This window comes from Clostridium sp. CS001 (assembly GCF_020443565.1).
In the GTDB taxonomy this organism is placed as follows: domain Bacteria; phylum Bacillota; class Clostridia; order Clostridiales; family Clostridiaceae; genus Clostridium_AD.
The window spans coordinates 1-57,671 of the sequence record NZ_JAIZZN010000019.1 but is presented as its reverse complement, the minus strand read 5'-3'; the positions used below and the strand labels follow the sequence as shown (position 1 = coordinate 57,671).

56 protein-coding genes, 9 tRNA genes, 1 rRNA gene and 2 other annotated features (1 of these 68 running past the window's edge) are annotated in these 57,671 nt (G+C 31.9%); of the genes, 19 read left to right on the top strand and 47 right to left on the bottom strand.

Translation table 11 applies throughout. From position 1 onward, the window contains the following. The 3 genes from LGK97_RS12985 to LGK97_RS12975 form a co-directional block, all read left to right on the top strand. A protein-coding gene (locus tag LGK97_RS12985) for a DnaD domain protein (RefSeq protein WP_226260194.1) crosses the window boundary here: on the top strand, positions 1–833 show its 3' portion. The gene continues 154 nt to the left of window position 1, outside the view; the window shows 833 of its 987 coding nt (coding positions 155–987); its start codon lies off the left edge, out of view; its stop codon occupies positions 831–833. After that, positions 826–1,839 carry an ATP-binding protein gene (locus LGK97_RS12980; protein WP_226260193.1) on the top strand — a complete coding sequence of 338 codons (1,014 nt, stop codon included), beginning with the start codon at positions 826–828 and terminating at the stop codon, positions 1,837–1,839. Before LGK97_RS12985 ends, LGK97_RS12980 begins: the two co-directional genes overlap by 8 nt. Before the next feature lie 98 nt (positions 1,840–1,937). Next, a complete protein-coding gene (locus LGK97_RS12975) occupies positions 1,938–3,053 on the top strand; it encodes a stage II sporulation protein P (RefSeq protein ID WP_226260192.1) in 1,116 nt (371 codons plus the stop codon). A gap of 113 nt (positions 3,054–3,166) precedes the next feature. On the opposite strand, the gene LGK97_RS12970 is transcribed toward LGK97_RS12975, so the two are convergent. The 8 genes from LGK97_RS12970 to LGK97_RS12935 all read right to left on the bottom strand — a co-directional run bounded on the left by LGK97_RS12970 (position 3,167) and on the right by LGK97_RS12935 (position 3,845). Next, positions 3,167–3,241: transfer RNA gene (locus LGK97_RS12970), tRNA-Thr, on the bottom strand. A 7-nt stretch (positions 3,242–3,248) separates the two neighbouring features. Next, a tRNA-Asp gene (locus LGK97_RS12965) sits at positions 3,249–3,325 on the bottom strand. Between the two features lie 5 nt (positions 3,326–3,330). Further along, positions 3,331–3,406, bottom strand: a tRNA-Val gene (locus LGK97_RS12960). A gap of 13 nt (positions 3,407–3,419) precedes the next feature. Then, positions 3,420–3,494 (bottom strand) — tRNA-Glu (locus LGK97_RS12955). A 22-nt stretch (positions 3,495–3,516) separates the two neighbouring features. Continuing rightward, positions 3,517–3,591, bottom strand: a tRNA-Thr gene (locus LGK97_RS12950). 15 nt (positions 3,592–3,606) lie between these two features. After that, a tRNA-Asp gene (locus LGK97_RS12945) sits at positions 3,607–3,683 on the bottom strand. 5 nt (positions 3,684–3,688) lie between these two features. Then, positions 3,689–3,764 (bottom strand) — tRNA-Val (locus tag LGK97_RS12940). Positions 3,765–3,770: 6 nt separating this feature from the next. Then, a tRNA-Glu gene (locus LGK97_RS12935) sits at positions 3,771–3,845 on the bottom strand. A 259-nt stretch (positions 3,846–4,104) separates the two neighbouring features. On the opposite strand from LGK97_RS12935, the gene LGK97_RS12930 reads away from it, so the two are divergent. Together LGK97_RS12930 and LGK97_RS12925 are read left to right on the top strand one after the other, a co-directional pair. Continuing rightward, positions 4,105–5,334 (top strand): NAD(P)/FAD-dependent oxidoreductase, encoded by a 1,230-nt coding sequence (locus LGK97_RS12930; RefSeq protein ID WP_226260191.1) that lies wholly within the window; start codon positions 4,105–4,107, stop codon positions 5,332–5,334. A gap of 530 nt (positions 5,335–5,864) precedes the next feature. After that, a complete protein-coding gene (locus LGK97_RS12925; protein ID WP_226260190.1) occupies positions 5,865–6,929 on the top strand; it encodes a methyltransferase domain-containing protein in 1,065 nt (354 codons plus the stop codon). 125 nt (positions 6,930–7,054) lie between these two features. Here the strand turns inward: LGK97_RS12925 and LGK97_RS12920 are convergent, their stop codons facing one another. The 4 genes from LGK97_RS12920 to LGK97_RS19810 form a co-directional block, all read right to left on the bottom strand. Further along, entirely contained in the window at positions 7,055–7,804 is a 750-nt protein-coding gene (locus LGK97_RS12920; protein WP_226260189.1) for an acyl-[acyl-carrier-protein] thioesterase, read from the bottom strand. 307 nt (positions 7,805–8,111) lie between these two features. Beyond that, positions 8,112–9,365 (bottom strand): 4Fe-4S dicluster domain-containing protein, encoded by a 1,254-nt coding sequence (locus tag LGK97_RS12915; protein WP_226260188.1) that lies wholly within the window; start codon positions 9,363–9,365, stop codon positions 8,112–8,114. 264 nt (positions 9,366–9,629) lie between these two features. Next, the gene (locus LGK97_RS19960) at positions 9,630–11,078 is read right to left on the bottom strand and encodes an IS200/IS605 family accessory protein TnpB-related protein (protein WP_226260187.1); all 1,449 of its coding nucleotides are present in this window, start codon (positions 11,076–11,078) and stop codon (positions 9,630–9,632) included. Then, positions 11,062–11,196 carry a hypothetical protein gene (locus LGK97_RS19810; protein ID WP_264175037.1) on the bottom strand — a complete coding sequence of 45 codons (135 nt, stop codon included), beginning with the start codon at positions 11,194–11,196 and terminating at the stop codon, positions 11,062–11,064. Before LGK97_RS19810 ends, LGK97_RS19960 begins: the two co-directional genes overlap by 17 nt. A 367-nt stretch (positions 11,197–11,563) precedes the next feature. Here LGK97_RS19810 and LGK97_RS12905 point away from each other — a divergent pair, with 367 nt between their 5' ends. The 3 genes from LGK97_RS12905 to LGK97_RS12895 all read left to right on the top strand — a co-directional run bounded on the left by LGK97_RS12905 (position 11,564) and on the right by LGK97_RS12895 (position 15,446). Beyond that, positions 11,564–12,151 (top strand): ECF transporter S component, encoded by a 588-nt coding sequence (locus LGK97_RS12905; protein WP_226260186.1) that lies wholly within the window; start codon positions 11,564–11,566, stop codon positions 12,149–12,151. Positions 12,152–12,258: 107 nt separating this feature from the next. Continuing rightward, positions 12,259–12,537 (top strand) — a binding site (T-box leader). 37 nt (positions 12,538–12,574) lie between these two features. Next, positions 12,575–12,855 (top strand) — a binding site (T-box leader). Between the two features lie 56 nt (positions 12,856–12,911). Beyond that, a complete protein-coding gene (gene thrS, locus LGK97_RS12900) occupies positions 12,912–14,825 on the top strand; it encodes a threonine--tRNA ligase (protein ID WP_226260185.1) in 1,914 nt (637 codons plus the stop codon). An 87-nt stretch (positions 14,826–14,912) separates the two neighbouring features. Beyond that, positions 14,913–15,446, top strand: a complete 534-nt coding sequence (locus LGK97_RS12895; RefSeq protein ID WP_226260184.1) for a 2'-5' RNA ligase family protein — start codon at positions 14,913–14,915, stop codon at positions 15,444–15,446. 48 nt (positions 15,447–15,494) lie between these two features. Here the strand turns inward: LGK97_RS12895 and LGK97_RS12890 are convergent, their stop codons facing one another. From LGK97_RS12890 to yedF, 22 genes are all read right to left on the bottom strand, one after another. Then, on the bottom strand, positions 15,495–15,680 hold the full coding sequence (locus LGK97_RS12890; protein ID WP_226260183.1) for a DUF1858 domain-containing protein: 186 nt from the start codon (positions 15,678–15,680) through the stop codon (positions 15,495–15,497). Between the two features lie 266 nt (positions 15,681–15,946). Continuing rightward, entirely contained in the window at positions 15,947–17,233 is a 1,287-nt protein-coding gene (locus LGK97_RS12885) for an adenylosuccinate synthase (protein ID WP_226260182.1), read from the bottom strand. A 287-nt stretch (positions 17,234–17,520) separates the two neighbouring features. After that, positions 17,521–18,933, bottom strand: a complete 1,413-nt coding sequence (locus LGK97_RS12880) for an NAD(P)/FAD-dependent oxidoreductase (protein ID WP_226260181.1) — start codon at positions 18,931–18,933, stop codon at positions 17,521–17,523. 373 nt (positions 18,934–19,306) lie between these two features. Further along, entirely contained in the window at positions 19,307–19,519 is a 213-nt protein-coding gene (locus LGK97_RS12875) for a DUF3006 domain-containing protein (protein WP_226260180.1), read from the bottom strand. Positions 19,520–19,534: 15 nt separating this feature from the next. Beyond that, positions 19,535–20,512 (bottom strand): 3'-5' exoribonuclease YhaM family protein, encoded by a 978-nt coding sequence (locus LGK97_RS12870; RefSeq protein ID WP_226260179.1) that lies wholly within the window; start codon positions 20,510–20,512, stop codon positions 19,535–19,537. A gap of 565 nt (positions 20,513–21,077) precedes the next feature. Continuing rightward, entirely contained in the window at positions 21,078–21,392 is a 315-nt protein-coding gene (locus tag LGK97_RS12865) for a nucleotidyltransferase family protein (RefSeq protein WP_226260178.1), read from the bottom strand. Position 21,393: 1 nt separating this feature from the next. Continuing rightward, complete coding sequence (locus tag LGK97_RS12860) at positions 21,394–21,795, bottom strand: nucleotidyltransferase substrate binding protein (RefSeq protein ID WP_226260177.1); 402 nt, start codon at positions 21,793–21,795, stop codon at positions 21,394–21,396. Positions 21,796–21,947: 152 nt separating this feature from the next. After that, positions 21,948–22,023: transfer RNA gene (locus tag LGK97_RS12855), tRNA-Thr, on the bottom strand. A gap of 14 nt (positions 22,024–22,037) precedes the next feature. Further along, entirely contained in the window at positions 22,038–22,364 is a 327-nt protein-coding gene (locus tag LGK97_RS12850; protein WP_226260176.1) for a TM2 domain-containing protein, read from the bottom strand. Between the two features lie 298 nt (positions 22,365–22,662). After that, the gene (locus LGK97_RS12845; RefSeq protein ID WP_226260175.1) at positions 22,663–23,436 is read right to left on the bottom strand and encodes a M28 family peptidase; all 774 of its coding nucleotides are present in this window, start codon (positions 23,434–23,436) and stop codon (positions 22,663–22,665) included. A gap of 721 nt (positions 23,437–24,157) precedes the next feature. Further along, positions 24,158–25,489, bottom strand: coding sequence for a replicative DNA helicase (locus tag LGK97_RS12840; protein WP_226260174.1), 1,332 nt, complete (start codon positions 25,487–25,489; stop codon positions 24,158–24,160). A 92-nt stretch (positions 25,490–25,581) separates the two neighbouring features. Beyond that, positions 25,582–27,480, bottom strand: coding sequence for a Lon family ATP-dependent protease (lonC, locus tag LGK97_RS12835; protein ID WP_413228436.1), 1,899 nt, complete (start codon positions 27,478–27,480; stop codon positions 25,582–25,584). Positions 27,481–27,549: 69 nt separating this feature from the next. Further along, positions 27,550–27,993: a 50S ribosomal protein L9 gene (gene rplI, locus LGK97_RS12830; RefSeq protein ID WP_226260173.1), complete on the bottom strand. Its 444-nt coding sequence runs from the start codon at positions 27,991–27,993 to the stop codon at positions 27,550–27,552. Then, complete coding sequence (locus LGK97_RS12825) at positions 27,990–29,984, bottom strand: DHH family phosphoesterase (RefSeq protein WP_226260172.1); 1,995 nt, start codon at positions 29,982–29,984, stop codon at positions 27,990–27,992. The genes rplI and LGK97_RS12825 overlap by 4 nt, the downstream gene beginning before the upstream one ends. Before the next feature lie 13 nt (positions 29,985–29,997). Continuing rightward, positions 29,998–31,008: a DUF2232 domain-containing protein gene (locus tag LGK97_RS12820; protein WP_226260171.1), complete on the bottom strand. Its 1,011-nt coding sequence runs from the start codon at positions 31,006–31,008 to the stop codon at positions 29,998–30,000. Between the two features lie 15 nt (positions 31,009–31,023). After that, the gene (locus LGK97_RS12815; RefSeq protein WP_226260170.1) at positions 31,024–31,338 is read right to left on the bottom strand and encodes a MazG-like family protein; all 315 of its coding nucleotides are present in this window, start codon (positions 31,336–31,338) and stop codon (positions 31,024–31,026) included. A gap of 296 nt (positions 31,339–31,634) precedes the next feature. Beyond that, on the bottom strand, positions 31,635–31,901 hold the full coding sequence (gene rpsR / locus LGK97_RS12810; protein WP_226260212.1) for a 30S ribosomal protein S18: 267 nt from the start codon (positions 31,899–31,901) through the stop codon (positions 31,635–31,637). A 31-nt stretch (positions 31,902–31,932) separates the two neighbouring features. Then, a complete protein-coding gene (locus tag LGK97_RS12805) occupies positions 31,933–32,373 on the bottom strand; it encodes a single-stranded DNA-binding protein (RefSeq protein WP_226260169.1) in 441 nt (146 codons plus the stop codon). Positions 32,374–32,383: 10 nt separating this feature from the next. After that, positions 32,384–32,671: a 30S ribosomal protein S6 gene (rpsF, locus tag LGK97_RS12800; protein ID WP_226260168.1), complete on the bottom strand. Its 288-nt coding sequence runs from the start codon at positions 32,669–32,671 to the stop codon at positions 32,384–32,386. Between the two features lie 95 nt (positions 32,672–32,766). After that, on the bottom strand, positions 32,767–32,967 hold the full coding sequence (locus LGK97_RS12795; RefSeq protein ID WP_226260167.1) for a DUF951 domain-containing protein: 201 nt from the start codon (positions 32,965–32,967) through the stop codon (positions 32,767–32,769). 30 nt (positions 32,968–32,997) lie between these two features. Beyond that, positions 32,998–33,249: a DUF3343 domain-containing protein gene (locus LGK97_RS12790; protein WP_226260166.1), complete on the bottom strand. Its 252-nt coding sequence runs from the start codon at positions 33,247–33,249 to the stop codon at positions 32,998–33,000. Between the two features lie 23 nt (positions 33,250–33,272). After that, positions 33,273–33,857, bottom strand: coding sequence for a sulfurtransferase-like selenium metabolism protein YedF (yedF, locus tag LGK97_RS12785; RefSeq protein ID WP_226260165.1), 585 nt, complete (start codon positions 33,855–33,857; stop codon positions 33,273–33,275). Between the two features lie 436 nt (positions 33,858–34,293). On the opposite strand from yedF, the gene LGK97_RS12780 reads away from it, so the two are divergent. Genes LGK97_RS12780 through yyaC form a run of 3 tightly spaced genes read left to right on the top strand, consistent with a single transcriptional unit; the run spans position 34,294 to position 37,158 of the window. Next, positions 34,294–35,448 (top strand): aminotransferase class V-fold PLP-dependent enzyme, encoded by a 1,155-nt coding sequence (locus tag LGK97_RS12780; RefSeq protein ID WP_226260164.1) that lies wholly within the window; start codon positions 34,294–34,296, stop codon positions 35,446–35,448. A gap of 7 nt (positions 35,449–35,455) precedes the next feature. Next, positions 35,456–36,508 (top strand): sporulation integral membrane protein YtvI, encoded by a 1,053-nt coding sequence (gene ytvI / locus LGK97_RS12775; RefSeq protein WP_226260163.1) that lies wholly within the window; start codon positions 35,456–35,458, stop codon positions 36,506–36,508. A 47-nt stretch (positions 36,509–36,555) separates the two neighbouring features. Beyond that, positions 36,556–37,158 carry a spore protease YyaC gene (yyaC, locus tag LGK97_RS12770; RefSeq protein ID WP_226260162.1) on the top strand — a complete coding sequence of 201 codons (603 nt, stop codon included), beginning with the start codon at positions 36,556–36,558 and terminating at the stop codon, positions 37,156–37,158. Positions 37,159–37,337: 179 nt separating this feature from the next. On the opposite strand, the gene LGK97_RS12765 is transcribed toward yyaC, so the two are convergent. From LGK97_RS12765 to rpmH, 13 genes are all read right to left on the bottom strand, one after another. Continuing rightward, positions 37,338–37,595: a YkuS family protein gene (locus tag LGK97_RS12765; protein WP_226260161.1), complete on the bottom strand. Its 258-nt coding sequence runs from the start codon at positions 37,593–37,595 to the stop codon at positions 37,338–37,340. A gap of 129 nt (positions 37,596–37,724) precedes the next feature. Next, a complete protein-coding gene (locus LGK97_RS12760; RefSeq protein ID WP_226260160.1) occupies positions 37,725–38,228 on the bottom strand; it encodes a DUF4446 family protein in 504 nt (167 codons plus the stop codon). 170 nt (positions 38,229–38,398) lie between these two features. Continuing rightward, positions 38,399–39,247 carry a ParB/RepB/Spo0J family partition protein gene (locus tag LGK97_RS12755; RefSeq protein ID WP_226260159.1) on the bottom strand — a complete coding sequence of 283 codons (849 nt, stop codon included), beginning with the start codon at positions 39,245–39,247 and terminating at the stop codon, positions 38,399–38,401. Beyond that, positions 39,244–40,020 carry a ParA family protein gene (locus LGK97_RS12750; protein WP_226260158.1) on the bottom strand — a complete coding sequence of 259 codons (777 nt, stop codon included), beginning with the start codon at positions 40,018–40,020 and terminating at the stop codon, positions 39,244–39,246. Before LGK97_RS12750 ends, LGK97_RS12755 begins: the two co-directional genes overlap by 4 nt. A 128-nt stretch (positions 40,021–40,148) precedes the next feature. Further along, the gene (gene noc / locus LGK97_RS12745) at positions 40,149–40,928 is read right to left on the bottom strand and encodes a nucleoid occlusion protein (RefSeq protein ID WP_226260157.1); all 780 of its coding nucleotides are present in this window, start codon (positions 40,926–40,928) and stop codon (positions 40,149–40,151) included. Between the two features lie 130 nt (positions 40,929–41,058). Further along, complete coding sequence (gene rsmG, locus LGK97_RS12740) at positions 41,059–41,778, bottom strand: 16S rRNA (guanine(527)-N(7))-methyltransferase RsmG (protein WP_226260156.1); 720 nt, start codon at positions 41,776–41,778, stop codon at positions 41,059–41,061. 45 nt (positions 41,779–41,823) lie between these two features. Then, entirely contained in the window at positions 41,824–43,707 is a 1,884-nt protein-coding gene (mnmG, locus tag LGK97_RS12735; protein WP_226260155.1) for a tRNA uridine-5-carboxymethylaminomethyl(34) synthesis enzyme MnmG, read from the bottom strand. A 7-nt stretch (positions 43,708–43,714) separates the two neighbouring features. Then, entirely contained in the window at positions 43,715–45,091 is a 1,377-nt protein-coding gene (gene mnmE, locus LGK97_RS12730; protein WP_226260154.1) for a tRNA uridine-5-carboxymethylaminomethyl(34) synthesis GTPase MnmE, read from the bottom strand. Between the two features lie 95 nt (positions 45,092–45,186). Next, entirely contained in the window at positions 45,187–45,813 is a 627-nt protein-coding gene (gene jag / locus LGK97_RS12725) for an RNA-binding cell elongation regulator Jag/EloR (protein ID WP_226260153.1), read from the bottom strand. Between the two features lie 46 nt (positions 45,814–45,859). Further along, positions 45,860–46,474: a membrane protein insertase YidC gene (gene yidC, locus LGK97_RS12720; protein WP_413228437.1), complete on the bottom strand. Its 615-nt coding sequence runs from the start codon at positions 46,472–46,474 to the stop codon at positions 45,860–45,862. A gap of 68 nt (positions 46,475–46,542) precedes the next feature. Then, positions 46,543–46,752: a membrane protein insertion efficiency factor YidD gene (yidD, locus tag LGK97_RS12715; RefSeq protein WP_226260151.1), complete on the bottom strand. Its 210-nt coding sequence runs from the start codon at positions 46,750–46,752 to the stop codon at positions 46,543–46,545. After that, complete coding sequence (gene rnpA / locus LGK97_RS12710; protein WP_226260150.1) at positions 46,715–47,101, bottom strand: ribonuclease P protein component; 387 nt, start codon at positions 47,099–47,101, stop codon at positions 46,715–46,717. Before rnpA ends, yidD begins: the two co-directional genes overlap by 38 nt. Positions 47,102–47,153: 52 nt before the next feature. Next, a complete protein-coding gene (rpmH, locus tag LGK97_RS12705; protein WP_164957317.1) occupies positions 47,154–47,288 on the bottom strand; it encodes a 50S ribosomal protein L34 in 135 nt (44 codons plus the stop codon). Positions 47,289–47,834: 546 nt separating this feature from the next. On the opposite strand from rpmH, the gene dnaA reads away from it, so the two are divergent. The 8 genes from dnaA to LGK97_RS12665 all read left to right on the top strand — a co-directional run. After that, the gene (dnaA, locus tag LGK97_RS12700; protein WP_226260149.1) at positions 47,835–49,187 is read left to right on the top strand and encodes a chromosomal replication initiator protein DnaA; all 1,353 of its coding nucleotides are present in this window, start codon (positions 47,835–47,837) and stop codon (positions 49,185–49,187) included. A gap of 270 nt (positions 49,188–49,457) precedes the next feature. Then, positions 49,458–50,567, top strand: coding sequence for a DNA polymerase III subunit beta (gene dnaN, locus LGK97_RS12695; protein WP_226260148.1), 1,110 nt, complete (start codon positions 49,458–49,460; stop codon positions 50,565–50,567). A 43-nt stretch (positions 50,568–50,610) separates the two neighbouring features. After that, complete coding sequence (gene yaaA, locus LGK97_RS12690; RefSeq protein ID WP_226260147.1) at positions 50,611–50,817, top strand: S4 domain-containing protein YaaA; 207 nt, start codon at positions 50,611–50,613, stop codon at positions 50,815–50,817. A gap of 116 nt (positions 50,818–50,933) precedes the next feature. Continuing rightward, positions 50,934–52,025, top strand: a complete 1,092-nt coding sequence (gene recF / locus LGK97_RS12685) for a DNA replication/repair protein RecF (protein WP_226260146.1) — start codon at positions 50,934–50,936, stop codon at positions 52,023–52,025. A 40-nt stretch (positions 52,026–52,065) separates the two neighbouring features. Further along, positions 52,066–52,329 carry an extracellular matrix regulator RemB gene (gene remB, locus LGK97_RS12680; RefSeq protein ID WP_226260145.1) on the top strand — a complete coding sequence of 88 codons (264 nt, stop codon included), beginning with the start codon at positions 52,066–52,068 and terminating at the stop codon, positions 52,327–52,329. A gap of 21 nt (positions 52,330–52,350) precedes the next feature. Next, positions 52,351–54,258 (top strand): DNA topoisomerase (ATP-hydrolyzing) subunit B, encoded by a 1,908-nt coding sequence (gene gyrB, locus LGK97_RS12675; RefSeq protein ID WP_226260144.1) that lies wholly within the window; start codon positions 52,351–52,353, stop codon positions 54,256–54,258. A 94-nt stretch (positions 54,259–54,352) separates the two neighbouring features. Beyond that, positions 54,353–56,929, top strand: a complete 2,577-nt coding sequence (gene gyrA / locus LGK97_RS12670) for a DNA gyrase subunit A (protein ID WP_226260143.1) — start codon at positions 54,353–54,355, stop codon at positions 56,927–56,929. Positions 56,930–57,350: 421 nt separating this feature from the next. Continuing rightward, positions 57,351–57,671: ribosomal RNA gene (locus LGK97_RS12665) — 16S ribosomal RNA — on the top strand; the annotation flags it as partial.

Here is a 57,671-nt window from a genome sequence, read left to right as displayed (position 1 = left end):
CTTCAGTTATCGCAAATACCCTAGGCCTTTTAGAAACAGACGTTGTTAACGCATGGAATTACTGGAATGATGAGAGTCTAATTAAGATGACTCCTATTGATAATATGGGTAACTTTAATATTGAATTTTTGGATTTATTAGATGCCCCTAGTGAAATTGCCCAAAATATAAACTTAATTGAGGAACTGGCTAATGCCTCTATAAAAGGAATGCTTCAGGATATTGAAAAGCTACTAGCAAGACCTCTATCACCAAAAGAAATGACTATGTACCTAAGCTGGCAAAAGGATTATGGCTTTGCGCCTGAGCTGATACTTCTACTAATTCAGTATTGTGTGTCAAAAGGTAAAGTTGATTATAGATACATTGAAACCATTGCAATTGCATGGCATGATGGTAATATTAAAAACATAGAAGATGCCCAGTCCTTTATAAGAAAACATGAAGATAAATGGATAAATATAAGAAAGATATTAAATTATTTGGGAATAAAAGCTCCAGAAATAATGAAGCCTCAAGAACAAATATTAGATAAGTGGCTTAATGTTTATAAGTTTTCTCTGGAAATTATTTTTAAAGCTTGTGACATCTGTTTTGATAGACTTAACCGAGCTGACTTTAAATATATCGATGGAATCCTTAATAGCTGGTTTAAGGATGGAATTAATTCTTTAGAGGATATTGAGAAAAAGGATAAAAAACGTTTATTAACTAACAAACCTAATACTGCTGGTAGTAAACCTGCTAAAGGAACCTTTAATGATTATGAACAAAGGGCCTATGACTTTGATGAACTAGAAAAAAAATTACTAGGATGGGATAATAATGATTAAGGGATATCAAACTAAAATATTAGCTTTATACGATAAAATAAGACAAGATGAAGAGTCAGACTTTAGAAACAGAAAAATTCATATAGAAAAGACTCATCCTGAAATCATTGAACTAGATCAGAAAATAGGTAGGCTATGTATACAATTATCTATTAGTGCTTTAAAAAACATAGATAATAGAGAAGCATACCTAAGTACTCTTAGAGAAAATATAATGGATCTTCGAATGAAGAAATCTGAACTATTAGTTTCTAATGGTTTTGATATGGATTACTTAAATTTGCATTATAGATGTAGTAAATGTCGTGATACAGGCTTTATTGGAAATGCTAAATGTACTTGTTTTAAGCAAAAGGTTGTAGATGTCTATTATGATGGGTCCGAGCTTCGCAGCTTGTTAAAAATCAATAATTTTGATAACTTTAAATTGGACCACTATTCTTCTAGAAAAAGCGAGGCTGAATCTTCATCTCCAAAAAAGAACATAGAAAAGATTTTATCTAAATCCATGAGTTTTTTAAAGAACTTTGATAGTACTGATGAAAATTTATTATTCTTTGGAAGTTCTGGAACAGGAAAGACCTTCTTGTCCCATTGCATTACAAAGGAGTTAATCGACAAAGGTTATTTTGTAGTATACAAGACTGCTGAAGAATTGATAAAGGCCTTAAAGGAAATTCGATTTAATAACGACTCTTCTTTAGAGGAGCTACTAATAAATTGCGACCTCCTTATCATAGATGACTTGGGTACTGAGCAAATTTCAGATTTTTCTAAAACAGAACTATTTAACCTACTCAACACTAAGTTGTTAATGCAAAAGAAAATGCTCGTATCCACTAATTTATCCCTAGACAGTTTGCTTAAGGTCTATGCTGAAAGAATAACCTCTAGGCTATTTGGAAACTTTACAGCTTGCAAGTTTTTTGGAGATGATATACGAATAAAGAAAAATTGGACCAAGGGAAAAGTATCTGACGGCGCTACAAAACCTCAGGAGATGTAACTTAACAAAAATGACTTTTAAGTACTCTTTTAAAAAAGCAATTAAAGTAATATCTTTGTATCTTACCTCATATACATTGTATAAACGGAGGGATAAAGATGAACTTTTCAAAACACAAAATTAAACCCAATAGCAGTAAGGCAATGTCTTTAAGTCTCTTCACATTGCTCCTTATCTTTTTATTGGGTATTGCTTTACCTAAAAGTATTAATGCGTACAATAATGAAATAAATCCAAATTACTTCTATATTAACGTAATTAACAATGTATTACCCATAATTAAGTGCTCAAACAAAGACGAACACAATCTAAATGGCGAAAATGCCATGAAGTTTTCAGCCTTGTCACTTTTAGGAATGGATATTGTAAATCCTATCTCAATAATAGTAAAAGAAATTGCATACTTGAATATAAATGAAGTTATGACTAATGTAAATAATTTAGGTAAAGAAGATGAAACCCCAGAATCACTTGTTATTACACCATTTAACTTAGGGAATAATCAAGTTACTAAGTCTGAAGCTGAGGTTGTAGGCTCTGACATAGTAGCAAATCTGTATAATCTTGATTTAAAAAAGACTTTAAATAATGCCAAACCAGAAGTGCTTATATATCACTCCCACACTTGTGAAGCTTATCGCACCTCAGACAAAGATTCATTTAAAACTAATAGCAGCTTGGATCAAACAAGAGGTGTAGTTGCTGTAGGTGATGTTATAGCAGATGAACTAGAAAAGGTTTATGGGATTGCAGTTATACATGATAAGACTGTGCATGATAAGGGGGATTATGATGCATCCTATAAAAAATCTAGAGTTACTTTAGATAAATATTTAAAGGAATATGGCGATTTCAAATTAATTATAGATTTACATAGGGACAGTACAGATAAGAGCATAGTAACAACTAAAATAAATGGTGAAAGTGTTGCTAAATATATGTTTGTAGTAACAACAAAAAATCCTAGATATCCAAAACAGAAGGAATTAATAGATTCTATGATAGAAACATCAAACAAATTATTTCCAGGTCTTTTAAGAAGCAACCAAATACATGCTTATGAGTACGGTATGTCTGGATTTTATAGTCAGAATAGAAGTGATAATGCTATAATGTTTGAAGTAGGTTCAAATACTAATACTATTGATGAAGCAAAAAATACTGGCAAGTATTTATCAAGAATCATAGCCGAACAGTTAAATGGTAAAAGATAGTGCCACCCACGTGGCAAGTGGCAAAAGTGACAACCTATAGCGTATAGATATTATCCACAAGTTACTGTCTATATAATAAAAAAAGTCCTAAACAAATGTTTAGGACTTTTTTTTGGAGCTGGCAATAGGAATCGAACCTACAACCTGCTGATTACAAGTCAGCTGCTCTACCGTTGAGCCATGCCAGCGGACATATGGCGACCCAGAACGGACTCGAACCGTCGACCTCCGCCGTGACAGGGCGGCACTCTAACCAACTGAGCCACTGGGCCATATATGGTGGGAACAACAGGGTTCGAACCTGTGACCCCCTGCTTGTAAGGCAGATGCTCTCCCAGCTGAGCTATGCTCCCATATATGTTTTATTGGTGACTCCTAGGGGAATCGAACCCCTGATACCACCGTGAAAGGGTGGTGTCTTGACCGCTTGACCAAGGAGCCTTGTTAAATTATAAATTTTTATTGGAGCTGGCAATAGGAATCGAACCTACAACCTGCTGATTACAAGTCAGCTGCTCTACCGTTGAGCCATGCCAGCAGTAAAATAAAAATATGGCGACCCAGAACGGACTCGAACCGTCGACCTCCGCCGTGACAGGGCGGCACTCTAACCAACTGAGCCACTGGGCCATATGTGGTGGGAACAACAGGGATCGAACCTGTGACCCTCTGCTTGTAAGGCAGATGCTCTCCCAGCTGAGCTATGCTCCCACATTATGGTGACTCCTAGGGGAATCGAACCCCTGATACCACCGTGAAAGGGTGGTGTCTTGACCGCTTGACCAAGGAGCCATATTGAAATCGTCATTTTTCTTGTCTTGCGCCTTGCTAATTGTTGAAGCATCGCTTGGCAACCCGACATAGACTATAATACATAATTTTTGTTCAAGTGTCAACATATTTCTTACTTTTTTTATTATTTTTTTTCACCAAGGCAAATTTGTAGCAAATTCATATTCAATCTAAGCTTTTTAGAGTAAAATAATATGTAAGTTAGACGAAACACTTTATAGTGTAAATATAAGTCTTTTTCTCGAAGGGAGAGATTTTTTTGAAACATTCTCTTATAATAATTGGCGGAGGTGCCGCCGGTTTAACCGCAGCTTTAATGGCAAAGGACTTGGGAATTGATGTAGCCGTAATTGAAGGCACCGACCGAGTAGGTAAAAAAATATTAACCACTGGTAACGGAAGATGTAACATTAGTAATGAAAATATAGATGTGAGCAGATATCATAGTGAAGATTCATATTTCCCAAAGCATATACTAGCTTCTTTTAGTGCAACGGATACTGTAGATTTCTTCACCTACTTAGGTATGCCTTTGGTAACTTTAGACTCTGGTAAGATGTTCCCAATGTCATTGCAAGCTTCATCCGTAATTGATATACTTCGCTTCGCTTTAGAAGAAAAAAATATTCCTGTGTATATAAACACGAAAATTAAAGAAGTTATTAAAGAAGCTAATGGTTTTAAACTTTATAGCACAGATAATGCTAAATATCAGTGCGAAAAGTTGATTATTGCTACAGGAGGTAAATCTGCCCCTAAAACAGGCTCTGATGGCTCTGGTTACACGTTAGCTAAACAATTAGGTCATAGTATAATACCCACCGTACCAGCCCTTGTACAGCTTAAATTAGACTATAATAGATTAAAGGCTCTATCTGGGGTAAAGTTTGATGGTTACGCAGAGATCTTTATAAATAATAAAGCTGTTCAAAAGGAATTTGGAGAAATACTCTTCACTGACTACGGTATTTCTGGACCTCCAATTCTTTCTCTTAGTAGAACTGCATCTTATGGTTTATCTAAGAATGACAAAGTTTCTTTAACAATTGATATGTTACCAACTATTTCTTCCGAAGCTCTGCCTGAGTTTTTAGAAAATCATTGGTCAGTATTTGGAAGTCGTGGTGTACATGATTCCTTTATTGGAATAATTAATAAAAAAATCATCCCAATAATCTTAAAAGAGGCAAAAATAGAAGATATCAATAAACCTTGTTTCAATTTAGACTGGAAAGAAAAGAATGCTATATATGCTTTATTAAAACAGTGGAAATTTGAGGTTTCAGGCACTAATTCCTTTACAAATGCTCAAGTCACTGCTGGTGGCGTTAATACACAAGAAGTTAACCCTGAAACTCTAGAATCTAACATTGCCCCAAACTTATATTTTGCTGGTGAGGTACTAGATGTAGATGGCGATTGTGGTGGTTTTAACCTTCAATGGGCATGGAGTTCTGGTGCTATTGCAGCTAAGAATGCATCAAAATAGCTAATCGTCGCATACATGCTTAAAAAGTTTTTTCTTATATTACGCTTTAACTAAAAGTATATGTTGTGGGAATGCTTTCACATCGCTAAGTAATTCTAAACTAATTTTATTGAAAGATACTAAAAAGTGCAAACTCGCTACGCTCAAACAAGCACTTTTCTTTACGTATCTTCCCCTAAAATTAGTTAAGAATTACTAAAGCTTGTTCAAATGCATTCTTAGCAATCTATACTTTTGTTAGCATAATATAAGAAAAAATATATAATTCTGCGAGTTAACGACGAGGTAAGGATGGGTGGGAAAAGCATTCCTAAGATAGTAATTGCTATTTTGTAGTTGATATGATGTTAAATTGTTATTAGACTAAGTAGCAATTATAATTAAAAGTAAGTGCAATGATTTTTGAAAATTGACTAATACGATAGAAAAATTGTTTATTGTAATGAATAACCTTACAGAAGTGAATCCAAAAGTGCAAGGAACTTTATTTACTTATCTTCTATACTGTTTTTAGAGAGGGGGGATACGTTTTGAATTGGCATGAACAAATCAACGAAGCATTTGATTATATTGAAGGCCACTTAGACGACAACATTGATTTAGATAAGGTTGCAAATATAATGTGTCAATCTACAGTTAGTTTTCAGCGTACATTTTCTATATTTATGAATATATCCATATATGATTATATTCGCAGAAGACGTATGACATTAGCTGCTATAGAACTGCAAACAACTGATGTAAAGGTCATTGATTTAGCCTTGAAATATGGTTATGAATCTCCAGAATCATTTACCCGCGCTTTCAAAGAGATTCACGGAATAACACCATCAGCAGCACGTAAAAAAGATGTTACTCTTAATCTATTTCCACGTATCACTTTTCTACTAACAGTAAAAGGGGATATTAAAATGGATTACAATAAGGATCAAATTGTAAATTTAAAAGGACTTAACTGGGGGAATATTGACCCATCGTCTCATCTTAAGCCTTTCGATACTTGTATTTACTTAGCAACTAAATGGAGAGAATCTGGTTATATTGATCTTTTAGATTTAGGAACAGGGCTTGGTCGTCACGCTATTTATTTTTCAAAACAGGACTTCAATGTAACAGCAATGGATATTTCTGATTATGCTATTCAATACCTAAAAACATGGGCTGAAAAAGAAAATCAGATTATAAATGCAGGTGTCGGGGACATGACGTGTATGAATTACTCTAATGAATCCTTTGATTGTATTTTTGCTTACCATGTTATTTCCCATACAGATTCAATTGGATTAAAAAAAACAATTTCAGAAATTGAAAGGGTACTAAAACCAAATGGAGAGGTATATTTGTCATTTTGCTCAAAAGAAAGCACAGAATTTATTGAGAATAGAACTAATAAATTAGATAAAAATACTATAGTATGCCGAGATGGACTAGAAAAAGGTATACCTCACTTCTTCGCTGATTTAAATGATATCAAAGAACTCTTAGTCAATTTTAAAATAGAACTCGTAAAACATACAGAATATTTTTATGGTGATTTAAAACCCATTAGTAATCAAAGACAAAAATTTTATTATGTTAATGCGATTTTAAAATAAGGAAAATAAACATAATTTAAGACATTAGGGAACATCAATAAATTTATGTAAATGAAATCTATTGATGTTCCCACGTTTCTAATATATGGAAAAAGGTGTTATTCATTTTGTTAAATATTGGCTCGCTATATCCAGGTACTTTCCAAAAGGGTTAACGTAGTACCCTCTTCATTTATTATTTGGTGCCTACATATTACTTTTTCTTCTTCTCTTATAATTTCAGTACTTACCTTGATTGTTTCCCCATATCTTGTTTCCTTTTCATAAGTTACTTTAATATTCTTTAGTTGATAATTTAGCACTACATCTTTAGGCACTGTCTCTAAAGCCCAGGCAACATACTTCACATTATTTACGTGCATATTTGTGTCAATATCGCTATATCTCACCTTAAAACTTTTCTCGCTGTGGATTTCAGATATTGATGCTATATTCTCAATCTCCATATCTATGTTATTATTTTCATCTATGCCATAGACCTCATACATGCCTTCTGTAATCTTCATAGGTCTTCTTCTATTCATATTTATTAAAAACCATACAGAATTAGCATGACCTATTACATTTCCTTCTGCATCCATAATTTCATGTTTTCTATATCCATAAAATTTCTTAAAGGAGTATGCAAAAGTTTGCACTTTTATAGTTTCATTTAATAATGGATAGGTGTCCATTGTTATATCCCACTTATACAACATCCAAGCCATATTATTCTCTTTAAGATAGTCTATTCCCACTCCTAGCACTTCACTTTGATACATTGCCATATCACCAAGGTAATTTATTATGGTGGTAATAAGGGCCTTTTTATGGATATCAACTTCATAATAATGAATGTTATAGTTTCTATCTGTAATTACAGGTATTCTGTTCATATTCTCCCACCTTTACTTCCTTTGAATACGTAATAAACTTGAATCTTTTAAGTTTATTAATACTTAAAATCATATCAAACTAAACTGATTCAGTAAACATTAATAGCCTAGTGTTATATAAAACTTCACATTTATTTTGTATTATCACTTTAGAATATTAAATATGGTTTCATATTACATAGATATCACTTGATTATTAAAGGTGAATAGCTAAGCCTATGCGTACTCTACTCACAGGCTCAGCTATTGATTTAAGAGTATTAAATTAAATGTTGTTATCTATATAAAGGCTTGAAATAATCTATATTTAAATTTTAAACTTAGTAATAAGTCTCTCTAAATAAACTGATTTCAACTGTTTACTTGCCATTGCCTGCTTAATTGGAGAAAGCTTTAAAATTGCAGAAAGCACTGCAGCCATTGCCCTGTGACTTCCCAAAGCTTGATTATCAAAAATCAAATCTTGGAGAGTTCCCTTTTCTATTGCCATAAGTACCAGCCTATGTACAGAATTTACTGGAGTTATAATCTTTTCCTTTCGGCTCTCTAAGTGCATGCTTTTATTAAAACATGACCTTACACAAACACCACATCCAAGGCAGATACTTTCATTTATCACCACACCTGTATCAGTCTTTTCTATGGCTCCAATAGGACAAGCTATTACGCATCTTCCACAGCTACTACAACTTTCTTTATTTATTTTAGGAATAAAGGCTGTTGTTTGTACAGGGTGAAGCATTCCAAACTTACGTGCTGCAACCATTGCCTCACAGCAGCATCCGCAACAATTACATATGAAAGAAACTCCCTCCCTAACATTTTCTCCACACTGGACTAAATTACTTTCATAAGCCTGATGGAGAAGCTCCATTGCTTCAGATATCTCAACAGGCCTGGCATGTTTATGCTTAATCAGTGAAGCCGCTGTTCCACCAAAGGTCATGCAAATATCCATAGGTGCATCGCAAGCTTTTCCCACATGATGCATTTTATGTCTGCAATAACAGGTACTTATGCCAATATGTGAAGCTGTCTTTATAATATGGCTCGACCTTTGAAAATCTAGTATTTGTACCTTATTATCATTAGAAAGAACTTCTTCTTGAACAAACACCCTTCCAAGTCTAGTCTCAGTACTAAAGAATAATTGCTTTACAAAATCCTCTTCAACATTTAGATATTGATAATAAAGCTCAGCAAGAAGTTTTTGATCTATATCTCCCCTTGTTCTCATCATAGAAAATTCAAAGAATCCTGCCATTGGAGGGGGAAGCACATATTCTTGGGTGCCATTATGATCCAGATCTAAAAGTATAGCTCTACTTGCAAGCTCATCTAATATTTTATGAGCAGCGACTTCATCCATCTTCCAAACCTTACTTGCTGTTTTTGCTGTGAATGGTTTTATAGGAAGTTGTGCTACTAGTGCTGCTTCCTTTTCACTAAATAAAATCCCTAATATCTTATACAAGGTCTCTGAAGGAGGTGCCCCTTGAGGAAACCTATTTATTCTATCTTCCAAGCTTTCATATGCTGACTTACCTACTATATGAGACATTACCCGACCTGCTACCTAAAATCATAACAAAACAATTTCAGCACTCTATTCGTTAAATAGAATGGTAGTATCACAGGATTTTACCACTAGGATATAGACTTTCGCCTATAAACCTCGCATGTCATTCAAGACAAGCCTTCATTACCATATGATAATAAAGTTCTACAAGATTGTGACTGTTAGCCACTCCTTAAATATCATTATCCGCCAAAGCCTTTCACTGCGTGTACTTTGGCAGTTTGGTTAATACTTAAAGTTATAGGGTTACACTATTCCAAGTACTTTCTTCCTGTTGATTAACCACAGTGCAGGGTTTTCACCTACCTTTCTCTTTATATTTTTATTAATTTCATTCCACTTTGACCACTCATTCTTCTTTTCAAATTTCTCTAAATCAGTTACTATTTTTTGTTTTAAAAGCTTTGGTATTTTTTCTTTGAATTTATAACTTCTTCTACCTATAACCATACTAGCACCATTATGAACTACCATACCATATTGGTGACAATACTTATAAAGTCCTATTTTACTTGTAAACTGAGGTTTTACTTTTACTATTTCTATACCGTTGCGGTTACAGGTACTTTCAAGCATTGTCAATAATTGTCTGTATATAAATTGGGACTTTATTCTTGCGAATTTTTTAGTCACATCCTTATCACTGTGAAACTTTAAATCTTCAACTGCAATGCCTACATCATGTGCTTTGGCTATTAATGCAACCTTTTTCACAAGTTCACCGCATAAATTCTTGCGCCTATGGCTACCTGTATAGGTTAATTCATTACTTTTCAAATATGTATGCCATTTATAATTACCCTTATTATCTATCATTGTAAGCGCAAATCCATTTGGATTGGTATCTATTCCTATGATTCCTTTATGACCTGTATAAAGATTTTCATATGGTGTTACTATAGATTCTTCAAAGGTTATATGACAGTAATATTTTCCGTTTTTCCGTATGAGCTCCACTTGATAAGCTTCTCCTGTTTGCATATAATCAAGAAACATTTGCTTATAGTTTCTGCCATTAACTTTTCCGGTTGTAGTAGATAGTTTTTGTGGTAAATAAACTTCAAAGTTTACTTTTACCGCTCTATTACTTTCAGTTTTATCTAAAGTGCTGACTTCAAGAAAATTCTTATTCTCTCTAGTTACAATCCTTAAATTAGGATTCCCCTTTTTAGTTTTATCTCCTCTTGAATATACTCTATTACTTCTAATTTCTTGCCATTCCTCTTTTTTAATAAGCCCTTTGCATCTTTTTAAAAACATTTCTTTTGTGCCAAAAATAACTGGTGGAATAGTATTCGTATCAATAAAATGTTTATAATACTGCAACTTTCTTTGTCTCTTGTCTAATTTATTCATCAAGGCATTTCTCTTCTTATCTGATAATCTTTTATTAGTATCATTTAAAAATTTTAAAATAGCATTAACTTTTTTAAGATAATTTTCATAGTTTAGTTTAACAAGTTCCTTCTGGCTTACTATAGTTTGCCTTGCATTTTCTACCGCATCTTTACTTTGTCTAATGTTTAATCCATATTTAAAAGCAACAGCTTTTTCAATATCGCTAATTTTTATGTTATTAAGTATCCGTTTAAATGAATATCTTACAGCACTACAAAATACAGTCATCAAATTATTAATAATATTTATCTTTTCTTCATCAATGTTAATAAGAACTGCCTTAATTGTTACCTTCACTATTTCCACCTACTACCTTATAACATTTTACTTTATTTTCATTTGTCCATATTTTTAAGGCTTTAGTTGTTACCCCTAAGATTTCCCTTTTCTCAGCCATACTAATTAATCTACCCATTTAAAACTCAACTCCTTGGAATTAATATGGCATAATATAATGAAATTTATACGGTGCTTGTTAATATATGTCACTAAATGTTATAGCTTTAAGCAACTGTTGTTACCTCCTATTGTTTTATTACTCTAATATAACATATATTCATTAAATTGTAAATAATTAACACTTTTACCGGTTTGTATTGCCTATGTTTCGCATTTTACTAGTAATAATATTCTGACTTTTATGAAATTTTCTCTACCTATGTAATTTTTATCAAATAGGTGGTAAAATATTATTGTCGGTATTCTTTATGAAACCGAACTATAAATAAGACTGTAAATAGAGTCGACTTATATCCTTATGGAATAAGAGCGGAGGTTAAAAAATGATTAATAATTCTATTAAAAACAGAAAAGTAAAAACGTCAAATCTAACAACCATCGGTATGTTATCAGCAATTTGTATGGTACTTGGACTCACAGGCTATGGCTTTATTCCACTACCAGGAGCTAAAGCTACCATTATGCACATTCCTGTTATTGTAGGATCAATAATAGGCGGACCTATAGTTGGAATGACTATTGGATTAATATTTGGGATTTTTAGCATTATGCAAAACATAATGGCTCCAAACTTATTGTCCTTTGCGTTCATAAACCCTTTAGTATCTGTGCTGCCAAGGGTTCTTATTGGATTTACTTCTTACTATGTTTACAAACTAAGCTTTACTAAAAACCAAAACCTAAGAATTGGACTCGCTACAGTTGTTGGTTCTTTAACCAATACCTTTGGAGTACTTACAATGATATATATTTTATATGCAGTTAAATTTGCTACTGCTAAAGGCATACCATCTTCCACTGTTGCTAAAACCATATATGGTATAGCTATTATGAACGGTGTACCTGAAGCCATTATAGCTGTTATAATTACAATACCTGTTATACTGGCAATTAAAAAAATAAGAAAATAAATGAAATTAGGAAAGCACAAACTCAGAATTTGATGAGTTTGTGCTTTTTAAAATACCTATAAATAAGTATTGACATTAAAATCCGAAAGGCATATAATAACAAGAAAGTAAAGACTATGAAGAGGAAGAGTAGGTAATTTGCTGTTAAAAGAGAGAGAAACTCATCGGCTGAAAGGTTTCTTAAACAAGTATTATTGAAAACCACCTCTGAGTTGTGTACTGAATTTAGGTATATTATAATTAATAACATACTGCTTATTAGTTATTTAAATGTGCCCTAGGTAAGTATATCCGCTAGCCAGCGTTAAAGGTTTCGAGTGATAGCACTACATTCTTATGTGGGTTGCTGTAATTTGGGTGGAATCGCGAGTATACTCGTCCCTTATTTAGGGACGAGTTTTTTTGTTTTTATTAGAATTATATTATAAAGCATTGAAGAGGAAGATTAGGTAATTTACTGTTTTGACAGAGAGGGAAACTCACCGGCTGAAAGGTTTCCTAAACAAGTATTATTGAAAACCACCTCTGAGCTGAGTACTGAATTTAGGTATATTATAATTAATAACATACTGCTTATTAGTTATTTAAATTTGCCCTAGGTAAGTATATCCGCTAGCCAGCGTTAAAGGTATCGAGTGACAGCACTACATTTTTATGTGGATTGCTATAATTTGGGTGGAATCGCGAGTATACTCGTCCCTTATTTAGGGACGAGTTTTTTTGTTTTTTAAAATAATTTATATAAAGGGAGGAAATATTTATGTTAAACATTATGTTAAAGGATGGAAATGTTATTCAAGTTGAAAAAGGTGCAAGAATTTATGACATTGCTATGAAGATTAGCCCAGCACTAGCTAAAAAGGCTCTAGTTTCAAAAATTAACGGTGAAATCAAGGATCTCATGACAGAAGTAAATTGTGATTGCTCCATAGAGATTTTAACATTTGAGGATGTTGAGGGGAGATTAGCCTTAAGACATACTGCAGCTCATATTCTTGCCCAGGCTGTAAAAAGATTATATCCAAATGTTAAGCTTGCTATTGGTCCTGCCATTGAAAATGGTTTCTACTATGATTTTGACTCTGAAGAAACATTTACTCCACAAATTTTAGATAAAGTAGAAAAAGAAATGGAGAAGATAGTAAAGGAAGGTTTTAAGCTTGAAAAATCTGTACTTCCAAAAGAAGAGGCTATAACCCTTATGTTAGAAAAAGACGACCCCTATAAAGTTCTATTAATTAACAATTTACCGGAAGGAGAGATTATATCTTTCTATAAGCAAGGAGAATTTGTTGATCTATGCGCTGGGCCGCATGTTCCATCCACTTCATATATTAAAGCATTTAAGCTTTTATCTGTTGCAGGAGCTTACTTTCGAGGTGATGAAAAAAATAAGATGCTTCAAAGAATATACGGAACAGTATTTCCTAAAAAGAGTGAATTAGATGCCTACATTAATATGCTCGAGGAAGCAAAAAAGAGGGACCATCGAAAACTAGGAAAAGAGTTAAAACTATTTACATTGATGGAGGAGGGTCCAGGTTTTCCATTCTTTCTACCTAATGGTGTTGTTTTAAAAAATAACTTAATAGAATATTGGAGAGGTCTTCATAAAAAATCTGGCTATGTAGAAATTGAAACTCCTATGATCCTAAACAGAAAACTTTGGGAAACTTCTGGTCATTGGGATCACTATAAAGAAAACATGTACACAGTTAATATTGATGAAGAAGAATTTGCAATTAAACCAATGAACTGCCCTGGTGGTATGCTTGTTTATAAGTCAGAACCTCATTCCTATAGGGATCTACCTCTAAGGGTAGGAGAGCTAGGCAGAGTGCACAGACATGAATTATCTGGCGCTATACAAGGCCTTATGAGAGCAAGAGCTTTTACTCAGGATGATGCTCATATATTCATGCTTCCGGATCAGATAAAAGAAGAAATAAAAGGTGTTATTAGCCTTATAGATGAAGTATATTCAAGATTCGGTTTCAAGTATAGTGTTGAACTTTCAACAAGGCCAGAAAACTCCATGGGAAGCGATGAAGAGTGGGAAGTAGCCGAAGTATCCCTAGCAGGAGCTTTAGACGAGATGAATATAAAGTATAAAGTAAATGAAGGTGATGGAGCCTTTTATGGTCCTAAAATTGATTTTCATTTAGAAGATAGCATTGGTAGGAGCTGGCAGTGCGGAACAATACAATTAGATCTCCAACTTCCTCAAAGATTTGATTTGAATTATATTGGCAGTGATAGTGAAAAGCATAGACCCATTGTTATACATCGCGTAATTTTTGGAAGTTTAGAAAGGTTTATTGGAGTTCTAATAGAGCATTTTGCAGGTAAGTTCCCAACTTGGATTGCACCTGTTCAAGTAAAAGTGTTATCCATTTCAGAAAAATACCTTGATTATGCAAAGACTGTGGTAAACAGCCTTAATGAAAATAATATTAGAGTAGAGCTTGATGGTAGGGTAGAAAAGATTGGTTATAAAATTAGAGAAGCAAGAAACGAGAGAGTACCATATATTTTAGTCATAGGAGAAAAAGAAGAGCAAGAAGGTAATATAACTGTAAGAAGTAGAAAAAATGGCGATGAGGGTAGCGCTTCCTTGAATGAATTTATTGCAAGGGTTAAGTGTGAAATAGATAATAAAACTCTAGAGGTTTAAGTAATTTGCATAGACTACATAAAATATATGTAGTCTATATAAAAAACAAGTAAGTCAATTGATGCAGAATTTTAAGGAGGTATTTTTATGTATGCAGTAGAATTGTTTTTAAATAAAGAAGCCGATATATATGTAAGGAGTATTTGGGGAGCGTTAAGTAATAAAAATATAGATTCAAGCCTAAATGACATTAAAGAAATATGTCCACATATAACTTTGGCAGTATATGAGGATATAAACGAAGGTAAATTTATTGAAAAATTACGTGCCTTTAAATCTAGTTTTAAACCTATTGATACTTATTTTGATATTCTTGGGGCATTTCCTGTGACTGGTACTTGTTTTATAAAGCCAACTGTAACCGGAGAATTATTAACTCTTCACAGTAAATATCAAGAACACTTTATAGCTTTCAATGAAAACGCTGATCGTTATTATTTACCTGGGCGTTGGAACCCTCATTGTACATTAGCCATAGGGCTAAGCGATGAAAAACTTAAGGAGGTATTCAATTTTTCAGTGGATAAATTCAAGCCTTCAAGGGTTACGTTAGCTGATATTGGACTAGTTAAAATAGAATTTAAGGATGATAAATGTGTGAGTAGTATCAGAATATATTAAAGATAAGAAAAAATAAGACACCTAGCAAATGCTAAGTGTCTTTGTTTCTTATGCGTTTAATTTAGCCATTAATTCGTCTAAATTAAGACCATGAACTGCTGCTGCTTCTTCAATTGTTTCAGCTTGTGCTGAAGGACATCCAACGCAACCCATTCCAAAACTCATTAATATTGCAACTGAATCTGGAAATTGTCTTACTGCTTCGCCTATTGTCATGTCTTTAGTTATTTTCATATTATCTACCTCACTTTATGTTAATTTAATTTAAGATAATTATATCAGAGTTTAGAAAGTAAACAAATAAAAATATTTGTTTAACTTTAATTCTCATTCTCATTATACTTATTATGTTTCAACTTTACAAGTACGCACCTTTTTAATCTTTAGTATTGTTTTGTATACTTTAATAAAAATACAAACTACACTATTTATACTTTCCTATAATACAAAAAACATACATACTACAAAGATATACTCTATGTAATATGTATGTCTATTTACTATATTTCAGTTAATACCATTGTTTGATCTCTTTTAGGTCCCACTGATACTATTGAAATCTTAACTCCTGTAAATTCTTCAATTCTCTTTAAGTATATTTTTGCATTTTCAGGGATTTCTTCATAACTTCTTGCATCAGCAATGCTTTCGTCCCAACCATCAAACTCTTCATATACTGGCTCGCACTTAGCTAAGTCTTCTAGGCTTGCTGGGAAGTAATCTATGATGCTTCCTTCAAATTTATATCCTACACAGACTTTAATTTTTTCAAGGCCTGCTAATGTATCTATTTTAGTTACAGCAAAGCTAGTAAGACCTGAAATTCTTGCAGAAGATTTTAATATAACAAGGTCAAGCCATCCACATCTTCTTGCTCTACCTGTTGTTACCCCAAATTCAAAGCCTTTTTCACGAATCCATTCTCCTACTTCATTATCAAGTTCAGTTGGAAATGGTCCCTTTCCTACTCTAGTAGTATAGGCTTTAGCAATTCCTACTGCATTTGTTATCATAGTAGGTCCTATTCCTGCTCCAACACAAACTCCACCTGCAATAGTGTTTGATGAAGTTACAAAAGGATACGAACCATAATCTATATCAAGTAGAGTTCCTTGTGCTCCTTCAAATAAAACATCTTTTCCTGCTTTTATTGCATCGTAGACTTTAACTGATATATCTTTTACGAAAGGTCTCATTCTTTCTGCATACTCTAAGTACTGAGTGTATATTGTATCAAAATCTAATGCTTCTCCACCCAAAACTTTTGTTATTATATCATTTTTCATAGAAAGGCTAGTTTTAAGTTTTTCTTTGAAAACATCCTTTTTCATTAAGTCACAAACCCTTATTCCACTTCTTTCAAACTTATCAGTGTAACAAGGTCCTATACCTTTTTTCGTAGTTCCAATGTCATTTGCACCTCTAGCTATTTCATATAACTTATCTAACTCTTTGTGGTATGGCATTATAACTTGTGATCTATCACTGATCATTAATCTTTCTGGAGTTATGTTCTCACCTAAAGCTTCTAAGTAATCAATTTCTTTAAATAAAGCTTCTGGGTCTATAACCACGCCATTACCTATAACATTTAACTTTTCTTTATATAATATTCCTGATGGTATTAAGTGAAGTTTATATTCCTTATCTCCAACTACTACAGTATGACCTGCATTGTTTCCACCTTGGAACCTTACTACTAGATCGGCTCCTTCTGCAAGATAATCCGTCATCTTACCTTTACCTTCATCTCCCCATTGGGCTCCTAAAATAATAAATGCTGACATATAAATTCCTCGCTTTCTTTCAGTTTGCAATAAAGTTTATTAACTATTAAAGTTAAATATCTTATTGCCTCTTATGTTTACCTTATAATTAAATTATACACTTTTAATAATAATATAACCAATGTTTTAACAACATTTTGGAAGCTTCAAGTCTGCCATCTTCTATAAGTGGCAGTTGCCTAGCCCAGAAACGTTACTTTGGTGGCAGTCTAAATCTGCTTCCAAAGTTGTTAATATTGCAGCACCGCAGGTGATGATTTAATACAAATAGAACCTATATAACTGCCTTATTGCTCCTTATTTGCAATATCCCTTGCTACTACTACACCAGTTGTAGATGCTTGCATTAGTCCTCTAGTTATTCCTGCTCCATCTCCTATGGTGTACAAATTACTAATAGACGTTTCGAAATTATCGTTTGTACTAAACTTGCTAGAATAAAACTTAACTTCTACTCCATATAGTAATGTATTTTTGCTATACATACCTGGTGCTATCTTATCAAAAGCTTTTAATGCCTCTACTATGGATGTTAGGTGCCTTTGTGGCAATACAAAACTTAGATCCCCTGGCACCGCTGATTTTAAAGTTGGAACTGTGGTGGATTTCTTCAATCTGTCATAATCTGTTCTTCTTCCCTTTAATAAATCACCAAGTCTTTGAACCATTATGCCTCCACCAGTTAGCATATTTCCTAATTGAGCTATGTACTTGCCATACTTAATAGGTTGATTAAATGGCTCTGTAAATGTTGTGGATACAAGCATTGCAAAATTAGTATTAGTTGTTCTAAGATCTTTGTCTGAGTAACTATGACCATTAACAACTGCAATCTCATTATCATCATAGTGTTCTTCTGACACTACTCCACCAGGATTCATACAGAAGGTTCTAACTTTATTGTCGAAGGTATCAGAATAATAAACTAACTTTGCTTCGTATAAGTCCTTAGTTAGATGATCCATAACAGCATTAGGTACCTCTACGCGAACTCCGATGTCTACTGCATTATTGGTAACCTCAATGTTATGTTTTTTAGCTTCATTTGCAGCCCATTCTGCTCCGCCTCTACCTGGTGCCACTACAACATATTTTGCATCTATCTTAAATTTACCCTCTTTATTTTTAAGCAATACTCCACTTGCTTTATTGTCTTCTACCAATATTTCCTCAACTTCGCTAAGCTCCATAAACTCTGTATTTGTATTATTCATTAAGTGATGGTACATAGATTTTAAAACTTCATAAGCAAGTTCCGTCCCTAAATGCCTTACAGGACATTCAACAAGACTAATGTTGTGTTTACTTGCCTCATATTTAATTTCATCAACCTTATCACTATTGAGTCCAAATACCTTGTCATTTGCTCCAAACTTTATATATATATCATCACAATACTTAATTAATTTTTTTGATTCGTCCTCTGAGAAATACTCAAGAAGTCTTCCGCCTACTTCTGGGCTTAGGGAAAGCTTGCCATCTGAAAAAGCTCCTGCTCCTGACCACCCAAATGTGATGCCACAAGGGTTACATTTAACACATTTACCATTAGCTCTAGCTGGGCATTTTCTTTTCTCTATGCTTCTCCCCTTATCAACTATAAGTACACTAAGTTCAGGTTTTTTGTTTGCAATTTCTAGTGCTGTAAATATACCTGCTGGACCTGCTCCAACAATAACTACATCATAAAAATTTTTCATTATATACCCTCCTGTATTCCTCTTTAACAGATAACACTTAATAAGTGTTACCTCTTGCGTATTCCTCTTTGGTAAATAACAATAGCTACTTGCTATTTCATTTTCATCTCTTTTAGCAGATATTAATTATAAATATTAATCTACCTACTTAATAATATCAGACCCTTACAAGCCAGTCAATACAAAATACGAATATTAATAATCTCCATCATGTAATAGTTCGTGTGTAGTGCCACCCACGTGGCAAGTGGCAAAAGTGACAACCTCTAGTGTATAGATGTTATCAGCATACACTTCCGCAAGATACTTTCTATATAATAAAAGATACACTTACTTGATGTTACTAAGTAAGTGTATCCTTTAAAAGTGTCCTTTATTCTTCCCATAGATCCTTTGTCAGTTCTTCTATTTCCCTTTTTCTCTTTTTAGTTTCTTCTATATCAATAGTAATACTTTCAGCTATTTGTATAACCATTCCCTCTTTTACTCCAAGGGGTAATTGTGATTTATCTACATCAATCATTCTTCCGCCTTCAACTTCTACCACTGCATACTTTCCTTCAAATCTATCTATTATACCTTTCATTTGCCCCACCCTTACTTAAAGATTTTTTGCTTGCTTATTTATAAAGCTCTTATAAACACTTACATTGTCTAGTGACCATATTCTTTCTGAGAATTTACCTTCCCCAGTATCCCCTAATGCCTTATTCATATCATACATTCTTGCATCAATCACATCTAAATGATGTAGCATTTCTGCTTCTGGTATCATAGGCTTTTTAGGACTTCCGTACTCAGCTTCATAGTGATGAGAAAGCACCATATGTTGTAATAATATTGATATTTCCTTGTCTGCTTTGACCTCTATACTTGCCGTTTCTATCATTTTAATTCCTTGAACTATATGTCCCAGCAGTTGACCTTCAACTGTATACTCACTTACAATTCCGAGGTCACTAGCATCCATTTCATATATCTTAGCAATATCGTGAAGTATAATACCTGCATATAGCAAATCCTTATTTAAAAAAGTATAAATCTCGCTTAATTTTTCTCCCGCCTTTAGCATGGTGGTAGTATGGTACAATAACCCTGATCTTATAGCATGATGGTTAGACTTAGCAGCAGGATAATGCATTAACTTTTCCTCATTATTACTTAAGATATTGGTAACTATATTTTGAATATCTATATTTTCAATCTTAGATAAATAATTTAAAATATCATCATACATCTCTTCTGGTGAATATGGAGCCACTGCAACGAAATCACAAATACTAACTTCATCACTTTCATCCGCTAGCCTTATCATTTCAATTTTTAATTGAAGTTTTCCTCTCCACTCATTTACAGTGCCTCTAACTTTTACTAAGGCGCTTTGCTTAAGTGTTCTTTCTAACTCTTCATTAGCTTCCCAAAGCTTTGCATTTATATCTCCTGTAGCATCACTCAAATTAAAATCTAAATATTTATTTGTATTACTATTATTTGTAATCTTAACATCTACGGATTTTATTAAATAAAACCCTTCAATTTTATCACCTTTTTTTATTTCGCATATCTTCTTCATTTCCATAATCTATCTCCTTATATCCACTAATCTTATTATATAATACATTATGCTACTACCCATGCTTAATATTTCTATATTTAAATATATGCTTCAATTATACATCATTATTGTTTTTCATCCAATATTATTATAATCTTGCCTAATATTCTTATATATAACCACTTTGTATTTACTTATTTTGATATTTATATTAATCTGTATTAAATATATAATTTGTTATTCTTGATTCAAAAAATAAATATTATCTTAACATTTATTTTGGTCCCACTCCTTAGTCACAATCAATATGATGGATCTAATGTTTATATAAAAAACCTTAAACCTTCCCTTAATTATTTGTTTGGAACAGATGAATCTGGGGGAGATATCTTTATAAGGGTATGCCTACTAACATAGAAGTTTTTACTGGTGATAAATTTATTTATTTAAGCTTGTTTGTTTATACTTCCATCTAAAATTAAAAACCCTTCACTTAAGTAGGGTTTTTAATTTTTGAAATCAAATGCAACTTTATTCAACAATAAAGCTCTGAGATTATCCCAGAGCATTATTATTTATTCTTTAATTATTACTTTTCTGACATTCTTTCAAATAGAATTCTACCCTCATCATTTATATGCTTTTTTAAATTATCATTTGATATATTCTCATAATGAAGTATGTCAAAAAAGTATGGTAAAGGCAAAACTTCATTTAAGTAATCATCTAACTGGAAAATAACTTCCTTTGTTATATCCTTACCAAAGATAGCCATGTCAACATCTGATCCCTTTTTATAGTTTCCCATAGCTCTACTTCCAAAAATAATAACCTTCTCTATAGTTTCAAATTTTAATATTGCATCTTTAATATATTCAATATCTCTATTTAACAATCCAAACATATTATAACTCCTCTGATAATCTACCATACATTTTTTTAAGTTCTGGAAAATATAGCTCCAATATTTCTTTCGCCATTTTATCAGCTAATGCTTCATCATAAGTATGTGTAGTTAGATTTCTATTTGCTAATGCATCTATCCATACATGGCCATTATCTATTAACCCAATTTGAAAAGCTTGCTTAATGGTTTCTCTTGGGCTCTTTACAACATATCCTTCTGCTTCTAAATAATCTTTTAATACCTTCCACGCTAATTCAAATGTCATTTCAAAAAATTGAATTATTCCCGCTTTTTCTAGTTCGGAAGTTATTTGTTGTTTTGAATATTTCTCCATCAATTTATATGCTTTATTAAAATTCTCAAATCTCTGTTTCCATCTAATATCTTTTAAATTATTCATAAATACACCTCTTATCATAAAAGTATATATTAATTATACTCCATTTGTACAAATTTAACTCATATAATAAAAAAAGCTGAAGTTTAAAATAAGGTTTCCCTACAAGGTACACCTTATTCCAAAATTCCAGCTTTATCTTTATCCTATTATCTTGGAGCTGAAAAAGGGGGTTGAACCCTCGACCTACGCGTTACGAGTGCGTTACTCTACCAACTGAGCTATTTCAGCATACATAAAAAGGCTTAATAGTTATACATATTTTTATTTAGGTGTAGCCCATTTATATCTGTAAATACATTTGTAGCAATCATAATAAGATCAATTAATGACCAAATTCCAAACCCACCAAAAGTCAAAACCATTAAAATTCCCGTACCAGTTTTGCCTACATAAAATCTATGAATTCCAAACCCTCCAAGAAAAATGCAGAGTAATAACGTAACTAGCCAGTTCTTATTACTAATAGTCTGTACCCCAGTATTACCAGGCTGAATTAATAAATTAATACCACAAGTTTTACAAAAATTAGACCCATCATCATTTTGAGATCCACACTTAGGACAAAACATTAAATCACCCTTTTCTTCTTATTTTTAGTATTCTATTTATATTTTATCATATGTGTCAGGGATTTAATATATGTATCTCAAGTATTTAATTAGGTTATCCTATAGTTAGGTATTCACAATTACGCTTTCTATTTTAATCCATTCCATGATTTATCCTTTCACTCAATAAAATTTTAGACTTTATTATACCTATTAATCTTCTATAACCACTTTAGTAACACAAATTTAGGTTTTGATAAACAATATTTTACCCTTATGATGCATGATAAGAATGTTACGTCTTAATTTATTATCCACTTTAATTGAAAGTAATACCATCATTTGTTTCTACAAAATCACTTATAGCATTTGCAATTTCATCTATTTGAGCGTAATCTAAAGTATCTGGGATATCTGTAGGTTTATGAACTAATTTGGTTACGTTCTCTTGTACGATAAAAACATTTGGTATACCTGCACCTTCAAATCTCAAATGATCACCCAAACCTTTGACCTCCACATCTGCAAAATCAATATTAAAACTCTGTTCTTTTGATTTTCCATTTAACATATGAGCTATTTCTATTAGAGCAGCTACTCCAGAAGCGTTATCTAATGCTCCTCTAATAATCTTTCCATCTAAATATCCTAAATGGTCAAAGTGAGCTGATATTACTACTGCTTTTTTACTATCCTTACCTTTTATAACTCCTACAACATTATTAACCTCTTTGTTTTCTGGTTTATCATCTTTATCAATTAAACCATATTTTTTATATACTTCTTGTATATATGGCTCATAGTAGTTATCTTCAAACAATGGAGTTAGCCCAATATCTTCAAAAATATTGCTAATATATCCTCCAGCCTTCTCATTTCCTTTTGAGCCAACTAATCTACCTTCAAATTCATCTGAACATAGAGTATTAACCGTTTCTTCAATAGTTGGAATTTTTACAGGAGATTGAACCTGAACTAATTGTTCGTTACTTTTGTTTTTTTCTTTAGTATCTTGATTAATTGCACCATAGGAACAGGATGAAAAAGCCAAAGAAATAGCTATAATGGCACCTATTTTTAGTATGGGCCTCATGATAAATCCCTCCAATAGTTTTATATCCGTAATTCTTAACGACTACCACTATAAGTATTCAATATCTCCAAAAAGATTCTTTATAAATAAAATTAATGTTAATTACCTTATCTAAAAATACAATGCTTGAATTAGGGTATATCTAATTCTTAACTCTGTCATATTCGAAACCTCTTCATATAATTGCATTTTGATTCATCTAAAATTAAGAGTTTATATTAAACTACAACTACCTTCATACATTGTAAATACGTAGAACATAAAAAATAGTACAAAGTGAATTCGCAGTCTCACTCTATACTATTTCTTTTGATAGAAGGCAGATTTTAATATATTATTTGCTACTATATCTATTCCTATACTCTTTAATATTTTTAAACTTATAAATAAGTTATAAGCAATATCAATAATACATATTACCCAGCATGATATATGCATAATTTTTAAGACATAATTTTTTTCTTATAGGATGCTAACAAAAGTATAGATTGCGCAGAATGCATTTGAACAAGCTTTAGTAATTCAAAATTTATTTTATTTGAAGATGCGTAAAGAAAAACATATTTCTGAGCGAAGCGAGTTTATGTTTTTTAGCAACTGCAAATAAAATAAACTTTAGAATTTCTTAGCGACGTGAAAGCATTCCAGCAATCTATACTTTTAGTTAAAGCATCCTATAAGAAAAATCTTTACTCTTATCTATACATTATCCCATCTCTGCTTAATCTCTATGTATTACATCAAGTCTTGCAAACTTACTGAATTGACCTATCCATGCAAGTTTTACTGTTCCCACAGGACCATTCCTTTGTTTTGATATTATGCACTCCGCTACATTTTTATCATCTGTTTCCTTGTTGTAGTACTCATCCCTATATAAGAACATAACAACGTCAGCATCCTGCTCAATAGAGCCTGACTCTCTAAGGTCAGATAGCATTGGTCTATGGTCAGCTCTTTGCTCTGGGGCACGTGACAGCTGTGATAATGCTATAACTGGGCATTGCATCTCTTTCGCGAGGGCTTTAATAGATCTTGATATCTCTGATACCTCTTGTTGTCTATTTTCTGGATTACTACCAGACATAAGTTGTAGGTAATCTATAACTATCATGTCTATACCATGTTCCATTTTTAGCTTTCTACATTTCGAACGCATATCCATAACAGACGTTCCTGCCGTATCATCTATAAATATCTTAGCAGCAGCTAGAGGTCCTGAGGCCTTGGCTATATTCTCCCAATCCTTATCTTCTAAATTACCATTTCTAAGCTTTGTCATATCAACATTTGCCTCAGAGCAAAGCAATTTGTAAGCAAGTTGCTCCTTAGACATCTCAAGGGAAAATATCGCTACATTTTTACCTCCACGCAAAGCTGCATACTCAGCTAAGTTAAGTGCGAAGGTAGTTTTACCCATAGAAGGCCTTGCAGCAATAAGAATCATATCTCCCTTTTGAAATCCCGAGGTCATAGCGTCGAGCTCTGGGAATCCACTAGAGACACCAGTTGTCTCACCTTTGTTATTAAAGATTCTTTCTATTTCAAGAAAGCCTCTCTCTAGTACTGTATTCATTGCTTCAAATTCACTGGAGTTTTTTCTTTCTGCTATATTAAAGACTTTTTGCTCTGCGAGATCCATTACTGCTTCTACATCGTCTTGTTTACTATAACAATTCTCCATGATTTCAGTAGACGCTCTAATGAGCTTTCTTAGGATTGATTTATCCTCTACAATTTTTATGTAGGAACTTAAATTAGCAGTAGAAGGTATTGAGTTACTAATCTCTGAGATATAGGTAACTCCCCCTGAAGCATCTAACTTTTCAGCAGATCTTAAATGTTCTAATAAAGTAATCATATCAATAGGTGTGTCCTTTTGATATAAATCAAAAATAGCGTTAAATATAACTTTATGAGAATCCCTGTAAAAGTCGTCGCTTTTTAAAACCTCCACAGCTCTCGATATGGCAGTTTTATCTATAAGCATTGATCCAATTACTGATTGCTCTGCTTCTAAGTTATAAGGTAAGCTCCTAAGAGGTGTCTCCATGTTTTATCTCTCCTAATGTAATGTTTTATGCCCTGCTAAAAGTTCAGCACCAAAGCTGATAATTTAACAGGGCAATTATAGTTAATTGTGTTTTATACGAAAACCAATTTCATTAATTCTTCAATATTAGATATTGCTTTTGTTTCAATATCTACAAGATCAATAGGTACTTCCTTTTCATTTTCCTTAGGAAGTATAACAAGCTTAATTCCTTTTCTTCTTGCACCATAGACCTTTTCAAATATTCCACCTACTGGTTTTATAATACCTCGAAGGGATATCTCCCCTGTTACAGCAACATCCTGTCTTAAAGGTTTGTCTAAAAGTGAACTAATTATACACATAGTTATAGCTGCTCCTGCAGAAGGTCCATCAATTTTACCTCCGCCTACTATATTTACATGTACATCATAGTCTTTAATATCTTTATTTGTTATTTTTCTTATTACAGAGGCAGCATTAAATACTGAGTCCTTAGCCATACTTCCGGCAGTATCATTAAATCTAACCTGGCCTGTACCTTTTTTATGAGCTTCAAATACTGATGTTTCTATTTCTATCGTTGACCCTATATATCCTGATACTCCAAGTCCATATATGTGGCCAACTTCAAATTTAACTTCTTTATCTAATTCTTCATAAGGAGTTAATCTACTAATTGATATAACATCCAACAAGTCCTTAAGTTCAATCTTAATCTCAGAATCTTTCATTGACTCTCTATTATGCAGTACATATCCATAGGCATCCGCTAATATATTTACAGCTTTTCTTCCTTCAATAGTATATCTACTAATAGTTTCTGCAACTCCAGGTGCCACTTCAACTTTCAATTTATTTGCAGCGTTAACTACTATGTTTTCAATATCCTTAGCAGTTAATGGCTCAAAATAAACCTCAGTACATCTTGATCTTAATGCAGGGCTTATCTCTGATGGTTCTCTTGTTGTAGCTCCTATTAAAACAAAGTCTGCCGGAGCACCGTTATCAAATAAATATTTTATATATTTAGGTGTGTTCTCATCTTCAGGATCATAATAAGACGATGAAAACTCAACTCTCTTATCTTCTAATACTTTAAGTAATTTATTTTGAAGAATATTGTCAAGTTCACCTATTTCATCAATGAATAGTACCCCCCCGTGAGCCTCAGTAACAAGACCAGGTTTAGGTTCAGGAATTCCAATTTCAGCTAAATCTCTTTTACTCCCCTGATATATTGGGTCATGCACAGATCCTAGAAGAGGATTTGTTATTTCTCTTGGGTCCCATCTTAGTGTTGTTCCATCCACTTCTACAAACTTAGCATCCTTTTCATAGATAGTGTAACTTAACTTTTTAGCTTCCTCAAGAGCTAGTCTTGCTGCCGTAGTTTTACCAACTCCCGGTGGCCCATAAAGAATTATATGTTGAGGATATGGTGAAGCCATTTTTGCCAATAAAGATTTTATAGCTCTTTCTTGACCAACTATTTCATTAAAGCTATCTGGTCTTAACATAGCCTGAATATTCTTAGTGAGTTTCTTCTTATCAAGTAGCTCTAACTCATCATATTTTTTAAGTGTCTTAGCATTTTCAGGTCCTTTTTGTTTCTTAATTATGCCAAGCTTTATTTCATCAATATACTTATCTTGCTTTTCCATTAGATTTTGCTCTACTTCAGCTTCAATCTTATTTTGTATATACCTCTTAGCTACTTCCTCCGTCAACCAGTCATTGGTACTATCTATCACCTCATGCACGTTTTTAGGAGTTGGCACCATCTCTATGCCCTGACCATTACTAATTATTTTGTTTAAAGCGTATAATCTTTTATACACATCATCGCTTTTAATGTATTTTTGAAGCTTAAACTTTACAGTTTTAGCTTTAAAGCTACGCTCATCTATTACATTCCTCATTAGTTCATATAAGACATCCACCTGTGTATCTATTGGTAACATATCATTTGTAACTGGATCTAAATCTTGATTAACGAATAATCTCTTCAAACTCGATCCGCTTTAATAAATAAAACTATCAATTACTATTAAAGCGTTTCCTCCCTTCGTTCTATATAATTATTGCTCACAAACAAGAACTTTTATCTTTGTAGAAATTTCTGGGTATATTTTAACCTCTACATCATAAGTTCCTAATAATTTTATTGTGTCTGTTACTATTTTCTTTTTATCAATATCTAAGTTATATTGCTTATTTAACGCTGTTGCTATATCTTTTGTTGTAATTGCACCAAAGAGTTTTCTGTTCTCCCCAGCTTTACCAATAATTTTCACAACCTTATCTTTAAGCTCACTAGCTAATTTTTGTGCCTCTTCAATCTCTGCAGTTTTCTTTTTTCTTTCTGTTTCAGCTTTTTTATTTAATATATGCATATTGTTATCTGAAGCTTCCTGAGCTAATTGCCTAGGAAATAAAAAATTTCTTGCATATCCATCAGCAGCATTCACTACATCACCTTTTTTACCTACACCTTTAATATCCTTTAATAATATAACTTTCATTGTTTTTCACCTTCCCTTAAGTATTTATCTATAGCTTTATTTAGTTTCACCAATACTTCTTCAAGCTTTAGTGAAGTAAATTTCGTACCAGCCATAGTCATGTGTCCCCCTCCACCTAGCGTCTCCAGTATCAATTGTACATTTATTCTTCCAAGAGACCTTCCACTAACAAATACTTCGTCTCCTATTTTAACAATAACAAATGATGCTTGGATACCAGTAATATTTAGAAGTTCATCCGCTGCTTGGGCAGCTAATACAGTATCTTCTATATTTTCAGGGCAAACCGCTATAGCAATTTCATTGCTTACTTTGGCTGACCTTATAATATCAGCTCTTTTTAAATATATATTTAAATCATCAGAGAACATCTTTTTAATATCCAAAGTATCTGCACCATGTCTTCTTAAAAAGGCTGCAGCTTCAAAAGTTCTAACTCCTGTTTTAAAGTAGAAATTCTTTGTATCCACACATATTCCAGCCAAAAGACTTACTGCCTCAATGTGCTTTAATTTAGGCTTATCTACCATATACTGAATCATTTCAGTAACTAATTCAGAGGTTGAAGATGCATATGGTTCTATATAACTCAGCACTGCTCCTTGTATAAAATCTTGTGCTTTTCTATGATGATCAATTATAACTACCTTTTCTACTTCTTTAACAATATCTAAGCTTAGCACATGGCTTTCATTATGAGCATCTACTATTATAAGTAGACTATTGGCACTCTTTACACTTTTAAACTTTTCAACTGTTATAAATGTGTTCTTGTATTCCACTTCTTCAAGTACCACATCCATTATGCTTTTTGTCCCACTACTTACAGCCTCTTGAATAATATAACATTCCTTGTTTGTGCTTTTAATAATACTATACAGACCTATTGCAGCTCCTAAACAATCAGCATCAGCATTTTTGTGTCCCATAATAAACACCGTATTACTTTCTTTTACCAAATCCATTAACGCATGAGCTATAACCCTTGCACGAACCTTTGTCCTTTTTTCAACTTCCTTTGTTTTTCCTCCAAAGAAAGATATTTTGTCACCTTTTTTTACTACTACTTGGTCTCCGCCACGTCCTAATGCAAGTTCCTTAGCAGAAGTAGCAAATTCATAATTCTTTAACGGTGTATCTTCACCCCTACCTACCCCTACGCTTAAAGTAACAGCAAGTTTGTTTCCATTACTTATTTCTCTGATTGTATCTAATATATCAAACTTCTTTTCTATTTCCTTTTCAATATACTTATCTTGAACTACAATAACATATTTGTTTGATGTATATTTTTTAAGCACAGCATTTAATCCCTGTGCGTAGCTATTTATCGTTCGTTCAATATCCGCTATAAGTAGTGGTGCCTTATCTTCATCTGTAGTTTTAATCACATCATCAAGATTATCAACCTCTACTAACATGACACTTTCTCTATTTCCATTAATTCCTTTTATAAGATTTGTTTTCTCAGTTATATCGTAAAAATATAAAAGCATAATCTTATCTTTATCATTTGTGTTTTCATTTGTATCCACTATATTGGTATAAATCTCATAGTAATTATCCTTGATTTTAATATTAGAAAATACATTCTTTTTACCTTCTAAGACTTGTTTTAGGTTTATTTCCTTAATTATATCCCTAATATTTTTATTTAAAAGATCCTCACCCTCTAACATAGTGATTACACTTTGATTATACCATAAAATATTCCCTGTATACCCTATTATTATTAATGGGAAGGGAAGCTTTACCAGCGTGCTTGTAGTTGCAATATCCAGTTTAGATGAAAAATTTTCAATAAACTTCTTCCACTCACTTTTTTTTATCTTTGAGTTATAAGTATTGTATACTAATAGTACTATATATAATCCTAATGCTAACATTCCTACTTCATAGTGTCCATAGTAAAATATTATACCTATAAAAAAGGCCATGGCAACCATATATATTTTATTATTAAATTCAAAGTAATTATACTTATTATCCATAATTAGCCCCCAATCATTTTCTTTTGATCCTATATGGGTCAAGCCTTCTAAAGTCAAAAGCCATTTCCATGAGCCCTATTGAAAAGTAAATGCTACTTAGAGGCGAGAGTAATGTTAAAACCAAAAAAATCATTACTACTGTTTTAGACAACTTTCTTTTTACCCTCAAAAAATATGTACTTGCTGCTAATCCATTTATCACAAATATGAACTGCGCAAGGAGCTGCGATGAATCTAGTATAAAATCCCCACCAATTATCTTCTTTGATGAAAGAATTATACCTATACATACAGTACCTATTAATACAGCTCCTATTATGTTATTAACATAAACCCTACTAAAAGGAAATGAATCCTGCATTTTATAATTTAACTTCTTTAATATCGCTCTAGATACTGTATAATTGAGCCAAGCAGATATTAATGCTTCAAAAAAAATAGCCGTAGGTATTAATGCCAAAACAAATGCAACATCTATACTTTTTATCATTTGAAAATTATCTTCTAAGATTTTTAATTGATTTGGATTCATTCCACCTTGCAAATAAATAGCTTTTACTTGCTCTAAAGATCCATTCATTGATTGTTTAAAGAATTCTAAGTTTCTAGAAATGAAATTCATGAAGCTTACTTTCTCTATGAATAACAAGGAAAAAGCTAGAGTTAGTACACTTGATATTGCAGATCCGATAGATAAAAACACCAAAGTTACTGAAGACTTTTTGTTCTTCCTAACGCAATATCCAAGCGAAAATCCTATGATACTATAAGTTATGGCTGAATATATGGCCATTACTGGATTATATACTAAGGATGTTATAACTATACTTAAAAATATAGCTGTAATTGTTATCTTAATGTTATGCCTAATATAAAGTATTGCTATAGGTATTGGCAATATCATTATTCCTATTAAAAATGATACAATTGGAATGTATGCTGTTATAATCATTATTACTGAAATCATAATAGATATAAGAGCTGCTTCTATTATCCCTCTGGTAGTATAATTTTTATTCTCCATGTTTTCCTCCATTAATTATCTTCCCTTTATGTGTGTATAAAGCTTACTTAAGTCCTTTCCATCCTTTTCTATATTATCCTCTTCAACTATTCCAATCTTCAGCTTTTTCTTCATACTCTCATCTACAGCTACATTAGAATATCCGAGTCTTTCAGCTAATATGTATAAAAGTATTATTGCACCTGATATACAATCTAGTATAGCGTCTTGAGCAACATTACTCCCCTTGCTTAATAACTTGAAGAAATCAGCTATTATGCATAATAGCTCAGCCTTCAAACTTTCAATTATCTTAACATTAGACATTATGTTAAAATCATCCTTTTTCATAGAATATCATCTCCCTTGTAGGCATATGCATATAACTCTATTTTAGTTATCTTTACTAATTTATGCAACTAAAGTTTATTATTTTATCTGTATTTTGTAATTTGGCACCTATGTTTAGACTGCTTACATTTTATGGGTTACACTATTAGTATACTACAAATTCTATGATAGGATATATACTTTTGTAATTATATTTTGATTATTGACAAAATTCTTTGTTTTTATTTTAAGAAAAATAAAAGCAGCAACCATAAGGTGCTGCTTTCAGTCATTTACTACTCTGTAGTAAATGTTTACTACTCTGTAGTAAATGGTAATAATGCTATGTTTCTTGCTCTTTTTATAGATACAGTAAGCATTCTTTGATGTTTTGCACAGTTTCCAGAAATTCTTCTAGGAAGAATCTTTCCTCTTTCTGTAACATACTTTCTTAATTTGTTTATGTCTTTGTAGTCAATTGCAGTTGCTTTATCCATACAAAATGCACAAACTTTTCTTTTCATTCTTTTTCTATTTCCGCCAGCTGCAGCACCGCCGCTGCTAGGTCTTTTACGCTCGTTCATAGCCATAGTATTCTTTCCTCCTTACCTAATATTAGAATGGAATATCTCCATCATCAATTGGTGTTATATCGCTACTGCTGCCAAAATCGTTAGATCCAGCATTAGATTCGCCATTATATCCACCTTGATTAGTATTATTCTTTCCTGATGATTTGTCTCCCCATTCAAGGAAGTCAACCTCATCAGCAATCACTTCAGTAACATATCTTTTAGTACCATCTTTAGCGTCATAAGTTCTAGTTTGAATGTTTCCAGAAACGCTTATAAGCTTACCTTTACTCATGTAGTTAGCGGTAGCTTCTGCTGTCTTTCCAAATACCACTACTGGTATAAAGTCTGCTTCTGGTTGACCTTCACGCTTAAATCTTCTATTAACGGCTACAGTAAAAGTGGTCACAGCTGTTCCTGTTCCTTGAGCAAATTTAAGCTCAGGATCTTTTGTTAATCTACCAACTAAAACAACTTTATTCATAAGGCACCACCTATTTCTCTGGATTTATTATGATATGTCTTATAACAGTGTCAGTGATTCTGAATATTCTATCTAACTCTTTTGGTAATTCAGGACTTGCATTGAAATTGATTAATGTATAGTGACCTTCACCAACTTTTGATATTTCATAAGCTAACTTTCTCTTGCCCCATGCATCAATATTTTCAATAACTCCACCATTGTTTTCTATTACACCTTTAAATTTTTCAACGTTAGCTTTAACAGCTTCTTCGTCTAATGATGGATGTAATATGAATATAGTTTCATACTTTCTCATTAATTTCACCTCCTCCCCTCGGACTAACGGCTATGCATTGCACAGCAGGGATTACCTTATAAACTATATCACTTACTTCTATAAAAATCAAGATATTATTCTTTTTCTACTAAATTTTCTTTTATAACCTTCTTTACTCCAGAATCAAACTTAATTCGTGGTAGCATAACTAGCCTTCCACAACCTATGCATTTTATTTTTATGTCAGCGCCCATCCTAACGATCTCCCAATTCTTACTACCACATGGATGAGTTTTTTTCATTTCAACAATATCTCCTAAATTAAATACCTTCATTGCACATCCCACCTTAAGTTAATTTCTAAATTATATGGTCATGACTTTTACACTTTCTCCATCTCGCACAAATACCTCTTTAACATTAATGGTTTCTGACTTTATAAGCTCAACTATATTTTGAATATTTTCTTCATCTATTTTCAAGCTAATTCCGCAGCTTTTAGTTATATATGTAGGCGTAGGAATAACTACTACCTTGATTTGTTTTTTTATAGCTTCTCTTTCACCCTTCATAGCCTCATGTGTATTTTGAAATGTTACTACATAATATTTATCCAATGTTTTTCACCCTACTTCATAATTTATATTTTAATAGTCTTGTCTGCATTATTCATAAGTTCTACAATAGTATACATATTTGTTATTTCTCCGATGGAAAGCTTATCCTTTACGTTATAGAAATCAAGACAGGCTCCACAAACTAATATATTTGATCCTCTTTCTACTAGTTTTTCTAAGCTATCAAGTACGGGCGATGTCTCTATAGTTAGGTTAATTCCACCATTTATGAAAAGCAAATCATCAGGTACTATATCTGCTTCCGACAATGCAAATATATAGCTTTTCATAAGCATATCTCCTAATTTATCATCTCCAGATCCTAACTTATCAGTAGAAACAACTAATGTAAACTTTTTATTCTCTTTTACTTTATCCTTTACTACTGCATTTTGCTTTTTAGTTATATTTATAAAATATAGCCCGTCTTTTTCCTCTACCGTACTCTCGTTACCACTACCCTTAGCAAGTTTCACTACGTTATTTTTAGCCACCAAATTATCTACAATGATTGTACCCTCACCACTCTCAATTGAATCAAAATATTTTTTTGTCTTAACTACTGGTAATGGGCATTGTAATCCCTTGCAATCTATTATATTATCCATATTATTTCTGCCTTTCGTTAATTAAATCATCATCTGCGATGCTTAAGTATTAACTTAATAACAGCTACTCCCCTTTCTATTTTAAGATTGAGATTCCATATACATTTACTATTCTTTAGCTTATAATATTGTAATATGTGTTAAATTGAAAATGAAGTTTTAAAAGACAATACTCTTTAGCCTTTTATCTTATCTTAAATGAATAAGTCATGTCTTTTCAACAGCTTTATAAATAACTTGTTTTTTATTTAAGATTATTATAATTTAATATTACTTTATTGTTTAACTAAAAACTATATAAGCTTATTATAAGCTATTTATAGTTTTAATTATATCAAATCAAAATTTAACTTGTTATAGATAATACTAATAGATAGCTTTATACCTATTGGATATACCAATACTATTATTCTATCGCGTAAAATTGGAGGTCACTATGAAAATATATTTAGACAATGCAGCTACTACATTCCCTAAACCACCTGAGGTTTATACTTCAATGATGAATTATATGATGAATATAGGCACAAATCCAGGAAGAGGTGCATCAACCGCCTCTCTTGCAGGAAACAAGGTTGTTTTGAACTGCAGATATGCATTAATGGACTTTTTTCACTTTGATAAAGTGGAAAATGTGATTTTTACACCAAATATCACTACTTCATTAAATACCCTTATTAAATCTACTGTGCAAAATGGATGGCATGTAATAACTTCTTCAATGGATCATAATGCTACTATAAGACCTCTAAACTCACTTGCTGAAAAAGGAATTATAGAACTAGATATTGTCCCTTGTTCAAAAGAAGGCTTAATTAATATAGATGATTTTATTAATACAATTAAACCCAATACAAAATTAGTAGTTCTGTCTCACGCTTCAAATATTATAGGGAGTATTCAACCCTTAGAATCCATAGGAAAAATATGCAAGGAAAAGGGCATTTATTTTATTATAGATGCTGCACAAACTGCGGGAGTATTGCCTTTAGATTTCTATAAATTAAATTGTAATGCCTTGGCTTTTACAGGCCATAAAAGCCTGTTAGGTCCACAAGGTATTGGTGGATTTTTAATTGACGATGCTTTAAATAATGCCTGCAGTGCATTTATAGAAGGGGGAACCGGAAGCCTTTCCTCTAGTATAATTCAACCAGACTTTCTACCTGATAAATTCGAAAGTGGTACCTTGAATGCTCCAGGTGTTGCAGGACTCTTAGAAGCTATTAATTATATTAATTTAGAGGGCATAGACTCAATTCGAGATCATGAAGAATATTTATGTAAGCAGCTCATAGATGGATTATTAAATATACCTTCTATTGAGGTTTATGGTTTAACAGATGTATCTAAAAGAACAGCAACTTTATCTGTTAATTCTACAAAAATCGACAACTCTGAATTAGGATTTATTCTAGATAGTGAATATGGAATTACAACAAGAACGGGCCTTCACTGTGCTCCACTAGCTCATAAAACCATTGGCACTTACCCTACTGGTAGTCTAAGATTTGGAATTGGACCTTTTAACGATATTAAAGACATTAATTATACTATTAATTCTCTTAATACTATTATTAGAAAGGTGTGATCTTTTAATGGAAAGTATTCTAAGGAAAATTGATAAACTAGTTATCTTCTTTGTTTTGTATACTTTTATATTTGTAGTATTCTTTGGAACTATAGGTTATACGTTACCTTTTGTATTTGCACTTATTTTAGCCTTATTTCTTAAGATACCAACCAGTTATTTGATGAAGAAACTTAAAATTAAAAGTACTGTAGCTTCACTATTTACAACTACTGTATTCTTCACTACAATTGTTGTGCTACTAATCATAATAATTACTACCATAACTTCCGAATCAATACAACTGGCAAAAAGTGCTCAATCCTATGTATCTTCTAATAAAGATAACATACTTAGCTTTTTTAACAATCTTCAGGATTATTACAAAAATTTGGACCCAAGTATAATTAGTAATATTGAATCAAATATCACTAATTATATAACAAAAACCATAAACCTTAGTGTGGACATATCTACAAAGCTATTTTCTCAAACTTTAGGTTTTGTATCTGTTATACCTTATACCTTAATGGTTTTGTTATTCACTTTGCTTACTACTTACTTTTTTACAAAAGACTTATCTTCTTCAAGTAACAAAATCTTTGCTTTAATTCCCGAAAAGAATGAACATAGAGTACATTATATATATGATGAATCAAAAAAGATGCTTAAAAACTATCTTCTTTCTTATCTAATTATAATTACTATAACCTTTTTAGAAACATTAGTTGTTTTTTCCGTTTTTAAAGTCAAATATGCTGTAACACTAAGTATATTGTGTGGTCTCTTTGACTTGTTGCCTATCTTAGGAATAGGCGCAATATACATTCCTTCAATAATAATATTTTTTATATCTGGTAATTATGTAGCTGCTTTGGGGCTTTTAATATCTTACATAATTATAACCATTGTAAGACAAATCATAGAACCTAAGATTGTATCTACCTCACTAGGAATTCATCCAGTAGCAGTTCTTGCTTCTATATTCATAGGACTTAAAGCTAATGGAATCCTAGGCATGTTATTTTGTATGTTTTTCTTAGTTTTTTACAACATATTGAAAAAAGTTGAAGTTTTATAGAATAAAAAACCTCCTACATGGATAAAATCCAAATAGGAGGTTTTTTTATGGTAGATAAAGTTATTTTAGATTCAATGTCCCTTGATTGTACTTTTAAGTTACGAGATATTATAAGTGAATACATCTTACCCATAGCTAAATGCTCGCGTCCAATTGTTATATTATGTATTGGAACAGACAGGTCTACTGGCGATAGTTTAGGACCACTAGTAGGAAACAAGTTAAAATTTCTCTCTAGAAATAAAGTCCATATTTATGGTAGCCTTGAATGCCCTGTGCATGCTAAAAATTTATGTGAAACAATTGATGAAATTAATTATACCTACACTGACCCTTATATTATTGCAATTGATGCTTGCCTTGGAAGTTTGCAAAACGTAGGTAAAGTCATAGTTGAAGAAAAACCACTAAGCCCTGGTGCTGCCATGAATAAAGACTTACCTAAAGTAGGTAACCTAAGCATAACTGGAGTAGTTAACATATCTGGCGCCTTTGAGTTTATGGTTCTCCAAAACACAAGATTATATACTGTAATGGTACTTGCTGACGCTATCTCAAATGGTTTATATCATTCAATATTAAAAACTGTAGGCGGAAAGAAACTTAATTCCCTTTATAATGAACTGAGCATCAATGATGCAAAAGCATAATTTAATATCTTAAATAAAAATCCTAAGCTAGCCTTATGCTTTTCTTAGGATTTTTTACTTTTTTCTATATCTGTCTTTATTTATTTCACACCCTACCGATTTTTATGTACTATTACTGTTATATTGTATAGTTTGTACCTATTATTTAAGTAACTCAATATTATATAAAATATCTATTTTTAAAATATTGAACTATAAACTCTGTTACATAATATATATTCTATTTCATCAATAGTCTTGCTCCCACTATCAATAATTAAAGTCCCTTCCCTTTTTATATTGTTTTGCATGTTTAAATTTACAAGTCCACCATTTTTAAGATTGCATATTATTGCCTCACAATAAACATTATTATCCCTGTTATTTATAACTGTATAACCTCTTTTAACTAATTCCTCTTGCAGACATTGAAGCTCTTGTGAAACACATATTACCATAAAAAAACCTCCTTTGTTTTTAGTTTTCCACAAAAGAGATTTTTTATTACATCATTACTATATTATTTTATTGTTTTGACCTTATTTATTATTTTAATTTTACTTATTAGTGCTCTTTTACCTATAGCTTTATCTTTTTAACCCTATTGTCTGTCCTAGTACTTTCTTTTCTTCCTCAGACAAATCATACCTGGATATCCCCTTGTCTATTGGTTTTGCATAAGTAGTACTCTCATTTCTACCATAGATACTTGTTAATATAAAACCGTCATGCTTTCCATCAAGCAACGCTATTGAAAAACTTAAATCGCTTCCAACATCTTCAAAGGCCTTATATCTAATTATTGAAGTTTTTTGTACACACAAATTCAATTTTTCATGTATTTGCTCATACATTCTTTTCACACTTTCATTATCTTCTTTAACTTCATCAATTTTATCTAAGTATGATATAACCATCTCTTCTAAGTTTTTATTATTTGCACCTCTCATTAATTTTCTGTACTTAGTTTCTAATTTACTTAATGATATATGATTCATTATAACTGTTATAAGTAATATGATTACTAAGATTATAAGTGCTAATATTATATATACTTGTGCGCTATTTATAAAGCTAGTTATGCTCTGCATTATTAATTACATCCTCTCTACTATGTTTCACGTGAAACATTATTCATCATCTACGATGCTGCAATATTAACAACTTCAGAAGGAGATTAATACTCCCGTTCAAGTTTTGTCTTTGCTATGGCATGTACTTCCACTTAAAGGAAGTCGAATGCCTTCCTTCTGAAATGTCGTTATATGTTTAAAACCTCTAAGATTCTTTCAAAGTCTTCTTCTGAATAATACTCAATTTCTATTTTACCTTTATTTTTATTTTTTGAATTTATAAAAACCTTAGTTCCAAAGCAATTTTCTAACTTGTTCATTATATCTTTGTAGTATACATCATTCTGATTCTTATGTACCTTTTCCTTTTTTTCTGTTCCAACGCTCTTTACTAATCTTTCTGTTTGCCTTACATTGAGACTATCATCTATTACCATTTGGGCAATTTCATATTGAAGTTGTTTATCATTTAAACCTAATATTGCTCTTCCATGACCTTCAGAAATTACTTCATCAATTAAGTAATCTTGAACTCTCTCATCTAGATTTAATAATCTCATACAATTTGCTATTGCCGTTCTTGATTTTGAAACTTTTTTACTTATTTCTTCCTGAGTAAGATTAAAATCTACCAATAGCTTCTTATATGCTATTGCTTCTTCAATAGGATTTAGGTCTTCCCTTTGAATATTTTCTATTAATGATATTTCTAATACTTCCTTATTACTTATATTCATAACAATAGCGGGTATCTCAGAAAGTCCAATACTTCTAGCAGCTCTAAATCTTCTCTCGCCTGCTATAACTACATATATATCTTCTTCCTTATTCAGTATAATGGGTTGAATCACACCATGCTCTTTTATAGATTCAGCAAGCTCTGATATCTTTTCAGGGTCAAAGTTTTTCCTTGGCTGCTCTTTGTTAGCTTTAATTAAATTCATAGGTATTTTAAAAACTGAAGAATTCTCCTCTAAAATTTCCTCTTCCGGTATTAACGCTCCTAACCCTTTACCTAATCCAAACTTCTTACTCAAATTTTATCATCTCCTTGTCTATGTAAAAATTCATTTGCTAATGCCTCATAGGCCTCTGCACCCTTACATTTATCATCATACAACATAATTGGAAGTCCAAAACTTGGTGCTTCAGCTAATCTTATGTTTCTAGGTATAGTTGTATTGTAAACCTTATCGTTGAAATATTTCTTAACTTCTAATACAACTTCATTGCATAATTTTGTTCTGTTATCATACATACTTAAAATTATACCCTCTATTTCTAATTTTTTATTTAAAGATTTTTTAACTAGTTGTATAGTATTTACTAATTGTCCTACACCCTCTAATGCATAAAACTCACATTGAATAGGTGTAAGTACACTATTTGCAGCAGTTAGAGCATTTATAGTTAAAATTCCCAATGAAGGTGGACAATCTATGAAAATATAATCGAATTCACCCTCAATTTCTTTAAGCTTTTCTTTCAATGTATTTTCCCTGTTACTTTTGTTAATGAGTTCCACCTCTGCACCTGCAAGTTCCATTGTAGAAGGTACTAAATATAAGTTATTTACTAACTCACATTCTTTTATAGTGTCCCTAATAGAAACATCTGATGTTAGTAAATCATATATTGATAAATTGACTTTTTTCTTATCAAATCCTAACCCACTTGTAGTATTACCTTGAGGATCAATATCTATGGTTAAAACTTTCTTTCCTTGCATAGCTAAATAAGAACATAAGTTTATATTAGTAGTTGTTTTACCTACCCCACCCTTTTGATTAAAAATACATATGGTTTTCATGACTACACCTGCCCTTCATAATATTATTTATATTTATGTAATTAAACTTTGTTATATAGTTTATTATATATTAATTTATATAAAATAAGAAGCATAATGTTTCACGTGAAACATTATACTTCTTATAATTAATTTTTAGGTATTCTTATGGTTACCTCTATGCTATCTTCTAGTTCCTTAGACTTATACTCTGCATTTATACCATACTTATCAAAAACTTGTTTTATGGTGTTTATGTATACCCTCGGTGAGAAGATCCCTTTAATTTTCTTTTTTCCATCAACTGCTACTTCATCTCGACGTAATTTTAATAGTTCTTTTTCAATAAGATCTTCTGTGTTTTTAACATTTAAAGATTTATTAATTATTACTTTAAGTACTTTCTTTTGCAACTTCATATCTGGCAACTTTAATAAAGCTCTAGCATGTCTCTCTGTAAGTTTGTTTTCCACCAATACATTTGTAATTTCTTTATCTAATTTTAGTAACCTTAACTTATTAGCAATAGTAGATTGTTTCTTGCCTATTGTATGTGCTAATTGTTCTTGGGTATACGAATGATCCTGTATAAGATTATAGTAAGCTAAAGCTTCTTCTAAGAAATTTAAGTCTTCTCTTTGAAGGTTTTCTAGCAGGGCAATAGCTGCTGAATCCTTATCTGTAATATCAACAATAATTACTGGAACTTGCTGAAGCCCTATTTTTTTTGCCGCCCTTAATCTTCTCTCACCTGCAACTAACTCATATCTACTTTCACCACTTTTTCTAACCGTCAATGGCTGAATTATTCCATAAATTTTTATGGATTGAGATAGTTCCTCAATTGCCTCTTCGTTAAAGTGCTTTCTAGGCTGATAAACATTTGGAGAAATCAATTCTATGGATACATAATTTACATCATTTTGCATAATATACCATCCCTCAAGTTTTTTCCTGTTCTTTATTTTACCTTTTATTAACAATTCTCTGTTTTGATATTATTTCCTTCTTTTTCTTTATCTTTTCGTGCGACAAATTATATCACTATAAATTATAACACTACAATAAAGGACTTTTAGTAACCATACCAGCTTTTCTAGGATATTTTCTATTGGTTTCAGATATCTTTTTTATTATCACTAAGTTATGATTTAAGTCACTATCTTCTATTTGTACCTTTTCAATATGTTCTACTCGTCCACCAAGTATTTTAATTGCATTTTTTGATTGTTTAATTTCCTCTTCAACCGCAGGGCCTTTCATTGCAACAAAGTAACCTCCAACCTTAACATATGGAATGCAAAATTCGCTAAGAACTGTTAAATTAGCAACAGCTCTTGAAACAGCTACATCAAATCTCCCTCTATACTCTACTTCTTGAGCAAAATCTTCTGCTCTGCCGTGAATAGCTTTGATACCTTCTAGGTTAAGTTCTTTAATTACTTCATTTAAAAACTTAATTCTCTTGTTTAGTGAATCTAATAAAACTATATTAATTTCAGGCTTCATTATCTTCATAGGAATACCTGGAAACCCTCCTCCAGTACCTATGTCTATAACGTTTTTTGCATCCTTTAGCTTATCAAATTTAAATACCTTCATAGAATCAATAAAGTGTTTTTTTACTATTTCTTCGTCCTCTTTTATGGCAGTCAAATTTACTTTTTCATTCCATTCCTTTATAAGATCTTTATATCTCATAAATTGCCCATGTTTCTTTTCGTTATATTCAAGTCCTTCGTTATTACTGGCCTTGTTTAATATATTAAAGTACTCCAAAATTTCGCCCTCCTTTCACTATCTTACAATTTCCATGAATTTTTTTTATTGTTTATTAAGCCTATTTTGTTGCTCAATATATATCATTAAAACAGTCATATCTGCGGGTGATACCCCCGATATTCTAGAAGCTTGACCTATACTTTCAGGTTTTATTTTACCTAATTTTTGCATAGCTTCTATTCTTAATCCTTTTATATTATCATAGTTTATATCCATTGGGATAATCTTCTTCTCAAACTTTTTAAATTGTTGAATTTGTTCTAATTGTTTTTGGATATAACCTTCATATTTTGAGATAATATTGATTTGTTGCTGAATATATTTGTTTAACTCAGGTCTATCTGGATCCAATTTTCCAACTATATAATAATCGAGCTCGGATCTTTTTATAAGTTCATATAAGCTAATTGGTTTTTTAAGTGGTGTAGAATTCTTAGAAATTAAAAATTCCTCAACTTCTTTCTTGTTTGTAATTTGCAAATGCTTTATTCTCTCAATTTCCTCTTCAAGTTGTAGCTTCTTTTTCTTAAATATTTCGTATCTATGTTCATTAACCAAACCAATTCCATGTCCAATTTCAGTTAGCCTTAAATCGGCATTATCTTGTCTTAATAGCAATCTATACTCCGCCCTTGAAGTCATCATCCTGTACGGTTCATTGGTTCCTTTAGTAACTAAATCATCGATTAATACCCCTATATATCCATCAGACCTTTCAATTATTAAAGGGTCCTTATTTTGAATACTAAGAGCAGCATTAATCCCTGCAATAAGACCTTGCGAGGCTGCTTCTTCATATCCCGAACTACCATTTATTTGTCCTGCTGAGAATAAACCTTTGATTTTTTTAAACTCCAAAGAGAGCTTTAACTCAGTTGAGTCTATACAATCATATTCTATGGCATAAGCCGTCCTCATAATTTCAACATTTTCAAGTCCAGGTACTGTTTTTAACACTGCCATTTGAATATCCTCTGGAAGTGAACTAGACATACCTTGAACATACATTTCATCTGTAGTCTCACCTTCAGGCTCTATAAATATCTGATGTCTTTCCTTATCTGCAAACCTCATTACTTTATCTTCAATAGATGGACAATATCTAGGACCCGTACTCTTAATTGATCCATTGTATAACGGAGACCTATGGATATTTTCTCTAATAACATTATGAGTATCTTCATTTGTATACGTTAGATAGCAATTTACTTGCTGGCGATCAACATCTCCACTTATAAAGGAAAATGGAACTACCTCTTCATCTCCACATTGCTCTTCCATTTTAGAAAAATCAACAGACCTCTTGTTTACTCTAGCTGGAGTTCCTGTTTTAAACCTTCTAAGTGTTATCCCTAATTCACTTAAGGATTTAGAAAGCTCATTTGCAGGCATTAATCCACTAGGGCCCTCATCATAAGTAAGATCTCCAATTATAACTTTTGATTTTAAGTATGTACCAGAAGCTATAACAACAGCTTTAGCATTAAAGTATGCACCATTTCTCGTAAGAACACCCTTAACCTCTCCATCTATAGCATCTATAGACACCACTTCTAATTGTCTTAAATATAAGTTTTCTTGTTTTTCTAATACACTCTTCATTCTTTGTGCATATGCATTTTTGTCAGCTTGAGCTCTCAGTGAGAACACAGCTGGCCCCTTTGATGTATTTAGCATCCTAGATTGTATATATGTATTATCAATATTTATTCCCATTTCTCCGCCAAGGGCATCTATTTCTCTTACCAAGTGCCCCTTGGCAGTCCCACCAATATTAGGGTTACACGACATTAAAGCCACGCTATCTAAATTTATAGCACAAATTAAAGTTTTAAAACCCATTCTTGCAGCTGCAAGACCTGCCTCACAACCAGCATGACCAGCACCTATTACTACAACATCAAAATTATCTGCAATGTACTTCATATTACCCCTACTTTCCTAAACAAAATTCTGAAAATATCTTATGTATAATATCTTCTTCTAAAGCCTCTCCTGTAATCTCACCTAAACTCATCCATGCATTTCGTATATCAATTGAAGCTAAATCTATAGCCGATGTGTATTCTAGTGCATTTAGAGACGTTTCCAAGTTTTCCTTTGCTCTTATTAATGACTCCTTGTGCCTACTATTAGTAACAAATATCCCTTCTGTTTTAACCTCACCATTAAAAAATAAGTCTTTTATATGATCTTTAACCTGATCTAATCCTTTGCCTGTTTTTACGGAGATATTAGTTATATATTTTGACTTTAAGTCTTTCAATTCTTCCTTCTCCATTTTACCATCTAAATCACTTTTATTTAATAGTACAATGTATCTTTTATCTTTAATATATTTAATAATTTCTCTATCTTCATTGCTTAATCTGTTACTTAAATCTAACATTAATATAACTAAATCAGCCTCATCTATCTTTTCTTTTGATTTTTCTACTCCTATTTTTTCAACTATGTCATCAGTTTCACGAATACCTGCAGTATCCACTATTTTAACTGGTATCCCTTCAATACTTATATACTCTTCTATGGCATCCCTTGTTGTTCCTGGTACATCAGTGACAATTGCTCTCTTTTCTTTTACAAGAGCGTTAAGCAGTGATGATTTTCCTACATTGGGTTTCCCAACTATAACAGTGCTTAATCCTTCCCTTAGAATCTTGCCTTCATCTGCAGTACTTAAAAGCGTATCTATTTCACCTATTATATTAGTAACATTTTCACTGACCTCTTGTGCAGTTACTTCTTCCATATCCTCTTCAGGATAATCAACAGTTGCTTCTATATGTGCAATCACACTAAGTAATTTGTTCCTTATAGTTTTTATTTCCCTGGAAATCGTACCTTCCGACTGCATAAGTGCTGCCTTCATGCTAAGATCAGTCTTTGCTCTTATTATATCTATAACAGCTTCTGCTTGACTTAAATCAATTCTACCGTTTAAAAATGCTCTTTTAGTAAATTCGCCTGGCGCAGCTATTCTTGCCCCCGCTCTAATAATCTCTTGTAGTATCCTATTGGTCCCAACTACTCCACCATGACAATTTATCTCAATTGTATCTTCAGCAGTAAAGCTTTTGGGTCCTTTCATATATGAAATAATAACCTCATCAAGCCTATTACCACTCTTATCAACAATATGACCATATCTCATGGTATACGATTTAAAATCATTAAGCTTTCTATTATTTTTACCTACAAATATACTATCTACTATATCTATAGATTTATCACCAGATACTCTGATTATAGATATGCCACCTTCGCCTATACTTGTTGCTATTGCAGCAATGGTATCAAATTCTTTCATTCAATAAGCCCTCCTATTTTTATGAGTATTTATTATTATATCCGTATTAAGTATATTATATCTAATTCATCCCTGTAAACTTAAAAAAAAAGCCCTTAGGCTTTCTTTAAATCAACTACAACTCTTCTATAGGGTTCATCACCTTCACTAAAGGTATAAATATATGAATCATTTTGAAGTGTAGAGTGTATTATTCTTCTTTCATAAGGGTTCATAGGTTCGAGTTTCAATACCCTACCACTAACTCTTACCTTATAGGCAATTTTTGATGCAAGTCTCTTTAAGGTTTCTTCCCTTTTTGCTCTATAATTTTCAGTATCTAATATAACTCTTCTATACTCTTCACTATGGTCTTTATTTACAACTAAACTTACAAGGTATTGAAGTGAGTCTAAAGTTTCTCCTCTATATCCTATTAATAGCCCCATGTTAGCTCCAATTAAATCAATCCTAATTTCATTGTTTTCTTCTTTAATTTTTACTTCTGCTTTCATATCCATGGACTGCAAAACTTCTGTAAGGAATGTTTTAGCTGCATCTAAAGAATTATTTTTAAGAGTAACTCTAATTTTAGCAGGTTTCACGCCTATAAGGTTTAAAAAACCTTTACTTCCTTCTTCGATAGTTTCAACTTCTATTTTATCTCTTGTAACATTTAATTCTGTCAATGCATTACTAATTGCATCTTCCACAGTCTTCCCCATGATTTCTATAATCTTCATATAGTAAGACACCCGCCTTTCTAAATATCAAAATTAGGCACTTATATTAAACTTTCTTTTTTGCAAACTCTGATTTATTAATAACTAAAGTTTGAATCACTTGTAATAAGTTATTTATTACCCAATAGAATACTAGTGCCCCTTTAAACTTAAGACTCATAAATCCCATAAATATAGCCATCCCAGTATTCATTGTTGATGTTTGTTTAGACTGAGCACTGTCTCCTGGTGGTTGCATAAGCTTAGATGAAAAGTATGTTGTAACAGTAGATAATACTGGTAATATATAATACGGATCAGGCTTTGCTAAATCACTCATCCATAAAAAACCTGCACCTTGCATATCTAAATTTTGAAAAACAGCATATAAAGCAAATAGAATAGGCATCTGTATAAGTAATGGTAAACACCCACCCATTGGATTTACTCCATTTTCCTTATAAAGCTTCATTACTTCTTGCTGAGCCTTTTGCGGATCACTTTTATATTTTTCTTGAACTTTCTTCATTTCTGGTTGAATAGCACCCATCTTAGCAGTTGACTTAGTTTGTTTAATACTTAAAGGCAACAAGACTAATTTTATTAGGATTGTAAAAAGAATTATTGTTAATCCAAATGATATATCAATATTTGGTATAACTGTATGTATGCCATTTTGCATAATATAAAACAACTTTTCAAGTGGTGCCGTTAAAAACTTTAAATTCAAATACAAAACCTCCTAGGTGGTTATTTAACAGGATCAAATCCACCCTTATTATAAGGATGACATCTAGCTATCCTCTTTATTCCCATAATGGAGCCTTTTACAGCTCCATACTTTTCTATTGCTTCTAAAGTATACTGTGAACATGTAGGGTAAAATATACAACACGGTCTTTTAAGCGGTGATATATATCTTCTATACGATTTGATTCCCAGTATAAGTATTTTTTTCATTATTAATTAAACCTGCCTTTTTAAGCAAATTCTTTAAAGCGCTTTCTATTTCTTTATAGTTTTTAGAATTAGAAGGGTTTCTTGCAATAAACACCAGATCGTATCCATTCTTTAACCCCTCATTGTTAAGCCTGTAACTTTCACTTATCAATCTTTTAACTCTGCTTCTAATTACGCTCTTTCCTACTTTTTTGCTTACAGAAATTCCGCATCTATTAATATTCTTACCATTTCTATAGATATACAATACTAATGATGCGTTAGAAAAAGATTTCCCTCTTCTATATACTGTTCTAAATTCAGTATTCTTTCTAATCCTATATTTCTTGACATCAATTGACTTATTCACCTTAATCGCCCTCTTCTCCGCAAATTGCAGAAAAAGGCCACATTAGCGGCCCTTATGCTGTCAATCTTTTTCTACCTTTTTGTCTTCTTCTTTGAAGAACATTTCTTCCAGAAGCACTTTTCATTCTTTTTCTAAACCCGTGCTCTTTCTTTCTTTGTCTCTTTTTAGGCTGGTAAGTCATAAACATATCTACTACACCCCCTTCTATTAATCTCTACATTATAGCAATCATCTTACAATCGCATATTTATAGTTTTACTATATGATTATATATTCACATCTCTTTAATGTCAAGATAAGCATTATTATTAATATTGTTGATATATTTTATATTTATATTCTTTTTTGTGGATAACTTCTTGAACACTGTGTTGTTTTTTGATATTATAGAACAAAGAACTGTTAATAACTTAGTTATAAGTAAAGTTATTCACAACTTGTGGACAAAACTGTGAATAACTATTGACATATTGTATAAAACTTATATTTACTTATACAGGTTTTGCTATATAAGTAGACTCATTTGGTATATAATATGTTAGTAACTTATTTTTTTATGCTGTTAATAATTTAATCCATCTTAAAACTAATAACATAGTTATAAACATGTGAATATTTTTAATGTCACTTGTCAACAGTTTATATTGTGTTAATTTGTTGTTTATAACTTTGTTTATATATTGTTTATTGTTACATAAAAAATATTTTTTTGATTTGAACTGGAGGATAGCACATGAACACCCAAATTAAAGATATCTGGGAAAAAACCTTGAACGTAATAAAAGGTGAACTTACCGAAGTTAGTTTTAATACTTGGATTAAAAGTATAGAACCTATGGTCTTAGATAATAATACTTTTAAATTAGGTGTTCCTAATAATTTTACAAAGGACATTCTTGAAAATAGATATAAGGATTTAATAATGAATGCTGTTAAATCTCTTACTTCTAAAACCTACAAAATAGAGTTTTTTATATTATCCGAGGAAGTAGCTGAAATTGAAACACCAAAAGCTAAAAAAGAAAATCAGCGGAATAATCAAATAGCTAATGATGAAATGCCTACAACCTTAAACCCAAAGTATACTTTTGATTCATTTGTCATTGGTAATAGTAATAGGTTCGCTCATGCTGCTTCTCTGGCTGTAGCTGAATCACCTGCAAAAGCATACAATCCACTCTTTATTTATGGTGGAGTTGGTCTTGGAAAAACACATTTAATGCATGCTATAGGTCATTACATATTAAATAACAACCCAAAATCTAAGGTTGTTTACGTTTCCTCTGAAAAATTTACAAATGAACTTATTAATTCTATTAAAGATGATAAGAATGTAGAGTTCAGAAACAAATACAGAAATGTAGATGTACTTCTAATTGATGATATTCAATTTATTGCCGGTAAAGAACGTACACAAGAAGAATTTTTTCATACATTTAATGATCTTCACGAAGCAAATAAGCAAATTATTCTATCTAGTGATAGACCACCTAAGGAAATACACACTTTAGAAGATAGATTACGTTCTAGATTTGAATGGGGTCTTATAGCCGATATTCAACCACCAGATTTTGAGACAAGAATTGCTATTTTGAAGAAGAAGGCGGATGTCGAAAACTTAAACATTCCAAATGAAGTAATGGTGTATATTGCCACCAAAATAAAATCTAATATAAGGGAACTAGAAGGTGCTCTTATTAGAATAGTAGCTTTTTCTTCACTAACTAATAAAGAAATTAGCGTAGACCTAGCTTCTGAAGCACTTAAAGATATTATTTCTAGCAGAAATTCAAAACAAGTAACTATTGAGCTAATACAAGACATAGTTTCTGGATATTTCAGTTTAAAAATTGAAGACTTTAAGTCCTCAAGGAGAACTAGAAACATATCATTCCCAAGACAAATCGCGATGTACTTATGCAGAAAACTTACGGATATGTCCCTTCCAAAAATCGGTGAAGAATTTGGGGGTAGAGATCATACCACTGTAATCCATGCCTGTGAAAAAATATCTACAAGTCTTAAAGAAGATGAGAACTTACAAGATACCATAGCAGAGCTAACTAAAAAGATAAGTCAGAAGTAATAAAAAACATTACTAACAAGTGTTGATACTATTTATATATAGTCCTGTGTACAAAATAATACATAAAACTTGACTGTTGATACTGTGGATAACTATGATTTTTTTTTGCATACATATCCACATTTATTGCCATGGAACATTGTTGCGTCTTAAAGCCTAGGATAGGTTACTAACATATCAACAGGCCCTACTACTATTACTACTAATTTTTTATTATTATCTTACCTATCTTTGATTAATTTCCCGTGTGGATAAGGAGGTCTTTTTTATATGAAATTTATATGTGAAAAAAATATATTACAAGAAGCAATATCAAATGTTCAAAAAGCAATTACTGGAAAATCAACTATGTCTATATTACTCGGAATACTTATAGTTGCTAAAAATGGTGAGGTTACCCTTATAGGATCTGACACTGATTTAAGTATTGAAGCTAAGATTAAGGCAGAAGTTGTAGAAGAGGGCAGCGTTGTTTTAGACTCTAAACTTTTTGGTGAAATAATAAGAAAGCTACCCAATAGCACCATAGAGATAACTTCAGCAGAAAATAATGCAATTAAAATAGTTTGCGAGAAATCCAATGCTACTATAATTCATATGAATAGCGATGACTATCCTAAGCTACCTAGTATTATAGAAAATATGGTTTTTTCAATATCTCAAAAGGTATTGAAGAATATGATGAGAGGTACTACCTTTGCAGTTGCTCAAGATGAAACAAGACCAATTCTTACAGGAGTGTTGTTTGAAATTAAAGATAGAAAACTTAATCTTGTATCACTAGATGGTTATAGAGTAGCTTTTAGAAGTGAAAGTGTTGATAGTGATTATAGTATAAATGCTGTAATTCCAGGTAAAACATTAAGTGAAGTATCAAAAATATTAGAAGAAACTGATGAATTCGTTAATATAACATTTACACCGAATCATATTTTATTTAACCTTGGAAAAACAAAAGTTGTTTCAAGATTACTAGAAGGTGAATTTATAAAATATAATTCAATAATACCAGAAGAATATAATTTAAAGATAACAGCTAAAAGATCTGAATTATTAAACTGCATAGAAAGAGCCTCCCTTATGGCAAAAGAGGGAAATACCAATCTAGTTAAATTTAATATAGAAGAAGATACCATGGTAATAACATCCAATTCTCAATTGGGAAAGTCTAGAGAGGAATTAAATATAATTTTGCAAGGAGAGCCTCTTCAAATTGCATTTAACTCTAAGTACTTAATTGAACTTCTTAAAATAATGGAAGAGGAAGAAATTATAATGGAGTTTTCTAGTGGAGTTAATCCTTGTGTAGTAAAAAACAAAGAAAAAGATAATTGTACGTATATGGTTTTACCAGTAAGAATAAGAGCGACGAATAATTAATAAATAATTTATTTATAATAATTTGAAAAAGAAGGTTTTAAAAATGAATGAGATAAAGATAGAAACAGATATAATAAAGTTAGATTCTTTTCTAAAATGGGCTGGTATAGCTAGTTTAGGATCTGAAGCAAAATTTTATATCAAAAATGAGGATATTAAATTAAATGGTGAAGTAGAAACTCAAAGAGGTAAGAAATTAGTTAAAGGTGACATCATTGAGTTTAACAATGAGTTTTATAAGATAGTTTAAAAATAAAATTATAAACTGTATATATGAATTCTATGATAAAAGGTACAATTAATTATTTATATATATATTAAATAATATAATAATATATATATGCTATAATCATAATAGGTGATAATATGCATGTAAAGTATTTACAGCTTAAGAATTTTAGAAATTATAATGAATTACTTATAGAATTGAATAAAGGTACTAATGTATTTGTAGGTGATAATGCACAGGGAAAGACAAATATTTTAGAGGCAATTTACTACTGTAGCTTAGCTAAGTCTCACAGGACAAATAGAGATAAGGAATTAATAAATTGGAATGGAACAGAAGCGTACATTAAGGTTTATGTATGTAAAACTAGATTAGATAAAAAAATAGAAATAAAGATTTTTAAAGAAGGTAAAAAAGGAATTAATATTAATTCTATAAAGGTTCAAAAGTTATCTGAACTCGTAGGAAGTTTTAATGTGATTATGTTTTCTCCTGAAGATTTAAATATTGTTAAGGAATCCCCATCATACAGACGGAAATTCTTAGATATAGAATTGTGTAAGTTAAGCAGCCGTTATTACTATAGTTTAACTCAATACAAGAAAATCCTCCTTGAGAGAAACCTGGCAATAAAGAAATGGAACACAAACATTGATATCATAGAGGTATATGATAAACAACTTAGTGAATTTGGTGCAATTATAATAAAAGACAGAATAACTTATATAGAGAAGTTAAATGAAAAAGGTAAGAAAATACACGGTGAGATAACTTCTAACAGTGAAGTTATAGACATAAAATATCTAACACCTATAAAGGATTTAGATAATATACAAGATAATTTATATTCCCTTTTGTGTAAAAACAGAAAACGTGACATAGAAACAAAAATCACATCAATAGGGCCACACAGAGATGATTTTTCTATAGATATAAATTCTATTGATGCTAGGATATTTGGATCTCAAGGCCAGCAGAGAACTTCAGTTTTAACTATTAAATTTTCGGCGCTTGCAATAATAAAAGAGCTGACAGGTGAATATCCTGTGTTATTACTTGATGATGTCCTGTCTGAGTTAGATACAAAAAGGCAAGAATATATATTAAGCTCTATAAAGGGAGTTCAAACGTTGATTACATGTACGGGGATTAATGATATAAGAAAACATTTAAATTCTGAAAGTAAGATATTCGAAGTTATGTCAGGTGAATTAAAAGAAATTACATAAGTTTAATCAATTTAGGATGAAGTAAAGAGGAGGATACCATATGTTTTTACATTTAGGAGAAAATGTAGTAGTACCTATAAACGATATTATAGGTATATTTGACATGGAAACTACTATGTATGGTTCGGACACCATACAATTTTTAAGAATGGCTGAGGAAGATGGCTTTGTAGAGAGAATAACTAAAAATGTTGCTAAATCATTTGTTATTGCTGAGGTAGATAAAAAAAGTAAGATATATATTTCGCCAATATCATCTTCAACATTATGCAAGAGAACAGAAATTGTATATTATGCGCTTTAGAGTAAGTTTAGGAGGATATACATGGATATAAATAATGTTTATGACGAAAGTCAAATACAAGTACTTGAAGGATTAGAAGCAGTAAGAAAAAGACCTGGTATGTATATAGGTAGCACTAGTATAAGAGGACTTCATCATCTAGTTTATGAGATTGTAGATAATAGTATAGATGAGGCAATGGCAGGTTTCTGTAGTAATATTAATGTTTTTATACACAAAGATAACTCTATAACAGTTGTAGATGATGGTAGAGGTATGCCAGTGGGAATACATCATAAAATGAAAATACCTACTGTAGAAGTTATAATGACTGTACTTCATGCAGGCGGTAAATTTGGTGGTGGAGCATATAAAGTGTCAGGTGGCCTTCATGGGGTTGGAGCATCTGTAGTTAATGCTTTGTCCGATGTTTGTGAAGTAGAAGTTAAAACTGGTGGAGACATATGGAAACAGACTTTTTCTAAGGGTAAAACTACTAGTACGCTTACGAAAATAGGAAAAACAGAAGAACATGGAACAAAAACATTCTTTATTCCTGATGCAGAAATTTTTGAGGAAATAGATTTTGATTATGAAATATTATCCCAAAGACTTAGGGAATTGGCATTCTTAAACAAAGGAATAAGAATAACCATTGAAGATGAAAGACAAGATAAGAAAGATGAGTTTTTTTACGAAGGAGGAATAAAATCCTTTGTAGATTATTTAAATAGAAATAAAGGCAAGATTCATAATGAACCGATATACATTGAGGGAAGTAAAGATGATTATATCGTTGAAATAGCATTCCAATACAATGATACATACACGGAAAATTTATTTTCTTTTGCTAATAACATAGATACCATAGAAGGTGGAACACATCTAGTTGGTTTTAAAACAGCGTTAACAAGAGTAGTAAATGATTATGCTAAAAAGTTTGGTTTCTTAAAAGAGAATGATAAAAACCTATCAGGTGAAGATGTACGTGAAGGTCTTACTGCTGTAATATCTATAAAGCTTACAGATCCTCAATTTGAAGGTCAAACAAAAACAAAGCTTGGAAATAGTGAAGTAAGAGGAATAGTTGATAGTATAGTTGGCGAAGCAATCAGCAATGTTCTAGAAGAAGACCCGCAACTTGGTAAAAACATAATAGAAAAATCATTGAATGCAGCAAGAGCTCGTGATGCAGCAAAAAAGGCAAGAGAACTTACAAGACGAAAATCTATACTAGAAAGTACTACTCTTCCAGGTAAGCTTGCAGATTGTGCTTCAAAAGATCCTTTAGAATGTGAAATATACCTAGTAGAGGGAGATTCAGCTGGCGGATCAGCAAAGCAAGGTAGAGATAGAAGATTCCAGGCTATACTTCCGCTTAAAGGAAAGATAATGAATGTTGAAAAACAAAGAATTGACAAGATACTAGCATCTGATGAAATTAGAAATATGATTACTGCTTTTGGTGCTGGCATAGGAAAAGACTTTGATGTAAAGAAAATTAGATATGATCGTATTATCATAATGACAGATGCGGATGTAGATGGAGCACATATTAGAACACTACTACTAACATTCTTCTACAGATACATGAAAGAATTAATAGAAGAAGGTCATGTATATGTAGCTCAACCTCCACTATATAAAGTTTCTAAAGGTAAGAAAGAGCAATATGCATATGATGATAAAGAACTTGAAAAAGTACTACTTGAAATAGGTGGAAAAGATAACAACACAGATATTCAAAGATACAAAGGTCTTGGTGAAATGGATGCACGTCAACTTTGGGATACAACAATGAATCCAGAGGAGCGAACTCTCCTTCAGGTAAATGTAGAGGATGCAATGGCAGCAGACGAAATATTTACTATTCTTATGGGTGATAAAGTAGAACCTCGAAGAGAGTTTATACATGAAAATGCTAAAAAGGTGCTTAACTTAGATATCTAGTTAAGATATTAAAGCAATTACCGTCACCTATGAAGTATAGTGGGATTACCTTTCCAAATGTAATTAAAATATTTTGTTTAAAGAGGTGTAACAGATGAGTAATGAGGGAAGAATTTTACCTATTGATATAAGAAAAGAAATGAAAAAATCATATATAGATTATGCAATGAGTGTTATCGTAAGTCGAGCGCTGCCGGACGTACGTGATGGACTTAAACCTGTCCATAGAAGAATATTATATTCTATGCATGAATTAGGTTTAACACCAGAAAAGGGATATAGAAAGTGTGCAAGAATTGTCGGTGACGTTTTAGGTAAATATCACCCACATGGTGATACTGCAGTATATGGAGCATTAGTTAGAATGGCTCAAGACTTTTCTCAAAGATGTACTTTGGTTGATGGTCATGGTAATTTTGGTTCTGTAGACGGTGATGGCGCAGCTGCTATGAGATATACAGAAGCTAAAATGAGTAAAATTACAACACAAATGCTTAGAGACATCAATAAAGAAACAGTAGATTACAAACCTAACTTTGATGGAGAAGAAAAAGAACCTATAGTACTGCCATCAAGGTTTCCCAATCTTTTAGTTAATGGATCAACAGGTATTGCAGTAGGTATGGCAACCAATATACCTCCGCACAACTTGATAGAAGTTATAGATGGGGTTTTAATGGTTATTGAAGACCCTGAAGTTACTATAAGTGATTTAATGACAAAAATAAAAGGACCAGACTTTCCTACAGCAGGAATTATTCTAGGAAGAGCAGGAATAAAAAGTGCCTATGAAACAGGAAGAGGAAGAATCCTTGTAAGAGCTAAAACAGATATAGAAGAAAATAAAGGTAGAAATTCAATAATAGTAACAGAACTGCCTTACCAAGTTAATAAGGCAAAACTTATAGAGGGTATTGCAGAGTTAGTAAAAGATAAGAAGATAGATGGAATATCAGACCTTAGAGATGAATCAGATAGAGAAGGTATGAGAATTGTTATAGAATTAAAAAGAGATGCAAATTCTAATATAGTATTAAATAGATTATTCAAACATACAAGGATGCAAGACACTTTTGGAGTTATAATGATTGCCCTTGTAAATGGAGAACCTCAAACCTTAAACTTGAAACAATGTTTAGTTCACTACTTGAACCATCAGAAAGAGGTAGTGGTAAGAAGAACTCAATTTGATCTTGATAAAGCATTAGCTAGAGCTCATATCTTAGAAGGACTAAAAATTGCATTAGACCACATTGATGAAGTAATTCGTTTAATAAGAGCAGCAAAAGGTATTAGTGAGGCTAAAGAGAACTTAATGAATGGGTTTAATTTGTCAGAAAAACAAGCTACTGCTATTGTTGAAATGAGACTTGGAAGACTTACAGGACTAGAAAGAGATAAAATTGAAGAAGAGTTTAACGAAATAATTAAATTAGTTAATTATTTAAGAGGGATTCTAGCTGATGAGTCAATACTTCTTAGCATAATTACTGAAGAACTTATAGAAATTAGAAATAAATATGGAGATACTAGAAGAACAGCAATAGAAAAAAATCCATATAGCATAGATGAGGAAGACTTAATCCAAGAGGAAGATGTTGTAATAACTCTAACTCATGCAGGATATATAAAGAGGCTTCCAGCTGATACTTACAGCGCTCAAAAAAGAGGGGGAAGGGGAATACAAGGTGTTACTACAAAAGAGGATGACTTTGTAGAACATATCTTTATAACCTCTACTCATAATAATCTTTTATTATTTACTAATAAGGGAAAAGCATTTAGATTAAAAGCATATGAAATTCCTGAAGGTGGAAGAACAGCTAAGGGTACAAATTTAGTAAATATAATACCTATAGGAAATGATGAAAAAATTCAAGCAGTTATATCTCTTAAAGAATTTACTGAAGATAATTATCTTATCATGGGAACAAAGCAGGGTTTAGTTAAGAAAACATCACTTGATAAGTATTCTTCTATAAGGAAGAATGGATTAAATGCAATTAACTTAAGAGAAGATGATGAATTAATTGGAGCAGCAATAACTACAGGAGATAGCGAAATGCTATTTGTTACAAGAAATGGTTACTCTATAAGATTTAGTGAAAAGAATGTACGTGGCATGGGAAGAACAGCTACTGGAGTTAAGGCATTAACCTTAAGACAAGAAGACATTGTAGTTTCTATGAATATTGTTACACCTGAAGAAGAGCTTTTAGTTATAAGTGAAAATGGCTTTGGAAAAAGAACTTTAGTTTCAGAGTACTCACTTCAATATAGAGGCGGTAAGGGGGTAATAACTTATAAGGTATCAGAGAAGACTGGTAAACTTGTAGGTGCTAGAGTAGTAAGAGATGGAGACGAAATAATACTTATAAACAGTAATGGTATTGTTATAAGATTAAATGTGTCCGGGATATCTACTACAAGTAGAAATACCATGGGAGTTACCTTAATGAAGAGTGGAGAAGGGGATAATATAGTTGCTATAGCTAAAATAAATTGTAGTGATGAAATTAATGCGGATGAAAACCTGATCCAAGAAGACATTGAAGGAAATTGCTCAAAGGATACTTATGAATTAGAGGCTACTAACGAAACAATAAACGAATTGCAACATGAAGAAGTAAATGAAATAGAAGATCAAACAATCAATGAAATAGAAGATTAAAGTATCAAGGCACTTATTTGAAATAATTTCGAATAAGTGCCTTTTTAAAAATTGAATCTAATTATATATTAAAGAATCTAATATACCTAACCTAGTGTATCTTTATCAGTAAGTAAGAGAAATATAAAGATATACTTAGATATATAAGGTTAAACTATAAAAAATAAGGCTTTCTCAAAATACGTTAGCAAATAGATTTGGTACAATACTCCTTGTCGTCACATGATGACAAAACAAATTGGTCTTTGAAAATTAAACAGAGAAATAGGTAAAGAAACGAAATAATATTTCGTTAAACCAGTTAATTACTTTAGCAAAAAGTAATTCTTAGTTGCAAGACTAAGAGAATTGTAATGAGCTTGCTAACCAGCCTAACAGTTGGCGCAGATTATAACATTTCAAATTAAAAAGTGTAAACTTTTAAATTGAGAGTTTGATCCTGGCTCAGGACGAACGCTGGCGGCGTGCCTAACACATGCAAGTCGAGCGATGAAACCCTTCGGGGTGGATTAGCGGCGGACGGGTGAGTAACACGTGGGTAACCTGCCTCAAAGAGGGGAATAGCCTTCCGAAAGGAAGATTAATACCGCATAATATGTTTTAATCGCATGATTTTAACATCAAAGGAGTAATCCGCTTTGAGATGGACCCGCGGCGCATTAGCTAGTTGGTGAGGTAACGGCTCACCAAGGCGACGATGCGTAGCCGACCTGAGAGGGTGATCGGCCACATTGGAACTGAG

Bases quoted from the DNA above. Each gene is read 5' to 3' on its own strand.
- LGK97_RS12815 (WP_226260170.1), bottom strand. From the start codon at position 31,338: ATGAAAAAGGATGATTTTAACATAATGTCTAATGTTAAGATAATTGAA.
- gyrB (WP_226260144.1), top strand. From the start codon at position 52,351: ATGGATATAAATAATGTTTATGACGAAAGTCAAATACAAGTACTTGAA.
- yidC (WP_413228437.1), bottom strand. From the start codon at position 46,474: ATGCAAAATGGCATACATACAGTTATACCAAATATTGATATATCATTT.
- noc (WP_226260157.1), bottom strand. From the start codon at position 40,928: ATGCAAAATGATGTAAATTATGTATCCATAGAATTGATTTCTCCAAAT.
- LGK97_RS12870 (WP_226260179.1), bottom strand. From the start codon at position 20,512: ATGGAAATGAAGAAGATATGCGAAATAAAAAAAGGTGATAAAATTGAA.
- remB (WP_226260145.1), top strand. From the start codon at position 52,066: ATGTTTTTACATTTAGGAGAAAATGTAGTAGTACCTATAAACGATATT.
- LGK97_RS12980 (WP_226260193.1), top strand. From the start codon at position 826: ATGATTAAGGGATATCAAACTAAAATATTAGCTTTATACGATAAAATA.
- LGK97_RS12920 (WP_226260189.1), bottom strand. From the start codon at position 7,804: ATGAACAGAATACCTGTAATTACAGATAGAAACTATAACATTCATTAT.
- LGK97_RS12875 (WP_226260180.1), bottom strand. From the start codon at position 19,519: ATGAAAGGTATAATAGATAGATTTGAAGGAAAGTATGCAGTGGTAGAA.
- recF (WP_226260146.1), top strand. From the start codon at position 50,934: ATGCATGTAAAGTATTTACAGCTTAAGAATTTTAGAAATTATAATGAA.
- LGK97_RS12885 (WP_226260182.1), bottom strand. From the start codon at position 17,233: ATGTCAGCATTTATTATTTTAGGAGCCCAATGGGGAGATGAAGGTAAA.
- gyrA (WP_226260143.1), top strand. From the start codon at position 54,353: ATGAGTAATGAGGGAAGAATTTTACCTATTGATATAAGAAAAGAAATG.
- yyaC (WP_226260162.1), top strand. From the start codon at position 36,556: ATGGTAGATAAAGTTATTTTAGATTCAATGTCCCTTGATTGTACTTTT.
- yaaA (WP_226260147.1), top strand. From the start codon at position 50,611: ATGAATGAGATAAAGATAGAAACAGATATAATAAAGTTAGATTCTTTT.
- rpmH (WP_164957317.1), bottom strand. From the start codon at position 47,288: ATGTTTATGACTTACCAGCCTAAAAAGAGACAAAGAAAGAAAGAGCAC.
- LGK97_RS12750 (WP_226260158.1), bottom strand. From the start codon at position 40,020: ATGAAAACCATATGTATTTTTAATCAAAAGGGTGGGGTAGGTAAAACA.
- LGK97_RS19810 (WP_264175037.1), bottom strand. From the start codon at position 11,196: ATGGGTAGATTAATTAGTATGGCTGAGAAAAGGGAAATCTTAGGGGTA.
- LGK97_RS12975 (WP_226260192.1), top strand. From the start codon at position 1,938: ATGAACTTTTCAAAACACAAAATTAAACCCAATAGCAGTAAGGCAATG.
- LGK97_RS12915 (WP_226260188.1), bottom strand. From the start codon at position 9,365: ATGTCTCATATAGTAGGTAAGTCAGCATATGAAAGCTTGGAAGATAGA.
- LGK97_RS12765 (WP_226260161.1), bottom strand. From the start codon at position 37,595: ATGGTAATATGTGTTTCACAAGAGCTTCAATGTCTGCAAGAGGAATTA.
- thrS (WP_226260185.1), top strand. From the start codon at position 12,912: ATGTTAAACATTATGTTAAAGGATGGAAATGTTATTCAAGTTGAAAAA.
- LGK97_RS12780 (WP_226260164.1), top strand. From the start codon at position 34,294: ATGAAAATATATTTAGACAATGCAGCTACTACATTCCCTAAACCACCT.
- yedF (WP_226260165.1), bottom strand. From the start codon at position 33,857: ATGGATAATATAATAGATTGCAAGGGATTACAATGCCCATTACCAGTA.
- rplI (WP_226260173.1), bottom strand. From the start codon at position 27,993: ATGAAAGTTATATTATTAAAGGATATTAAAGGTGTAGGTAAAAAAGGT.
- dnaN (WP_226260148.1), top strand. From the start codon at position 49,458: ATGAAATTTATATGTGAAAAAAATATATTACAAGAAGCAATATCAAAT.
- LGK97_RS12845 (WP_226260175.1), bottom strand. From the start codon at position 23,436: ATGAGGCCCATACTAAAAATAGGTGCCATTATAGCTATTTCTTTGGCT.
- ytvI (WP_226260163.1), top strand. From the start codon at position 35,456: ATGGAAAGTATTCTAAGGAAAATTGATAAACTAGTTATCTTCTTTGTT.
- LGK97_RS12860 (WP_226260177.1), bottom strand. From the start codon at position 21,795: ATGAATAATTTAAAAGATATTAGATGGAAACAGAGATTTGAGAATTTT.
- LGK97_RS12895 (WP_226260184.1), top strand. From the start codon at position 14,913: ATGTATGCAGTAGAATTGTTTTTAAATAAAGAAGCCGATATATATGTA.
- LGK97_RS12760 (WP_226260160.1), bottom strand. From the start codon at position 38,228: ATGCAGAGCATAACTAGCTTTATAAATAGCGCACAAGTATATATAATA.
- LGK97_RS12890 (WP_226260183.1), bottom strand. From the start codon at position 15,680: ATGAAAATAACTAAAGACATGACAATAGGCGAAGCAGTAAGACAATTT.
- dnaA (WP_226260149.1), top strand. From the start codon at position 47,835: ATGAACACCCAAATTAAAGATATCTGGGAAAAAACCTTGAACGTAATA.
- mnmG (WP_226260155.1), bottom strand. From the start codon at position 43,707: ATGAAGTACATTGCAGATAATTTTGATGTTGTAGTAATAGGTGCTGGT.
- rpsF (WP_226260168.1), bottom strand. From the start codon at position 32,671: ATGAGAAAGTATGAAACTATATTCATATTACATCCATCATTAGACGAA.
- mnmE (WP_226260154.1), bottom strand. From the start codon at position 45,091: ATGAAAGAATTTGATACCATTGCTGCAATAGCAACAAGTATAGGCGAA.
- LGK97_RS12805 (WP_226260169.1), bottom strand. From the start codon at position 32,373: ATGAATAAAGTTGTTTTAGTTGGTAGATTAACAAAAGATCCTGAGCTT.
- yidD (WP_226260151.1), bottom strand. From the start codon at position 46,752: ATGAAAAAAATACTTATACTGGGAATCAAATCGTATAGAAGATATATA.
- LGK97_RS12795 (WP_226260167.1), bottom strand. From the start codon at position 32,967: ATGAAGGTATTTAATTTAGGAGATATTGTTGAAATGAAAAAAACTCAT.
- rpsR (WP_226260212.1), bottom strand. From the start codon at position 31,901: ATGAACGAGCGTAAAAGACCTAGCAGCGGCGGTGCTGCAGCTGGCGGA.
- LGK97_RS12820 (WP_226260171.1), bottom strand. From the start codon at position 31,008: ATGGAGAATAAAAATTATACTACCAGAGGGATAATAGAAGCAGCTCTT.
- LGK97_RS12840 (WP_226260174.1), bottom strand. From the start codon at position 25,489: ATGGAGACACCTCTTAGGAGCTTACCTTATAACTTAGAAGCAGAGCAA.
- LGK97_RS12880 (WP_226260181.1), bottom strand. From the start codon at position 18,933: ATGAAAAATTTTTATGATGTAGTTATTGTTGGAGCAGGTCCAGCAGGT.
- LGK97_RS12825 (WP_226260172.1), bottom strand. From the start codon at position 29,984: ATGGATAATAAGTATAATTACTTTGAATTTAATAATAAAATATATATG.
- LGK97_RS12850 (WP_226260176.1), bottom strand. From the start codon at position 22,364: ATGTTTTGTCCTAAGTGTGGATCTCAAAATGATGATGGGTCTAATTTT.
- LGK97_RS12905 (WP_226260186.1), top strand. From the start codon at position 11,564: ATGATTAATAATTCTATTAAAAACAGAAAAGTAAAAACGTCAAATCTA.
- LGK97_RS12865 (WP_226260178.1), bottom strand. From the start codon at position 21,392: ATGTTTGGATTGTTAAATAGAGATATTGAATATATTAAAGATGCAATA.
- jag (WP_226260153.1), bottom strand. From the start codon at position 45,813: ATGAAGATTATAGAAATCATGGGGAAGACTGTGGAAGATGCAATTAGT.